Source organism: Micromonospora sp. NPDC050784 (assembly GCF_044456765.1).
Lineage (GTDB): Bacteria > Actinomycetota > Actinomycetes > Mycobacteriales > Micromonosporaceae > Micromonospora > Micromonospora foliorum.
In genome coordinates this window covers 1-52,308 of record NZ_JBITGG010000023.1, presented here as the reverse complement: position 1 = coordinate 52,308, position 52,308 = coordinate 1, and the positions used below count along the sequence as shown (strand labels likewise).

At 71.8% G+C, this 52,308-nt stretch carries 37 protein-coding genes; 29 read left to right on the top strand and 8 right to left on the bottom strand.

Features of this window, described 5'->3' with window-relative positions:
- Positions 1 to 125: 125 nt before the first annotated feature.
- Complete coding sequence (locus ACIBD9_RS26540; RefSeq protein WP_396721758.1) at positions 126 to 5,741, bottom strand: GH92 family glycosyl hydrolase; 5,616 nt, start codon at positions 5,739 to 5,741, stop codon at positions 126 to 128.
- Between the two features lie 276 nt (positions 5,742 to 6,017).
- Positions 6,018 to 7,097 (bottom strand): glycoside hydrolase family 19 protein, encoded by a 1,080-nt coding sequence (locus ACIBD9_RS26535; RefSeq protein ID WP_387174721.1) that lies wholly within the window; start codon positions 7,095 to 7,097, stop codon positions 6,018 to 6,020.
- 430 nt (positions 7,098 to 7,527) lie between these two features.
- Between ACIBD9_RS26535 and ACIBD9_RS26530 the strand changes: the two genes are divergently transcribed.
- The 7 genes from ACIBD9_RS26530 (at position 7,528) to ACIBD9_RS26500 (ending at position 16,544) form a co-directional block, all read left to right on the top strand.
- Complete coding sequence (locus ACIBD9_RS26530) at positions 7,528 to 8,547, top strand: polysaccharide deacetylase family protein (protein ID WP_396721756.1); 1,020 nt, start codon at positions 7,528 to 7,530, stop codon at positions 8,545 to 8,547.
- 90 nt (positions 8,548 to 8,637) lie between these two features.
- Entirely contained in the window at positions 8,638 to 9,597 is a 960-nt protein-coding gene (locus ACIBD9_RS26525; protein ID WP_396721754.1) for an acetamidase/formamidase family protein, read from the top strand.
- Between the two features lie 63 nt (positions 9,598 to 9,660).
- Positions 9,661 to 11,079 (top strand): PQQ-binding-like beta-propeller repeat protein, encoded by a 1,419-nt coding sequence (locus ACIBD9_RS26520; protein ID WP_396721753.1) that lies wholly within the window; start codon positions 9,661 to 9,663, stop codon positions 11,077 to 11,079.
- A 64-nt stretch (positions 11,080 to 11,143) separates the two neighbouring features.
- On the top strand, positions 11,144 to 12,247 hold the full coding sequence (locus ACIBD9_RS26515) for an endonuclease domain-containing protein (RefSeq protein WP_396721752.1): 1,104 nt from the start codon (positions 11,144 to 11,146) through the stop codon (positions 12,245 to 12,247).
- The gene (locus tag ACIBD9_RS26510) at positions 12,244 to 12,957 is read left to right on the top strand and encodes a hypothetical protein (RefSeq protein ID WP_396721750.1); all 714 of its coding nucleotides are present in this window, start codon (positions 12,244 to 12,246) and stop codon (positions 12,955 to 12,957) included. The genes ACIBD9_RS26515 and ACIBD9_RS26510 overlap by 4 nt, the downstream gene beginning before the upstream one ends.
- Complete coding sequence (locus tag ACIBD9_RS26505) at positions 12,954 to 16,202, top strand: ATP-binding protein (protein WP_396721749.1); 3,249 nt, start codon at positions 12,954 to 12,956, stop codon at positions 16,200 to 16,202. The genes ACIBD9_RS26510 and ACIBD9_RS26505 overlap by 4 nt, the downstream gene beginning before the upstream one ends.
- A 9-nt stretch (positions 16,203 to 16,211) precedes the next feature.
- The gene (locus ACIBD9_RS26500; protein ID WP_396721748.1) at positions 16,212 to 16,544 is read left to right on the top strand and encodes a putative quinol monooxygenase; all 333 of its coding nucleotides are present in this window, start codon (positions 16,212 to 16,214) and stop codon (positions 16,542 to 16,544) included.
- 51 nt (positions 16,545 to 16,595) lie between these two features.
- Here the strand turns inward: ACIBD9_RS26500 and pdxY are convergent, their stop codons facing one another.
- The 3 genes from pdxY to ACIBD9_RS26485 form a co-directional block, all read right to left on the bottom strand.
- Entirely contained in the window at positions 16,596 to 17,447 is an 852-nt protein-coding gene (gene pdxY / locus ACIBD9_RS26495; protein WP_396721746.1) for a pyridoxal kinase PdxY, read from the bottom strand.
- 165 nt (positions 17,448 to 17,612) lie between these two features.
- Positions 17,613 to 18,407, bottom strand: a complete 795-nt coding sequence (locus ACIBD9_RS26490) for a S1 family peptidase (RefSeq protein ID WP_396721745.1) — start codon at positions 18,405 to 18,407, stop codon at positions 17,613 to 17,615.
- Positions 18,408 to 18,571: 164 nt separating this feature from the next.
- Complete coding sequence (locus tag ACIBD9_RS26485) at positions 18,572 to 19,588, bottom strand: LacI family DNA-binding transcriptional regulator (protein ID WP_396721743.1); 1,017 nt, start codon at positions 19,586 to 19,588, stop codon at positions 18,572 to 18,574.
- A gap of 257 nt (positions 19,589 to 19,845) precedes the next feature.
- Here ACIBD9_RS26485 and ACIBD9_RS26480 point away from each other — a divergent pair, with 257 nt between their 5' ends.
- From ACIBD9_RS26480 to ACIBD9_RS26425, 12 genes are all read left to right on the top strand, one after another.
- A complete protein-coding gene (locus tag ACIBD9_RS26480; RefSeq protein WP_396721741.1) occupies positions 19,846 to 22,200 on the top strand; it encodes an AbfB domain-containing protein in 2,355 nt (784 codons plus the stop codon).
- Positions 22,201 to 22,728: 528 nt separating this feature from the next.
- A complete protein-coding gene (locus ACIBD9_RS26475) occupies positions 22,729 to 24,021 on the top strand; it encodes a cytochrome P450 (protein WP_396721739.1) in 1,293 nt (430 codons plus the stop codon).
- Positions 24,022 to 24,284: 263 nt separating this feature from the next.
- Positions 24,285 to 24,767, top strand: coding sequence for a helix-turn-helix transcriptional regulator (locus ACIBD9_RS26470; RefSeq protein WP_396721737.1), 483 nt, complete (start codon positions 24,285 to 24,287; stop codon positions 24,765 to 24,767).
- Positions 24,768 to 25,020: 253 nt separating this feature from the next.
- Positions 25,021 to 27,420, top strand: a complete 2,400-nt coding sequence (locus ACIBD9_RS26465) for a nitrate- and nitrite sensing domain-containing protein (protein WP_396721735.1) — start codon at positions 25,021 to 25,023, stop codon at positions 27,418 to 27,420.
- A 16-nt stretch (positions 27,421 to 27,436) separates the two neighbouring features.
- The gene (locus ACIBD9_RS26460) at positions 27,437 to 27,841 is read left to right on the top strand and encodes a roadblock/LC7 domain-containing protein (RefSeq protein WP_030490280.1); all 405 of its coding nucleotides are present in this window, start codon (positions 27,437 to 27,439) and stop codon (positions 27,839 to 27,841) included.
- Positions 27,842 to 27,894: 53 nt separating this feature from the next.
- Entirely contained in the window at positions 27,895 to 29,088 is a 1,194-nt protein-coding gene (locus ACIBD9_RS26455) for an ABC transporter substrate-binding protein (RefSeq protein WP_387174693.1), read from the top strand.
- Positions 29,085 to 29,981, top strand: coding sequence for a branched-chain amino acid ABC transporter permease (locus ACIBD9_RS26450; RefSeq protein WP_396721733.1), 897 nt, complete (start codon positions 29,085 to 29,087; stop codon positions 29,979 to 29,981). Before ACIBD9_RS26455 ends, ACIBD9_RS26450 begins: the two co-directional genes overlap by 4 nt.
- Positions 29,978 to 30,988, top strand: coding sequence for a branched-chain amino acid ABC transporter permease (locus ACIBD9_RS26445; RefSeq protein WP_396721731.1), 1,011 nt, complete (start codon positions 29,978 to 29,980; stop codon positions 30,986 to 30,988). Before ACIBD9_RS26450 ends, ACIBD9_RS26445 begins: the two co-directional genes overlap by 4 nt.
- Positions 30,985 to 31,728, top strand: a complete 744-nt coding sequence (locus ACIBD9_RS26440; RefSeq protein ID WP_396721729.1) for an ABC transporter ATP-binding protein — start codon at positions 30,985 to 30,987, stop codon at positions 31,726 to 31,728. Before ACIBD9_RS26445 ends, ACIBD9_RS26440 begins: the two co-directional genes overlap by 4 nt.
- Positions 31,728 to 32,498 (top strand): ABC transporter ATP-binding protein, encoded by a 771-nt coding sequence (locus tag ACIBD9_RS26435; RefSeq protein ID WP_396721727.1) that lies wholly within the window; start codon positions 31,728 to 31,730, stop codon positions 32,496 to 32,498. The genes ACIBD9_RS26440 and ACIBD9_RS26435 overlap by 1 nt, the downstream gene beginning before the upstream one ends.
- Positions 32,499 to 32,530: 32 nt before the next feature.
- Positions 32,531 to 33,334: a class I SAM-dependent methyltransferase gene (locus ACIBD9_RS26430; RefSeq protein WP_396721725.1), complete on the top strand. Its 804-nt coding sequence runs from the start codon at positions 32,531 to 32,533 to the stop codon at positions 33,332 to 33,334.
- 559 nt (positions 33,335 to 33,893) lie between these two features.
- Positions 33,894 to 34,202 carry a UTRA domain-containing protein gene (locus tag ACIBD9_RS26425; RefSeq protein ID WP_396721724.1) on the top strand — a complete coding sequence of 103 codons (309 nt, stop codon included), beginning with the start codon at positions 33,894 to 33,896 and terminating at the stop codon, positions 34,200 to 34,202.
- A gap of 145 nt (positions 34,203 to 34,347) precedes the next feature.
- On the opposite strand, the gene ACIBD9_RS26420 is transcribed toward ACIBD9_RS26425, so the two are convergent.
- On the bottom strand, positions 34,348 to 35,289 hold the full coding sequence (locus tag ACIBD9_RS26420; RefSeq protein WP_396721722.1) for a hypothetical protein: 942 nt from the start codon (positions 35,287 to 35,289) through the stop codon (positions 34,348 to 34,350).
- 295 nt (positions 35,290 to 35,584) lie between these two features.
- Here ACIBD9_RS26420 and ACIBD9_RS26415 point away from each other — a divergent pair, with 295 nt between their 5' ends.
- On the top strand, positions 35,585 to 36,565 hold the full coding sequence (locus tag ACIBD9_RS26415; protein ID WP_396721720.1) for an ATP-binding cassette domain-containing protein: 981 nt from the start codon (positions 35,585 to 35,587) through the stop codon (positions 36,563 to 36,565).
- On the top strand, positions 36,562 to 37,389 hold the full coding sequence (locus ACIBD9_RS26410; protein ID WP_396721718.1) for an ABC transporter permease: 828 nt from the start codon (positions 36,562 to 36,564) through the stop codon (positions 37,387 to 37,389). The genes ACIBD9_RS26415 and ACIBD9_RS26410 overlap by 4 nt, the downstream gene beginning before the upstream one ends.
- A gap of 1 nt (position 37,390) precedes the next feature.
- Here the strand turns inward: ACIBD9_RS26410 and ACIBD9_RS26405 are convergent, their stop codons facing one another.
- Positions 37,391 to 40,570, bottom strand: a complete 3,180-nt coding sequence (locus ACIBD9_RS26405) for a BTAD domain-containing putative transcriptional regulator (protein ID WP_396721717.1) — start codon at positions 40,568 to 40,570, stop codon at positions 37,391 to 37,393.
- Positions 40,571 to 40,683: 113 nt separating this feature from the next.
- On the opposite strand from ACIBD9_RS26405, the gene ACIBD9_RS26400 reads away from it, so the two are divergent.
- The 6 genes from ACIBD9_RS26400 (at position 40,684) to ACIBD9_RS26375 (ending at position 47,713) form a co-directional block, all read left to right on the top strand.
- Positions 40,684 to 41,517, top strand: coding sequence for an ABC transporter ATP-binding protein (locus ACIBD9_RS26400; protein ID WP_396721715.1), 834 nt, complete (start codon positions 40,684 to 40,686; stop codon positions 41,515 to 41,517).
- Positions 41,518 to 41,549: 32 nt separating this feature from the next.
- Positions 41,550 to 42,533: an ABC transporter substrate-binding protein gene (locus ACIBD9_RS26395; protein ID WP_396721714.1), complete on the top strand. Its 984-nt coding sequence runs from the start codon at positions 41,550 to 41,552 to the stop codon at positions 42,531 to 42,533.
- A gap of 5 nt (positions 42,534 to 42,538) precedes the next feature.
- Positions 42,539 to 44,638: an iron ABC transporter permease gene (locus ACIBD9_RS26390; RefSeq protein WP_396721843.1), complete on the top strand. Its 2,100-nt coding sequence runs from the start codon at positions 42,539 to 42,541 to the stop codon at positions 44,636 to 44,638.
- 26 nt (positions 44,639 to 44,664) lie between these two features.
- Entirely contained in the window at positions 44,665 to 45,570 is a 906-nt protein-coding gene (locus tag ACIBD9_RS26385) for a siderophore-interacting protein (protein ID WP_396721712.1), read from the top strand.
- Positions 45,571 to 45,726: 156 nt separating this feature from the next.
- Positions 45,727 to 47,187 carry an SDR family NAD(P)-dependent oxidoreductase gene (locus tag ACIBD9_RS26380; RefSeq protein ID WP_396721710.1) on the top strand — a complete coding sequence of 487 codons (1,461 nt, stop codon included), beginning with the start codon at positions 45,727 to 45,729 and terminating at the stop codon, positions 47,185 to 47,187.
- 49 nt (positions 47,188 to 47,236) lie between these two features.
- Entirely contained in the window at positions 47,237 to 47,713 is a 477-nt protein-coding gene (locus ACIBD9_RS26375) for a heme-degrading domain-containing protein (protein WP_396721708.1), read from the top strand.
- A gap of 44 nt (positions 47,714 to 47,757) precedes the next feature.
- On the opposite strand, the gene ACIBD9_RS26370 is transcribed toward ACIBD9_RS26375, so the two are convergent.
- Positions 47,758 to 49,134: an FAD-dependent oxidoreductase gene (locus ACIBD9_RS26370; protein WP_396721706.1), complete on the bottom strand. Its 1,377-nt coding sequence runs from the start codon at positions 49,132 to 49,134 to the stop codon at positions 47,758 to 47,760.
- 236 nt (positions 49,135 to 49,370) lie between these two features.
- Between ACIBD9_RS26370 and ACIBD9_RS26365 the strand changes: the two genes are divergently transcribed.
- Together ACIBD9_RS26365 and ACIBD9_RS26360 are read left to right on the top strand one after the other, a co-directional pair.
- Positions 49,371 to 50,756 (top strand): serine hydrolase domain-containing protein, encoded by a 1,386-nt coding sequence (locus ACIBD9_RS26365; RefSeq protein ID WP_396721704.1) that lies wholly within the window; start codon positions 49,371 to 49,373, stop codon positions 50,754 to 50,756.
- Between the two features lie 86 nt (positions 50,757 to 50,842).
- On the top strand, positions 50,843 to 52,171 hold the full coding sequence (locus tag ACIBD9_RS26360; protein WP_396721703.1) for an alpha/beta hydrolase: 1,329 nt from the start codon (positions 50,843 to 50,845) through the stop codon (positions 52,169 to 52,171).
- Positions 52,172 to 52,308: the final 137 nt, after the last annotated feature.

The window sequence follows — 52,308 nt, the reverse complement described above, 5'->3', positions numbered from 1 at the left end:
GGGGCCGGCGGGGGGGGGGGGGCGCGGGGGGGGGGCGCGGGGGGGGGGGTTTCTGTGGGGGGGGGGGGGGGGGGGGGGGTGCCCCCCCCCCCCCCCCCCGCGGCTGCGCTGTCCCCGGCTCGGTGCTAGCCGGTGACGCTGAACGGTCGGGACACCTTCGTCGCCGACGTGGCGCCGGTCAGCGAGACGCTGGACGCGCCCGCCTTCGCCGCGCCCGGAACGCTCACCGTTGCGCCGGAGATGACTCCGTCACCGTTCGCGCGCAGGGTGCTGACCGCGAGCCCGGCCCCGAAGGCGATCGTGACCGCCTCGTTCGGAGCGAACCCGGAGCCGTCGACCACGATCGACGTGCCGCGCGGCCCCGAGGTGGTCAGCAGCGCCACCCGCGGCTGGTACATCCGCGCTTCCGGCTCTTCCTTCACCTGGACGGTGGCCGTGGCCGGCGTACGCGAGGACGCGCCCGTCGCGGTGACGGCGTACCGGCCGGGTTGCGCCGCATCCGAGGTCGGCACCGAGGCGCGGACCTTTCCGGTCGCGGAGGCCGCGACCTTCACGGTGCGGCCCGGGTCGGTGCCGACGCTGACGGTCACCTGCTCGCCGGCGGCGAAGCCGCTGCCGTCGACGGTGATCGCGCCACCGGTGGTGACGGTGCCGGACGCGGACAGCGCGATCGCCGGCTGTGATCCGCCCCGAGCCACCGTCACGGTGAAGGACTCGGTGCTGCTCGACAGGCTGTCCCACGCGGTGACACGCACCGTGTAGGTGCCCTCCTGCGGGTAGGTGTGCTGGCCACTCATCGCGCCGGACGCGCCGATCGTCACGTCGTTCGGAACCGTGCCGTCACCCCACTGGACGCGGGCACGGTAGCCCGTCGTACCGGGAACACCGCCGGTCACCGCACCGAGGTTCGCCGCGAGGGCCTGCCCGGCGGTGGCCGTCTGGTCCTTCGGGGCGACGGTCGCCAGCGCCGGGGCAGGTGTGCCGTCGGTGGCCACGGCGAACACGTGGATGCGGCCCGCCGAGCGAGGGTCACCGGTCTGCGTCGGCAGGGTCACCGACACCAGCGTCTTGCCCGCCGGAATCTGGTACGGCGCGGTGGCGAACAGGAACGGCTGGGCGCCGTCGCGGCTGGTGCCCTGCAGCCGGTACGCCGTCCGGGCGACGATGATGTTGCCGTAGGACGGGGTGCCGTTGGCGTTGCCGCCCAGCGTCCAGTCGCTCAACTGGATCGGAATGCTGGCCGTGCTGCCGTCGCTGAACGTCGCCGTGCCGGTGGTGCTCTGGTTGCCCTGCGTTCCGGCGCCGACGAACGAGATGCTCTTCGCGTCCTTCGGAAGGTCGAGGACGACCGTCGACCCGTTGCCGGTGGCGTTGTCCGGCTGCCCGGCCGGGATCGCCGGCAGGGTGAACCGCAACGCGGTTCCGGGAACCTGCTGGGGCTGACCCTGGGTCGCACCGCCCGCCGCCAGGGCGGCCCGCGAGTACGCCCACGACTTGGCGTCACAGTCCGCCGCGAGGGCCCCTTCGTCACCGACGCAGACGCTGTCGAACGCGGCGGTGAGACCGGAGGTCGGGGCGTACGCCACCTCGACGCCGACCGTCGCGGAACTCTGGCTCTCGCCATCGGTCACCGTGACGTTCGCCTGGTGGTAGCCGGGCGTGGCGTAGGTGTGCGACCCACCGATGCGGTAGACGGCCCGCGAACTCAGGGTCACCGTGCCCGCGGTGACCGGCGTGCCGTCACCCCAGTCGATGGTGGCCTGGTAGCCGCCGGCGTCACCGCCGGTGACGGTGGCCAGCGGCACCGAGACGGGTACGCCGTTGGTCGCGTGCACGCCCTCCGCGGCGGTGACCGCGATGTCGCCGCCCCCGAGGTCGAGGTCACCCCCGGCGAGCAGCTCGACCTCGGCGAGGTTCGTCTGCGCGGCGCCGACGGTCTTCGTGACGGCGAGGCGGAACTGCGCGAACCGTCCCGGCTTGTCGATCGAGTACGGGCGGGTCTGGTTGCGCCACGGGAACACCTGGCCGGTGCGCGAGTCCACTGTAGTCCAGGTGAGACCGTCGTTGGAGCCCTGCAGGCGCCAGTCCGCCGGATCGCCCGCACCGGCCCCGGACGTGACGGTGTAGTACCTCGGCTTCTGCTTGCCACCCCGGAAGGCCCAGGTGACCTGCGGGGTCGCCGAGGTGAAGGTCAGCTGCGTGGTCGACGAGTCGTCGAACAGCTTCGACGCGTCCTGACCGCCGGTCGCGGTCGCGGTGCCGAGACCGGGGCCGGTGACGTCCTGCAACGGCTTCGGCGCCTCGTCACCCTTGGTCAGCGACGGCGGCGCGTCGTTCTTGCCGCTGCCCCACGACGACGGCTTGGAGCCCATCTGGAAGTCGATGGTGCCGCCCTTGGCGAGCGTCGCCACGTCCAGCGACAGGCCGCGCTGCTTCTTACCGTTGACCTTGACGTCCTGCACGTAGACGTTGGCCGCGCTGTTGTTCGGCGCGTTGACGACGATGTCGCCGCTGCTGCGGTGCACGGTCATCCTGGTGAACTGCGGCGAGCCGATCGCCCACTCGGACGACCCGGCCTGCAACGGGTAGATGCCCAGCGAGCTGAGGATGTACCAGGACGACATCTCGCCGTTGTCCTCGTCGCCCAGGTAGCCCTGGCCGATCTCACTGCCGACGTAGAGGCGGCGCAGGATCTCCCGTACCTTCTCCTGGGTCTTGGCCGGCGCGCCGGCCACGTTGTACATGTACGGGATGTGGTGCGACGGCTGGTTGCTCATGCCGAGCTGACCCATCCGCACCGCGCGCGCTTCGAGCATCTCGTGGATGACGCCGCCGTACCCACCGGGGCGGTCGGCGTTCTCCGGGGTGGCGAAGAACGCGTCGAGCCTGTCCCGCAGCGCCTTCTGCCCGCCGTACAGGTTGACCAGGCCCTGGCCGTCCTGCTGGGCGGTGAACGCGAAGTTCCACCCGTTGGTCTCGGTGTAGACGCCACCCCAGTCCAGCGGGTCACCGGCGAGGAAGTTGCCGGCGGCGTCGCGACCCTGGAAGAGCTTCGTCTTCGGGTCGAAGAGGTGGACGTAGTTGCGGGCCCGCTCCAGGAAGTAGCGCGACTCCTCCTTGAGCCGGGCGCGCTCCGACTTCGGCGTGGCCGGGTCCTTGGCGAGCGCCGCACCCATGTTGCCGATGCCGAAGTCGTTGATGTAGCCCTCCAGCGCCCAGGACACCGACTCCCCCGTGGACGTCGGCGTGTAGCCGAGGAACAGGGAGCTCTCGATGCCCTTGCGTCCGACCGCGCTGCGCCCGGACGCGACGGTCGCGTCCTTGACGGCCGCGTCGTACGCCGCGAGCGGGTCGGGCAGCTCGACCCCGGTGAGGTACGCCTGGGCCAGAGCCACGTTCGCGCTGGTGCCGGTCATCAGGTCGGCGTAGCCGGGAGACGACCAGCGGGCGATCCAGCCGCCGTCGCGGTAGTGCTGGACGAACCCGTCGGAGATCTTGGCGGCGACGTCCGGGTACAGCAGCGCGTAGGCGGGCCACACGGTGCGGTAGGTGTCCCAGAAACCGTTGTTGACGTAGATCTGCCCGTCGACGACCTTCGCGCCGGTCGTGGTGGGGGTCGACGCGCCGGTCGGCGCCGAGACCGGGCTCGCGTACTGCCAGCGCGGCGCGGCGGCGGTGCCGGTGTTCTCCGACTGCGAGTTCGGGTAGAGGTTCAGCCGGTACAGGTTCGAGTACATGGTGACCAGCTGCGACTCGCTGGCGCCCCGCACCTCGACCCGTCCGAGCCGGTCCTTCCACGCGGCCGTCGCGGCGGCGTGGATCTGGTCGAAGCTCTTGCCGGTGACCTCCAGGTCGAGGTTCCGGCGCGCCTGGTCGACGGAGAGGAACGACGTCGCGAGACGCATCGTCACCTCCCGCGACGCGGAGGTGTCGAAGGTGGCCGAGGTCGCGGCGGACGTCGTCGGCGCCCGGTCGAAGGCGCCGGAGACGAACATCCGGCTACGACCTGCCGACAGGCCGCTTCCGTTGTCCACCCAGCCGGTGAACGTGCCGTCCGTGCCGATGGTGAACGTGCCGTTGTGGAAGACGAGGCTTCCGGTCGCCTGCCCGGTGGGGAAGGTGAACCGCATGATCCCGGCGTGGTCGGTCGGCGACATCTCCGCGACCAGGCCGTTTTGGAGCGTGACCCGGTAGAGGTCCGGCTGTGCCGTCTCGTCGTCGTGGCTGAAGGCGAGCGCACGACTGGCGGGCTGACCGGTGAGCGGCCCACCACCGGCGACCGGCATGACCGACATCTGGTTACGGTCGCCCATCCAGGGGCTCGGCTCGTGGGAGATCGCGAGGCCCTGGAGCATCGGCAGGTTGGCCTCGTTGTTGATCCGGTGGTACTGGTACTCCCACGAGTCGGAGGTCGCGTCGGTCACCGGGGTGAAGAAGTTGAACCCGTTCGGCACGGCGGTGATCGGCAGGTTGTTGCCGCGCGAGAAACCGCCAGTCGAGTTGGTGCCCCGGCGGGTGTCGACGTAGTTGGTCAGCTTCGAGCCGTCGATCGACGCCGGCGTGGCCGTCAGCTCGATGTCGTCGAGCCAACCCTGGAACCGGGTCTCCCCGGTGGCCTGCGGGTTGTCGTACGCCAGCAGGATCCGGTCGATCGTCTTGCCGCGCGCCACGGTGCCGAGGTCGGCCTGCACCAGGTTCCACTGGTCGGCGAAGAGCACCTTCGAGGCGCCCTGACCGGCACCCGTGAGCGGGTAGCCGTGCTGGTCGGCCGGCGAGCGACCACTCAGGTAGCTGCCGTCGGTGAAGTGCAGGTCGACGGCGGCGTAGGTGGACGGGTACCGGCCGTCCCCGTTGGTGAACTCGGGGAAGATCTTGTACGACAGTCGGGTCTGCGGCCCGACCGGGATGGTGACGTCGAACAGCTTGTTGGTCGCGTACGACCGGCCGTTGCCCTCGGCGCCGCCGGCGTAGCGCAGCGCGGCCAGTCCGGTGAACCCGACGTCCGGCTTCGTGGTGTAGCCGCCGTTCGGGCCGGCGGTCGCCTCGCTGACCATGGGGGTGGCCGGCGGGCGGACGTCCGAGCCGTCGCTGATGTTCCAGTCGGCGAGCTGCACGAGTGAGTCACCGGAGTTCGCGGTGACGTTGAGCCGGTAGAAGCCGTAGGCGTTGGCGTTGGCGAAGCTGTACGTCTTGGTGGCGAAGCGCCCGCTGAACTTCTCGCCGGCGCGCTTGTCCAGGTCGGTCCAGGTGCTGCCGTCGTTCGACCCCTGGACGACGAAGTCCTTCGGGTCCCGGGTCGGTGCGTCGTTGGCCGCGGTCAGCGAGTAGCGCACCACCGTCGCCGGCTTGGCGAGCTGGTAGGTCACCCAGCCGGTCGACGCGAACACGAGCCACTTGGTGGACGGGTCGTCGTCCTTGAGGTTGGCGGCGATTTCTCGCGGCTGGTTCTCGTCGCTCGCGGTCACGGCGCTGACCTGGCCGAGCAGGCTGCCGGGCAGCGTGGCGACCTTGCCGCTCAGGTTGGCCTGGACCGGCTTTCCGTTCGCGCCGACCTCCACGGTGCTGGTGGCGGGCTGCGGGTCGGCGGGCTCGAACGAGGAGGTGAAGTTGCCGGGCGTCGCGGCGGTGGGGGCGGCGCTCGCCAGCGGCGCGGCGACGAGCAGGCCCAGCGGTAGCAGGACGGCTGTCGTCGCCGCGATCAGGCGGGGTGAGAGGGGACGCGCAAGGGGGGTGTGCGACATGAGGGACGGAGCCTTTCGCCTCGAACCGGGTCGAGTACGTCGAAGGTCTGGGCAAGGTGGAGCGGGTGGTGGGTCAGGCCCTGACATCGTTGTCATAAGAGGTCGTGAACAACGAGAGCCGGGGCGGTGGACTGTCGCTGATAGTTCCGGGCGCACCACGGCCCTGTCAACGGGTTGATCGCGCCGAAAACGGCCGCCGCCCCACCCGGGACCCGGCGACCGAGGTGCCGGGCCTCGACGTACGTCCGGGGACGGACGCCGAGGCCCGGGCACGGATCAGCAGGAGAGGTTGGCTCCGGCGGACACGCCGAGGATGCCGACGAACTGCTGGTACCTGGTGACGCGGCTCTGCACCTGGGCGGGGTTCCCGCCGTTGCACTCGATCGAGCCGTTGATGCTGCGGATCGTCTCGCCGAACCCGGCCCCGTTGACCATCGCATTGTGGGCGGTCATGGTGCCCGGCCCGTTCTGGGTCATCCAGTACCAGATACCGGTCTTCCAGGCCACCGCGGCGTCGGTCTGCACCAGCCACGGGTTGGTCAGCAGGGGCAGGTTGAGGGCGTTACCCGCGGCGTTGTAGTTGAAGTTCCAACTGAGCTGGATCGGCCCCCGCCCGTAGTAGGCGGCCTGCCCGGCCGGACATCCGTAGGGCTGGCCGGGGTCGCAGTAGTGCGGGTAGTTCGCGGTGTTCTGCTCGACGATGTGCACGAGCCCGCCGGTCTCGTGGTACACGTTCGCCAGGAAGGCGGCGGCCTCCTGGCGCTGGACGGTGGCGCTGCCGGTGCGCGCGAACGCCGGGTAGGCGCTGAGCGCGGCGACGAGGCCGGAGTACGTGTAGAACGAGTTGCGACCCGGGAACATCTGGTTGAACTGGGCCTCGGTGACCACGAAGCCGCCCGGGTTGGTGGGCGGCGGGCTGGTCGGTGGCTGACCGCCACAGGTGTAGGGCTCCCAGTACCAGGTGCTGACGACGGGGTCGTACCCGGGATTGTCGTGCTCGGCGATGTAGTAGAGACCGTTGGTGTACCGCACGATCGCCCCGGTGGCGTACCACGTCCCGGCGGTCCAGTTCGGGTAGCTGCAGGTCCCGCCGGTGGGCGGCGTGGTGCCTCCGCCGCACGCGCCGAGGTCCTCCCAGACGCCGGTCGTGCCCGGTGGCGCCTCGTTCTGGGTCCACCACTTCGCCCGGTAGTTGCGGCCGTTGTGGGAGACCTGGGCGTCTCCCCAGTAGACGGCCGAGGCCTGCCACGATGCTGAGCAGGCAGCCGCCGAGGCGGCCGTGGCCGGGATGACCGCAACCAGTCCACCGGCGACGACCAGTACCGCCAGCGCGACCAGCGCGCGCAGTCTCGTCATGTGATCACTCCTTTCTGGGACCTGACTGGCCGAAATCCGAGCGGATATCGACCGAAGTGACTGTAACATCTTCTGTTCACAATCTTTACTATTACCCGTGGCCGGCGCGACGATCGGTCTGGCGACGGGTGGTCGATAATTCCGGCGGCTTTCCGGATCATGTCGAGTTCGTACGCGTCGACGAGCATGATCGAGACCCGTGGGCGGGCCCCTGCGCCTGGCCAAAGCCCGGACAGCTCCCTTCATTGTTCCGAGGATGTTCCGGAAGTTGTTGACGCGTTGGAATTCTCGCTGTAATACTCCGATCCATTGACGTCGATGCGATCGGCTTCGTTGCGGTTTCGGCTCCACCTACCCACTCATCCACACCTGTCCGGACTGTGCTGCCCACCCACCAGGGCGCGTCCGGGCCTGCGCGAAGGGGCACCAGATGAGCAGGCTCTTCCCCCGCACGGCCCTGTGGTCCAGGCGGTTGCGCGCGGCGCTCGCCGTCCTCGCCACCGCCGTCGCCATGTGCGGCGTCGTCCTGGCGGCCACCTCGACCCCGTCGAGCGCCGCCGCTTGCAACGGCTACGTCGGCCTCACCTTCGACGACGGTCCGACCAACAGCACCAGCGCGCTGCTGAACGTGCTGCGCGCCAACGGCGTACGGGCCACGATGTTCAACGTCGGGCAGAACGTCCAGAACAACCGGTCGGCGGCGCAGGCCCAGGTGGCTGCCGGAATGTGGGTCGCCAACCACAGCTGGAACCACGCCCACATGACCTCGATGAGCCAGGCGCAGATGCAGTCGGACCTGTCCCAGACCAGCTCGGCGATCCAGTCGGCGACCGGCAGCCGACCGGTACTCTTCCGGCCGCCCTACGGCGAGACCAACGCCACCCTGCAGTCCGTCGCGTCGTCACTGGGCATGCGCCAGGTGATCTGGGACGTCGACTCCCAGGACTGGAACGGCGCCAGCGTCAGCCAGATCGTGGCCAACGCGAGCCGCCTCCAAGCCGGTCAGGTCATCCTGATGCACGACGGGATCCAGAACACCCGCGACGCCATCCCCCAGATCATGGCAAACCTGACCAGCCGCAACCTGTGCCCCGGCATGATCTCGGCCTCCACCGGCCGCGCGGTCGCGCCCGACGGCACGACCCCGCCGCCGGACAGCCCGCCGCCCTCCGGCGGCACCTGCACCGCGACCGCCACGACCCCCAACGTCTGGGGCGACCGGTACAACACGTCGGTGACGGTCAGCGGCGCCAGCACGTGGACGGTGGTCGTGGCCATCACCGCACCGCAACGGGTCACCACCATCTGGAACGGCACCGCCACCTGGGACAGCAGCGGCACCGTCATGACCATGCGCTCCAACGGCAGCGGCAACACCTTCGGCTTCACCACGATGACCAACGGCAACAGCAGCGCCCGCCCACAGATCCGCTCCTGCACCTCGGGTTGACCTCGCCCAGGTCGAGTCGTGCGCGGTGGGTGCGCCCGGCACCCACCGCGCACCTGCCTGCCGGCCACGCGTGGCCACTAGCCTGCACTGATGCGACACACCCTCACACCCGGAGACGACAGCCTGCACGGCCACTTCTCCCCCGACTTCCCGCCGGTGCTCACCATCGACCCCGGTGACACCGTCACCTACCGCACCCTGGACTGCTGGTGGTCCGCCGGCCCGTACCCCGGCGGGCCGAACCGGGACCGGCCCCGGGTGGCGCAGCACCGGCCCGACCACGGACACGCGCTGATAGGTCCGGTCGCGGTCCGCGGTGCACGCGCCGGCCAGACCCTCGCGGTACGCGTCGACGCGGTCGTCCCCGGCCGCTGGGGAACCACAGTGGCCGGCGGCTGGCCGAGCGGGTTCAACCAGCGCTACGGCGTGCAGGACCAACCGGTGGTGCACGCCTGGACGCTGGACCCGGTGACGATGACCGGCCGCAACCAGCATGGCCACACTGTCGCGCTGCGGCCCTTCATGGGAGTGCTCGGCATGCCACCCGCGGAGCCGGGACAGCACTCGACGATCCCACCGCGCCCCTGGGGCGGCAACCTGGACTGCCGGGACCTCACTGCCGGCAGCACCCTCCTGCTGCCGATCCCGGTGGACGGCGCGCTGTTCTCCGTCGGAGACGGACACGCCGCACAGGGTGACGGCGAGGTCGGCGGCACCGCGATCGAGTGTCCGATGGACGAGGTCACGTTGACCTTCGACGTACGCGACGACTTTCCGGTCACCGGCCCGGTGGCCCGTACCCCCGACGCCTGGCTGACCCTGGGCGTCGGTGCCTCCCTCGACGACGCCACGTTCACCGCCCTGGACTCGATGCTGACCCTGATGCAGCGGCTGCACGGCCTCAGCCGCGCGGACGCGGTGGCGCTGGCCAGCATCGCGGTCGACGTGCGGGTGACGCAGATCGTCAACCAGAGCGTCGGTGCGCACGCGGTGCTCCGCGACGACGCGCTGCGCTGGCCGGACCCCGGTTCTGTCGGGGGGCCTCGATAACGTGTGGTCACTGTCGCCGCGCCGGCCGGATCGCGCCGCTCGCTGACCCCTCGGAGGCCCCCCATGTCCCAGGAGACGACCTACCTCGAACTGTCCGAAGTGGACGGTGCGCACAAGTTCTACGAGGTCATCGTCGACAACGCCACACTGACGGTGCGCTACGGCCGGATCGGTGACCAGGGGCAGGTCAAGGCGAGCGCCTATCCAGACAACGCCCGGGCCCGGGCCGCCGCGGCGAAGAAGATCGGAGAGAAGGTCCGCAAGGGCTACGCGCCGGCGGTCCCCGGCGTCCGCCAGAAGCGCACCGTGTCGCGGCGGCAGATCGTGAGCACCCGCTCCACCGCCCACACCGCCCCGGTCCTCTGGCGCTACGACTCCGGCGCCCCCGCCTTCGGCATCTTCGTCGACGGCCAGCACTGCATGGTCGGCAACGAGCACGGCGTCATAACGACGCTCGACCACGACGCCCAGGTGCGCAGCCAGGTCCGCCTTCCCGACGGCGTGAAGTGCATCGTCGCCGACGACGCCTGGATCTACGCCGGCTGCGACGACGGCAACGTCTACGACCTGTCCGGAAAGGTGCCCCGGGTGGCGTACGCGATCGCCCCGGAGATCGACATCTACTGGCTGGACATCCACGACGGCGTCCTCGGCGTCTCCGACGCCGACGGTGGGATCACCGCCGTCGACCATGAGGACGAGTTCCTGTGGCGTCGCCCGGGGCGGGGGCGTTCGGCCTGGATGGTGCGGTGCGACGACGACGCCATCTATCACGGCCACTCGCAGGGCGTGACCGGCTACGAGTGGCGTACCGGCGGGGAACTGTGGCACACCCGCACCGGCTCGGTGCTCTTCGGGTGGCAGGAGCAGGGCAGTGTGTTCGCCGGGACGGGCACCCGCGAGGTGGTCCGACTGTCCAAGTCGGGTCGACTCGAACGCACCTACCGCTGCGACGCCCCGGTCTTCTCCTGCGCGACCGCCGAGGGCGGCCGGTACGTCTTCGCCGGCGACAGCCAGTCCTCGATCTACTGCTTCGACGCGGCGGGCACCCGGCTGTGGAAGCTCGGCACCGGCTGTGGCTCGGCGTACTCCATGCAGTACCACGACGACCGGCTCTACGTCGTCACCACCGGCGGCCACCTGGCCTGCATCGACGCGAGCGAGCCGGCGATCCGCGCGGCGCAGGCCGGGGACGTGCCCCAGGTCCGCGACATCAAGGCCCCCCGTCAGGCGCCTCAGCCGGTGCAACCGACGATCGTCGAAGTGACAAGCGATTCGGGCGCGGGCGTGGTCGTGCAGTGCCTGGACGACCGGGGGCGGTTGCGGGTGCAGGTGCTCTCGGACGGCTACCGGCGGGACTGGTCGGTGCAGTTCCCAAAGGGGATTCGCGAGCCCGGCGCCCGCTACCTGGTGACCGAGGTGCGCGAGTCCAGCCGCGGTGGTTACTACCGCGCGTACGGCGACATCCGCCGGCTGCGCTGAGCGGCGAGTGCACCTGCGTCACCGAGGGGCCCCGGTCGCACACGCCGTGTCGTAGGGTGCCGGCATGGCGCACCCCGTCCGGGCCATCGGCGACGCCAACAGGGCCTGGTGGGCCGCCCCGCCGCCGCGACGGGTGAGTCACCTGCCGAGCATCGACCCGGAGCTGCTGCGGGTGGCACTCGACCCGTTGCCACCGTCAGCGCCTGCGATCGTGCACTACCGGCCCACGGTGACGGGTCCCCTCGGCGACCTCGTGGACACTTTGCTCGGCCACCTCGACACCGCGGCCCTCGCGATGTTCCCCCGCTGGCTGACGGGGGCCGACCGTTTCGACGGTGAGGGCACGCTCGGCGTGGCGGCGGTGCGCGCCCTCGCGGCCCGTGCCGCCGCCCGCTCCCGACACTTCGGCCCGTTCCTGGCCGACCTCGCCGAACGTGGGCTGCGCGGTCCGCGCCACCCCGCCGGCCGGTCCCGCTTCGCCCCGGGGGTACGCGCCGCCGGGCTCGCCCGGGTGATCGCCGAGGCGTACGACCGGGAGAGCTGCCTACTCGTCGTGGCCCTGCCCGACCTGGATGCGAACGCCGAGCGGACGCTGGTGGCCGCCGCCGAGTGGCTGGTGCGGCACGGCGACTTCACGGTGTGGTTGGCCGGCGGGCCCCTGCGCCACGTCGACCGGGTGCGGTCGGTGTCCATGCCGGTGCCGGCGCGATTCGCCGAGTTGGTCAGCACGATCGAACGGATTCCGGCCACCGCCGTCGAGCCGGAGTCGACGGTGCTGGCCTGGCCGCCGCTCGCGGGCGTGCCTCGCGGTGACAGCGCCGCCGAGCAGGCGTTGGAACGCGCGCTCGCGCCGCACGACTGGGCGCGTGGCCGGCGGTGGAACCAGACCTACGAGTGGCACGTCCTGGGCGCGGCGTACCGACTGGATCTGTTTTGGCCCGTGGAGGGTCTTGCGGTCGAGGTGGACGGCCCGGAGCATCGTGGGCGAATCGCTTTCGCCAACGATCGGCGGAGAGACGTGCAGCTGCAACTCCTCGGGCTGGACGTGCTCCGCTTCACCAATGAGCAGGTGCTCACCGACGTGCCGGCGGTAGTCGACGGGATCCGTCGGCTGCTGGCCCGGCGACGCGCGGACGGCACGCAATCCCATGGAGATGAGACATCATGACGAGCCCGGCGGACGTCCCGCACCTGACGCCGAACCAGATCAACGCCCTCGTGGTGCTGATGGTCGAGGCGCGCCGACTCACCAACGTCGAGCTGAAGGAGCTGGCCGGTTTCACGCTGACCGGCCAGGACAACAAGAAGCTCGTCGACCTGGGCCTGGTGGACACCGACCGGACGCACCGGCCGTTCGCCCACGAGCTGACCGAGGAGGGCTGGCGGGTGGCACGTCAGCTGCACACCGTCGCGCCGCCGAAGCAGGGCGGCTCGACGACCCGGTCGCTGTTCGTCGTCCTGTCCAACCTGCACCGTTCGCTGGACCGGCTCCGGGTCAGCCACGGCGATTTCTTCAAGCAGACCGGGGCAACCGCCCCGGCGGCCAGCGAGCCGCAGCAGCAAGCACCGGCAGCGACGGCGGCGGCACCCACAGCGGCGGCGCCGGTGTCCGCGGCGGAGGTGGAGGCGCTGGTTCGTTCCGCGTACCGGGATCTAGCCAACGCGCCAGGCGCCTGGGTCGGCCTCGCCGACGTCCGGGACCGGCTCGCCGACACCGACCGGGCCGCCCTCGACGCGGCGTTGCGAACGATGGTCGGCCGAGAGGACGTCCGCATCATCCCGGTGGCGAATACCAAGTCACTGACCGCACGGGACCGGGCCGCGGCCGTCCGCATCGGGAACGAGGACAACCACGCCCTGGCGATCGGCCCGGCATGATCTCGGACGACCAGCGGGCCGCGCTGGAAGCGGTGAGCCTCAACCCTGCGGTCACCCCGGACGACGTCTGGCGGCCCAGCCCGCACAACGTGCCGGAGCTGCACGAGAAGGTGGCTGCGGAGATCCTGCGCGGGGTGGCACGGGCCCGCACCGACGACACCAGCATGCCGCTCGGCGTCGCCATGCAGGGCCGCGCGGGCGCCGGCAAGACGCACCTGCTCGGGGCGGTCCGCGAACGGATCCAGCGCGACGGCGGCTACTTCTTCCTGGTCGACATGGTCAGTGGCAAGACGTTCTGGGAGAGCGTGGCACTGGCCCTGGTGGAGGGACTGGGCCGCCCCCACGTCGGCTGGGGCACCCAGTTGAAGACCTTCCTGCGGCGGCTCACCCCCCAGCTCGGCCTGCCGGTGGAGGTCCGCGACGCGGTCGCCGGCGCCCGACCGGTGACCCGTGCGCAGCTCGACACCTTCATCTGGGCGCTACGCGAGCGCGATCGGGAGGTCGGACGGGACGCACAGGACACCGCTAGGGCGCTCGTCCTGCACGGCGCCATCGACTTCGAGGCACAGGACGTCGGCTACGCCCACCTGATCTCCGAACCGGGTGACCCGGCCGCGCGGGCGGCGTGGGGGTTGAGCGCGGCGGTCCGCACCCCGCAGCAGGTCGTGCAGGACATCTCCCGGCTGATGGCTCTGACCCTGGACCCCACGGTCATCGCCGTGGACCAGCTCGACACGCTGTTCGCCCAGACCAGCACCTCACTGCTCAACCAGCATCAGGGGCTGGAGGACGGCCAGGCCAAGGTGCTCGGCCCGATCGCCGACGGCCTGCTCAAACTCCGCGACATCACCCGCCGTACGCTGGTCGTGGTCTCGTGCCTGCCGGACACCTGGGTGCTGATGACCCGCACCGCGCCCACCCCGGTCGCCGACCGCTTCCGTACGTCGACCCTGCCGGACCGGATCCCCACCCCGGAGATCGGGCAGGCGATCGTGGCGAAGCGCCTCGCCGCCGCGTTCGCGGGTCCGCGCTTCGTGCCACCGCACCCCACCTGGCCGATCGCCCCCGCGGCCTTCACCGACGCACCCACTCTGACCCCGCGCGCCCTGCTCCGCCGGGTGGACCGCCACATCGCCTGGTGCCGTGACCGCGACGAGGTGGTCGAGCTGGACCGGCTCATCGACGGCGCCGACTCGACGCCGACGGTGCGCACCGTCCGTGGCGCCTCCGCCGACCCGACGACTGACGAACGCCGCCTGCACGAGTTGGACGCACGGTTCGCCGAGTTGGTCGAGGCCGCGGACGTGTCCGCCGCCGTCGACCCGGCCGGGGAGGACGAGCACCTGCCGCCGCTGCTCGCCGCCGGCCTGGCCGCCTGGATCGCCGAGCAGGCGCCGACCGGCGCCACCTACAAGTACGATCCGCCGCCCGGACGCAAGCCCGCGCTGCACGGGCGGCTCATCGAGGTGCTCGACGAGGCCACCGAGAACGAGGCGCACTGGTGCTTCCGGGCGATCGCGCACCCGAACGCCATCGCCGTCACCGCCCGGGTCAAGGCCGCCTGCACCCTCGCCGGGTTGGACCGGGACCTGCCGCAACGGCGGCTGATCCTGCTGCGCAACGGTCCGTGGCCGACCGGGAAGCGTACGACCGAGGTGTTGGCCGGCTTCGACGCGGCCGGCGGCCTGCGGCGCGCCGTGCCGGAGGCGGACCTGCGGGTCTTCGCGGCGCTACGGGTGATGGCGGCCGAGCCGTCCACGGCCCTGCAGGAGTGGCTGGTGGCCCGCCGTCCGGCCAGCGGCACCGAGCTGTTCCGCGCGGTCCTGCCCGGCCCCGACGGGACGCCCGGCGGTGCCCCGCCGCCGGCGCCCGACGACGACGAGCCACCGTCGGGCGGCCCCGATTCCGACCCGACGAGCGTGCCGGTCGCCGACGTCCCCGCTGGCGCGTCGACCGGTTCGACCACCGGGCCCGTCCCCGCTGACCCGGCCGACCTCGTGGTCGACGCCGGCGGCCGGGCCGTCGGACTGGGACGGACCGTCGACGGCGGTCACCCGTTCACGGTGCCCCTGGAGTCGTTGCGCCGCCACGCCGTCGTGTTCGCCGGGTCCGGCTCGGGCAAGACCGTGCTCATCCGCCGACTGGTCGAGGAGTGCGCCCGCGAGGGCGTCTCCGCGATCGTGCTCGACCCCAACAACGACCTGGCCCGGCTCGGCGACGCATGGCCCGACCCACCGAGCGGCTGGGGCCCCGGCGACGCCGAACGAGCCGCCGACTACCTCGCGCACACCGAGGTGGTGGTGTGGACGCCCCGGGTCACCGCCGGTCGGCCGCTGAGTTTCCAGCCGCTACCCGACTTCACCTCCCTGCGGGACTGGCCCGACGAGTTCGACCAGGCCGTCCGCTCCGCCGTGGAGGCGCTCGCGCCACGGGCCGGCGTCGACCGGTCGAGCAGGCTCGCCCAGCAGGGCAAGGCCGTCCTCACCGAGGCCCTGCAGGCGTACGCGCGCAGCGGGATGGTGGGCCTGCCCGGCTTCACCGAGTTCCTCACCGACCTGCCCGAGGGGGTCAGTCGGCTGGCCCGCGCCGGGAAGCTCGCCGAGGAGTTGGCCGAGGCGCTCAAGGCCGCGATGGTCACCGATCCGCTCTTCGGCGGGGTGGGCGCGCCGGCCGACCCGGGGCTGTTGCTCACGCCGTCGGCGGGGCGGCGGGCCCGGGTGTCGGTGATCAGCTTCGTCGGCCTCACCTCCGACCAGGAGCGGCAGAGCTTCGTCAACCAGTTGCAGATGGCGCTCTTCGCGTGGATCAAGCGGCACCCCGCCGGTGACCGACCGCTGGGTGGGCTGTTCGTGATGGACGAGGCGCAGACGCTCGCGCCCTCGACCGGCACCACGGCCTGCACCGCCAGCTCGATCGCGCTGGCCTCGCAGGCCCGCAAGTACGGGCTCGGGCTGGTCTTCGCCACCCAGGCGCCCAAGGGTCTGCACAACCAGATCTCCGGCAACGCGACGACGCAGTTCTTCGGGCTGCTCAACGCGCCGGCGCAGATCGACGCGGCCCGGCAACTCGCCGAGGCCAAGGGCGGGCGGCTGCCGGACATCGGCCTGCTCAACAGCGGCGAGTTCTACGCCGCCGGGGAGGGGTTCTCGTTCGTCAAGGTCCGCACCCCGCTGTGCCTGACGCACCACCCGAAGGCGCCGTTGACCCCCGAGGAGGTCGTCGCCCGGGCCCGTCCGGCTGGGTAGCCTGGGGCCATGATCTTCATTACCGCCAAGTTCCGGGTCCTGGCCGAGCACGCCGACCGGTGGCCGCAGATCGCCGCCGAGTTCACCGAGGCGACCCGGGCAGAGCCGGGCTGCCTGTGGTTCGACTGGTCCCGCAGTCTGGACGACCCGACCGAGTACGTGCTGGTCGAGGCGTTCCGCGACGACCAGGCCGGCGCGGCCCACGTCCAGTCCGCGCATTTCCGCACGGCCCAGGAGACCCTGCCGCCGCACCTGGCCGAGACGCCGCGCATCGTGAATGCCACCGTGCCGCGGGAGGACTGGTCGCTGCTCGGCGAGATGGCCGTACCCGAGGGCCGCTGACCGCCACCGGTCCGCGACCCTCGTCAGTGCGGCCGGTCCGCGACCCCGCCGTCAGCGCAGCCGGCGGGCGGTGAAACGGGCCGGCGGGTCGGCGATCACGTCCTGCGCCGCGATCAGCTGGATCTCCCGGGTGCCCGCCGCGAGAGTGGCCTCGAGCACGGCGTAGACGGAGGCGATGGTGCGTTCCAGCGCGGTCGCGGGTGAGCCGGTCGTCCACAGGTGCGCGAGGTACAGCGCCGCGGTGACGTCGCCCCCACCGTTCGGGTTGATCGGCAGCAGCGGCGTGGTCACCGCCCAGGCGCCCTCGTCGGAGACCGCCACCACCTCCAGCGAGTCCGGAGGCAGGTCACCGTGGAGCACGCTGGTCACCAGGACGTGCCGTGGCCCGGTCGCGCGCACCACGTCGACCGCGTCGAGCACCTCGGCCAGCGAGTTCGTCGTACGGCCGGCGAGGAAGTCCAGCTCGAAGTGGTTCGGCGTGATGATGTCCGCACGGGGCACGACGGTGTCCCGTAGGTACTCCGGAATTCCCGGCCGGACGAACATGCCCCGACCGGCGTCGCCCATCACCGGGTCGCAGCAGTACACGGCGGCCGGGTTGGTCGCCTTCACCCTCGCCACCGCGTCCAGGATCACCGCGCCCATGGCCGGGTCGCCCTGGTAGCCGGAGAGCACCGCGTCGGCGCTGCCGAGGACCCCGCGGTCCTCGATGCCCGCGATCACCTCCGCCACGTCCGCCGCCGGGAGCAGGGGCCCCCGCCACGCGCCGTACCCGGTGTGGTTGGAGAAGTGCACCGTCAGGACCGGCCAGACCTCGTGCCCGAGTCGTTGCAGAGGAAAAACCGCCGCCGAGTTGCCGACGTGACCGTAGGCGACCGACGACTGGATGGACAGGATCTTCACCGGCCCATCATCGCCGCTGCGGCCGGCGCCGCACGGGCGGCCCGCCATTTCTGTCGGGTGGCCCACTCGCCTCCTGTCGGGTGGCCCACTCGCCGAATACCCGACAGGACGGCACGAACGGGCGGCCCGGACCGTGTCGTCCGGGCCGCCCGAGCGGTCGTACGGTCAGCCGCCGAGGCTCGCCGCGGCCGAGGCGATGGACGAGGCGAAGTAGCTCACCTGGGTGTAGACACCCGGGTAGTTGGGCCGGGCACAGCCGTTGCCCCAGCTGACGATGCCGACCTGGATCCAGGCGTTGCCGGCGTCGCGGCGGAACATCGGGCCACCCGAGTCACCCTGGCAGGTGTCGGTGCCGCCGCTGGCGTAGCCGGCGCAGATCTCCTCGGCGGGGATGAGGTCCCCGCCGTAGTTGGCGTTGCAGGTGGAGTCGCTGACGAACGGCACGGTCGCCTTGAGCAGGTACCGCTGCTGGCCGCCGCCCTCGCGCGCTGCGCCCCAACCGGCAACGGTGAAGGTGCCGCTGTCGTACGCGGTCGTGCTGGCGATCGGCAGCGTGCTCAGCCCGGTGACGGGGCTGGCCAACCGGATCAGCGCCCAGTCCCGGCCGGCGCCGTTGTAGCCGGGAGCACGGTAGACGTAGTTGGACCGGACGGTGATCCGGCTGGACGACTGGAGGTCGACCGTCCCGAGCGTCGCGGTGATGCTGGTGTTGGTGCCGGTCCCGCCCACGCAGTGTGCCGCCGTGAGCACCAGCCGAGGGCTGTACAGCGCCCCGCCGCAGCCCATGGAGAGACGCACCATGAACGGGAACTCGCCCTGAGCGGCGCGGGTGCCGCCGACGACGTTCGGCGTCACGGGGCTGTCGGCCGCGGCGGCCGGCGCGGTGAGGGTGAGGCTGGCCGCGGTCACCGCGGCCAACGCGGTGGCCAGCAGGCCAGTGAGGGTACGCCAGCGAACCATGCATTCCTCCGCATCGGGATGGCACGCCTCGTGAGCGCACCGCAGATCGAGATAGCGGTCATCATATTGAGGTTTATGGATCTAGCGGGTCATCCTCTCTGGGTCGTACCACCGACGTTATGGATCTCGTGCGGTGCGGTGCGGGGCGTGCGGCCGACCGGCTGTCAGGCGGCCGGCGTACCGGTGCTCTCCCGGCGCAGGAGCCGGAACGGTGTCTGCACGGTCAGCGGCCCCGCGACCTCCGTGCCCTCGATGCGAGCGACGAGGCGGCGTACCGCGAGACGGCCGATCTCCCTCTTGTCCGGCGCGATCGTGGTGAGGGTCGGGGCACTGAACCGCCCCTCCTCGATGTCGTCGATCCCGACCACCGCGACGTCCTCGGGCACCCGGTGACCGGCCTCGGCCAGCGCCCGCAGCGCGCCGATGGCGACCAGGTCGTTGTAAGCGAACACCGCGTCCGGCGGGTCACCGAGGGCGAGCAGGTCACGCATGGCCCGCATGCCGTCGAGTCGACCGAACGCGTCGGTGCGGGCGACCAACCGCGGTCGGTACGGCAGGCCGGCGGCCGCCAGCGCCTCCCGGTAACCCCGGACCCGCAGGTGGGCCGACTGCCGGTCACCGCCCGGGGTGGCGCCGATGAACGCTATCCGGCGACGGCCGATCGCCACGAGATGCCGGATCGCCGCGTGGCTGGCGGCCACGTTGTCGATGGCGATGTGGTCGTGCGGTACGTCGTAGACGCCCTCGCCGATCAGCACGAGTGGGCTGCCGGCCGGTCGGGCCAGCACGTCCTCCCGGCCGATGCGCACCGGACTGAGGATCAGGCCGTCGATGATGCGCTGCCGGGAGCCGTCGAGGAGCGCCAGCTCCGCCCCCCGATCGGCGGCGGTGTTCTCCATCACGAGCGTGTAGCCGAGCGCGGCGGCCTCGGCGATGGCGATCTCGGCGAGTTCGGCGAAGTAGGGGTTGGTCAGTTCCGGGACGGCCAGGGCGATCAGGCCGGCACGGCCCCGGCGGAGGTGCCGGGCGCCGAGGTTGGGGCTGTAGCCGAGTTCGTCGATCGCCTGCTGCACCCGTTGTCGGGTCCGCTCCCCCACCGGCCGGTACCCGTTCACCACGTTGGAGACCGTGGCCAGCGAGACACCGGCGCGCTGGGCGATGTCCTTCAGGTTGACGCCCATCCACCAACCCCTCCCGAATTCGACCGGCGGGCCGACAGGGCATTGACGAACAAGCATTGACGGGACGCCCCGCACGGCTCTATAACGTTATACAGGTGATGATGGATGTCAATATGCCGGTCACCGTCGGCGTGTGGAGATCCCACCGACATCCGTCGCTGACGCCCGTCCCCCGTCAATGACCACCCGATGCCCACCACCCACGCGCTTCGGGCCTGGCTGCACCGCCCGCGGCGACTCCTCCCCCCGGAGACGGCATGACACGTCACGTCCCCATCCGCCCCGCCCTGCCACTGCTGCTCGCCATCGCCCTGGTCGCCGGCTTTCTCGCCGCGCCAGCCTCACCGGCGAACGCCGCACCTCCCAAGACGCCGCCGCTGACCACCCCCTGGACCAGCCAGGCCCTGGCCGGCACACCACTGCCGGAGTACCCGCGACCGCAGATGACGCGGCCGGACTGGCTCAACCTCAACGGCGAGTGGCAGCTACGCCAGTCGACGACCGACGACGCCCCGCAGTTCGGCACCAACCTGCCCGAGCGGGTCAACGTGCCCTTCCCGGTGGAGAGCGCCCTGTCCGGCATCCAGCGGGCCGCCAACGACAACCGCAACTACCTGTTCTACCGACGCACCGTCACCATCCCGGCGAACTGGTCCGGTCGGCGGACCCTGCTGCACTTCGGCGCCGTCGACTGGCAGAGCACCGTCTGGGTCAACGGTGTCCGGGTCGGCGCGCACACCGGCGGCTACGACGCCTTCACCTTCGACGTGACCCCGCAGCTCACCGCCGGGACGAACGAGATCGTCGTCAAGGTCTGGGATCCCACCGACACCCGGCAGAACGGCAGCCTGCCCGCCATCGGCAAGCAGACCAAGACACCCAGCGGGATCTTCTACACCCCGAGTTCCGGCATCTGGCAGACGGTGTGGATGGAGCCGGTGCCCGCCGCCTCGATCAGCAGCGTGGACGTCTACCCGAACCTGAGCAACAACACCCTGCGGGTCCGGGTCTTCACCCGGGGCGACGTGAGCGGCCACAGCGTGCTCGCCGAGGCGCTGAACGGCACCACCGTGGTCGGCTCGGCCACCGGCGGCTTCACCGACTTCAGCGTGCCCGTGCCCAACGCCCGTCGCTGGTCACCCGACGACCCGTTCCTCTACAACCTCCGGGTGACCCTGCGCAACGCCGCAGGCGCCCCAGTGGACCGGACCACCCACTACTTCGGCATGCGGGAGATCACCACCGGCCTGGTCAACGGGGTGCTGCGCCCCAAGCTCAACGGCCAGTTCGTGTTCCAGGTCGGCACCCTCGACCAGGGCTTCTGGCCGGACGGGCTCTACACCGCGCCGACCGACGCCGCCCTCGCCTTCGACCTGCAGAAACACAAGGACCTGGGCTTCAACATGGTGCGCAAGCACATCAAGGTGGAGCCGCAGCGCTGGTTCTACCACGCCGACCGGCTCGGCCTGCTCGTCTGGCAGGACATCCCCTCGCTGACCGCGCAGGACGTCGACCCCACCGACGCCCAGCAGGCGCAGTTCGAGGCCGAGGCGCGCGAGATCGTCGACGAACACCGCAGCTCACCCGCGGTGATCGCGTACACGCCCTACAACGAGGGCTGGGGCGAGCGGTCCCTCGCCGACACCCGGCGGGTCGCGCAGAACATCAAGAACCAGGACCCGACCCGTCTGGTCAACCCGCACAGCGGCCACAACTGCTGCCAGTCCCTCGGCAACCCCGGCAACGGCGACATCGACGACTGGCACGTCTACCTCGGACCGGACTCCCCGGTGCCATCGAGCACCCGGATCGCGGTGCTCGGTGAGTTCGGCGGCCTGGGCCTGCACACGCCAGGCCACGAGTACAGCCCGAGCGGCAGCTTCTTCGCGTACGAGTGGCAGTCCAGTTCGAGCGCCCTCACCGACAGGTACGTGGGGCTGGTGCAGGGCACCCAGAACCTGATGATCGGCAAGGGGCTCAGCGCCTCGATCTACACCGAGATCACCGACCTGGAGGGTGAGCTGAACGGTTTCCTCACCTACGACCGGCAGGTGGTCAAGATGGACCAGGCGCGGGTGCGGGCAGCCAACACCGCCCTGATCAACGCCTCGAAGACCATCGGCAGTTCGGCGCCGGTCGCCCTGCCGGTCAACACCCGCCGGTCGTTGCAGGTGACCACGCCCGGCTTCACCAACCGCTACCTACGCCACCAGGACAGCCTGGCCTACACGGAGGTGGTCGACGCCGCGAGCTCCAGCCTGCTCAAGGCCGACGCCACTTACACCATCCGGCCCGGCCTGGCCGGCACCGGTTGCTACTCGTTCGAGTCGGTCAACTTCCCCGGACAGTACCTGCGCCACCAGAACTCCCGGGTCCGCAACTCACCGGACGACGGCTCCGCGCTACTGCGCGCCGACGCCACCTGGTGCGCCCGCACCGGGCTGACCGGCACCGGCGTGTCGCTGGAGTCGTACAACTTCCGCGGCAAGTACCTGCGGCACTACAACGCGGAGGTCTGGCTCAGCAACGGCACCGGCGGCGACGCGTACAACACGCCGACGTCGTGGACCGCCGACAGCACCTGGGGCATCGCGGCACCGTGGGCGCCGTGACCGCCGCGCGCTGACCGGGTCGTCACGACGCGACGACGCGCGGGGGGTTCCGGCGCGGGCCGGGACCCCCCGCGACGCGTGAAGGTCGTCGCGGGTCGGCTCCCTCCCTCAGCGTGGCTCCTCCCGCCGGCGTGGCTCCTTCCGACACCGCGACTCCTTCCGACATAGGGCGCTTCCCTCGCGCGACTCCTTCCGCCAGGGTCGGTGACCGGACTTCGGCGTCACTCGTCGTCGCGGGGGTCGTTTCCCCGGTCATGAGGGAAAGCGGCGAGTTGTCTGCACCGTGCGACCGGGTCGACTTCACGGCAAGGACCGAGCCGCAACTTGCACCTGGCCAGGTTCGCTCAGCTGTTGCAACACGCAATTATGCCGACCAATAAATAGACAAGAACCAATCTTGACTTGTGCGGCCGGCCAGCGCACCGTGAAGAGTCAGAGGCAGATGCGCGCCATTATCGGCCCGACTGAAAGTGGATCGCCAAATGGGGGCGCTGCCGGTTTAGCGCCGCGTGCATCAGGAGGCTTTCCATGCGGTTGAATCCGTTCGCCGGGGTCTATCTCACCGATCCGGCAAGCATGTGGCGACGCATTCTCGACGATCCCGACGGGGTGCACTACGCCGAGGATCTGGGCCTGTGGTTGATCAGCAGGCACGCCCACGTCCGACGGGCACTCGCCGACGCTGCGACATTCGCCAACGCCCTCACTCTCGCCCCGGTCTACGAGGTGTGCCCACCCGCACTGAACGTGATCATGCAGATCGACGCGCCACCCACGACGGCCGCCGCCGACCCACCGGCGCACCCGCGTACCCGCCGGGCCCTCCGGGCGACCTTCGCGAACACCACCGAGCGGGTCGAGGCCGAGTACGGGGCGATCGTCCGGCGCCGGGTCGACCAGCTGGTGTCCCGTCTCGCCGCCCGCCAGGGCGACCAGGTCGACCTGATCCCGGAGTTCGCGACCGAGCTTCCCCTGCTGGTGGTCCTGGACATCCTCGGGGTGCCGGACGCCGACATCGGGCGGATCCGGAGGTGGGCGGACGGCCAGATCGCCCTCATCTGGGGGGAGCCGGACCCGGCCGAGCAGGTACGCCTGGCGCAGGGGCTGCTGGAGTTCTGGCACTACTGCGAGGATCTGGTCCGCCAACGGGTGGACAGCGGACACCACGGCGACGACTTCATCAGCCGCGCCCTGGCCTACCGGGACGACGACGACACCGTGCTGACGGTGCCCGAGGTGGCGAGCCTGGCCTTCAATCTCCTGGTCGCGGGTCACGAGACCACCGCCGGGCTGCTCGCGCACGCCCTCGACCAGGCCCTGTCCGCTCCCCAGCGCTGGTCGGCGATCACCGCGGACCCGGGGCTCGTCCCCGCCTTCGTGGGCGAGACGCTCCGGTTCGCGCCCGCCATCGACGGCTGGCTCCGGGTGACCACCCGAGACGTCACAGTGGGAGCGGTCACGATCCCCGCCGGGGCGCGTTGCCTGCTCCTGATCGGAGCGGCGAACCGGGACCCCGCGGCGTTCCACGACCCGGACCGGTTCGACCCCCACCGGGCCGATGTGGGCAATCACCTGTCATTCGGCCACGGTCCACATTTCTGCATCGGTGCGGGATTGGCGCGACTTGAGGCCGGGATCGCCCTTAGCCGGCTCGCCGAAGTCATTCCCGGCCTACGGCTGTCACCCGAGCAACGTCGCTCGTACAAACCCAATGTCGCGTTTCGTGCCCACCGCACACTACTCGCGATAATCGATGCCCCGACGGCGGCGGACGCGCCGGCGGCGCGGGGTGAGGCGACGGCCGAAGTGCACGCCGCCTGAGTACGCGCGAGTGCCAGCGGTGCCGACCTGCGGACGGGTCGAGGGTGGGGTGGGGCGGCGTTGCCCGCTCCACCCGGCGCAACCTCGGTGCCGGCAACGGGTCCGGCACGCACCTTTCACGCTTTGCCCGACGATCCATGCCGGTGAACGTCTTCACACCCATCGTGTCCTGGGTTAAGAATTGCCCTCTGTGAATGTTCAGCTCATCGGCCAATCACGATCTGGCGTCCGTCGCTGAATGTCCGTTCCACGAAGGTGAGCGCATGGAGCACACGTCCCCGTCGAGCTCGGCTCACTCTGCGGCCAGTCAGCGGTTCCGATGGGAGTTGCGCAACTGTCGGGTCCAACGGGGCCTGACCCAACGAGCCCTGGCCGATCTGGTGCGGTTCAGTCGGGAGACGGTCGCGGCGGTCGAGTCGGGTCGCCGGTTCGGCAGTCACGAGTTCGCGCTGCGCTGCGACGATGTGCTCGGTACCGGCGGCAGGTTGGCCGCGCTCTGGCCGCAGGTCGCCGCCGAACAGTTGGCGGCCGACGGCCGCCGTGGCCCACGCGCCCCGGAAGCGGCACAGCCGGGTCGGCAGGTGCCGCGTCAGCGTGGCCGGCGTGACGCGCGCGACCCGGGAGCCGTGGTGGACGCGATCGACGAGCTGCGCGAACTGATCGGCCAGGTGCTCAACGGCCAACCCGAACCGGACGCCCCGGAGCGGCGGCAGTCACCGGCCGGGCCCCACGACAACCAGCGCTGACCCGACGGATCCGGCCCGACCTCGCGGCGTCACCGGTCGCTGACGTTGGGTACAGATGCTGGTACGGGCAGTTTGTACCACGGCCAGGTCTGGTCTACGAGCGCGGCTTCCGGCCGAATGGGACTTGCATTCGGCAACGTGCGGATAGACCGTCATCGACGAGTCGTGGGAGTCAATCTTGGCGTCGAGCACCCGGTCCCACGCGGCCAGACCCTACCCGACCCGCCGACGCGGTTGGAAGATAGCCGGCCGGATGCGCCTCATCGTCGCGGCCCCGCTCGTCGCCGTGATCGGCTTCGCGGGTCTCGCACTGACCGAGAGCGCACGCCAGACGGCCCGTGCCAGCGACCTGCAGATCCTGGCCCAGGTCGGCGCCGAGGCCGGCGACCTCGCCTACCGGCTGCAACGCGAACGCATCGCCGCCGCCGACCTGCTCACCTACGCCCGGCCAGAGCAGCAGGACGCCTTCGGCGCGGAGATGACCGCCACCGACGACGCCGTCGCCCGCTACCGCGGGCAGCGGGACCGACTGTCCGCCGACAACGGCACCAGCTCGGCTCTCCTGCGGCGCATCGACGCGGCTCTGGACGGCCTCGCCCCGCTGCGCACCCAGGTGCGCACCGCCACGCACGCGTCGGTGTCGGCGATGACCTTCAGCTACCGCATCGCGATCGCCGACCTCATCAACTTCCGGGAGAGCGTCTCGCACGGCGTGGTGAACGCCCAACTCGCCGACGGGATCCGGGCATCAGCGGCGCTGTCGAAGACCGCCGAGGCCATCGGTCAGCAGCAGGTGGCCGTGCTGCGCGCGGTCGCGGGCGGCGAGCTGACCCCGGCCATGCAGCAGGACATCACCGCGGCCCGCACCAGCTACACCGAGTCGAGCCTGTCGTTCCTGGCCCTGGCCCCGCCCGAGTGGAGCATCTGGTGGGAGCAGGCCGGCACCGGCAAGGAGGCACTTGCCCTGCAACGGATGCAGGACGAGGTGTCCCGGGCCCAGCCGGGGTCGCAGCTGCAACTGGAGACCGACGCGTGGGTGTCCACCACCCAGACGCGTGCCGCCCGCCTGGCCGACCTGCGCGCCCGCGTCGACGACGCGGTCCGCGACGACGTACGGGCCGCGCACGCCGACCAGCGGCGTCGGGCCGTGGCCGAGGCGGCCAGCGTCCTCCTGGCCCTGATCCTGACCGCGTTGGTGACCTGGGCCGTCGCTCGGCAGATCACCCGACGGCTGCGCCGCCTCCGGGACGCGGCCAACGCCGTGGCCTTCGAACAGCTCCCCGCCGTGGTGGCCCAGCTCCAACAGCCCGGCAGCGCCACCGTCGACCCACAGAAGCTGGCCCAGCAGCAGTCCAGCGCCGCCCTCGAACCGTCCAGCGACGACGAGATCGGCGAACTGGGTCAGGCGTTCAGCGCCGTGCACCAGGCCGCCGTGCGGACCGCCGCCGAACAGGCCGTCATGCGCGCCAACACCGCCGACATCTTCATCCACCTGAGCCGCCGCGAACAGCGACTGGTCGACGCCGTCCTGGCCCAGGTCGACCTGGTCGAGCGGGACGAGACCGACCCCGACCGGCTCGACCAGCTGTACACACTGGACAACCTGGCCACCCGGATGGGCCGGATCAACGCCAGCCTGCTGGTGCTCGGCGGCGTCGGCGTGGGTCGCGTACGCCAGCGTGACGTCCCTCTGCAACAGGTGCTCCAGGCGGCGCTGTCCCAGATCGAGCACTACGCGCGGGTCCGGCTCGGCATGATCGACGGGGACGTCGCCGTGGCCGCCAAGACCGTCGACGAGGTCGTGCACCTCCTCGCCGAACTCATGGACAACGCCACCACGTACTCGCCGCCCGGCAGTGAGACCTGGGTGAGCGGCCGGAGCCTGGGTGACCGCGTCATCGTCCAGATCAGCGACGAGGGTGTGGGGCTGTCCGCGCAGCGAATGCAGCAGCTCAACGAGCTGCTGGCCCGCCCGCCGGCCATCGACGTGGCCGCCGTACGGGCGATGGGGCTGGTCGTGGTGGGCCAGCTCGCGGCCCGGCTGGGCGCCACCGTCCAACTGCGACGCGGTCCCCGACGCGGCATCCTCGCCGAGGCGACACTGCCCGCGGCGATCATCCGGTCGCTGCCGCCCGAGGAGTACCTGCTCGCACCCGGCCGACTGTCACGGCGGGCAGCGCGGACGCCCAGCCCTCCGCCGCCGTACCAGCCGCGCCCCGAACCCACCGCCGGACGCCCCGCGACCGAACGCACCCTGCCGGCGGCGCCGGTCTTCCGACCGGCTCCCGCAGCCCCGGACCGGGGTGACGCGCCCACCGAGGAGCTCCTCATCTTCGAACAGGTCAACCACTGGTTCCAGAACGACGTCGTCGACGGCCAGAACGGCCAGAACGGCCAGCAGTGGTCCAGCCCCGCCGACGACGCCTGGCGTACGGCCGCCCAGGCACAAGCCCCCGAGGTCGCCGCGACCACCAACTCCGGCCTGCCCAAACGACAGCCGCAACGGCACCTGGTGCCCGGTGGGGTGACCGTGCCCCAGCAACAGCAACGGTCCGAGTACCGCGACCCGGCGCAGGTGGCGACGGCGATGGCCGCGTACGCGCGGGGCGTGGCGAACCGGCGGCGCACCCCAATCGACCTCACCAACAAATGACGCGACAGGAGAGCACGTGACCGACCAACAGGATCTCGGCTGGCTGCTGGACAACTTCGCCGCCCGCGCGACCGAGGTCAGCCACGCGATCGCCATTTCCAGCGATGGTCTGATGGTGGCCGCCACTCGCGACCTGCCACCGGACCGGGCCGACCAGTTGGCCGCCACGGGTAGCGGGCTCGTCAGCCTGCTGCGGGGGGCGGCGGCCTTCTTCGACGCCGGCGCGGTGATCTCCAACGTCACGCAGCTCGAGGGCGGGTTCATGTTCTCGATGGCCTTCAACGACGGTGCCTCGCTGCTGGTGCTCGCCGCCCCCGAGTGCGACGTGGGCAAGGTCTCCTACGAGATGACCGAGCTGGCCAACCGCATCGGGGACGCCCTGACCCCCGCTGCCCGAGCGGCGCTCGCCCGCAGCCGCTGACCACCCCGGCGCCCCCACGCCGGAGACCCCTTCCCCTTCCTCTGGAGTTAGACATGCCTCTCACCACGCCTTGGCGCAGCCGTGCCCTCACCGCCGCGCTGCTCGCGGCCGTGCTGACCACCGGTACGGCCTGCGGCGACGACGCGCCGGGCACGAGCGCCGGCGGCTCGATAAAGATCGGTCTGCTCGCGTCGCTGTCCGGGACGTACCAGGCGGTCGGTACGGAGATCCGCGACGGCTTCCAGCTCTACCTGGACACGCACGACGGCAAGTTGGGCGGCCGGCAGGTCGACCTGATCGTCGCGGACGAGGGCAACGGCGCCCAGACCGCGGTCCCGGCGGCGACCAAGCTGCTCAAGCAGGACCGGGTGTCCGCGCTGACCGGCATCGTCGGTGGCGGCTCGGTCGCCGGCGTCACCCCCGTGCTCAACGAGACCAAGGTGCCACTGGTCGGCTCGAACGGCCGGCCGGAGCTCAAGGACGTCTCCCGGGTCTGGCACACCTCGTACCTCTCCGACGAGCCCGGGGCGGCGATCGCCCAGCACGTCCGCGACAACGTGAAGGGCTCCGTCTACGCGATCGGCCCGGACTACCAGGGCGGTTGGGACGAGCTGCGCGGTTTCACCGACGCGTTCGGGAAGATCGGCGGGAAGCTGGCGAACGCCGACGGCAAGACGACCTTCACGCCGTTCCCGGCCACCACCAACTTCCTCCCGTACTTCGCCCGCATCAAGGCCTCGGGCGCGGCGGCCGTCTACACCTTCTACGCTGGCAGCGCCGCCGTCGACTTCGTCAAGCAGTACGCGCAGTCCGAGATCAAGGACATCCCGCTGTACGCGGCCGGGTTCCTCACCGAGGGCGGCGTGCTCAACGCGCAGGGCGAGGCCGCCCGGGACATCTACTCGGTGCTCAACTACTCGCCCGACCTCGACAACGCGGAGAACCGCGCCTTCGTGGCCGCGTGGAAGGCGAAGCACGACGGTTCGCCGACGACCTACGCGCTCGCCTCGTACGACGCGGCGGCGGTGCTGGACCGGGCGATCGGCGCTGCCGGGAGCAACCCGACCCCGGAGGCCATCAACACGGCCATCGGTCAACTCGGTCAGATCGCCAGCCCGCGCGGCACCTGGCAGTTCTCCACCACGACGCACTCGCCCGTGCAGAAGTGGTACCTGCGGCAGGTCCGCCAGGACGGCCGGGCGCTGTCCAACACCGTCGTCGGCGACCTCGCGACCGTCGGCCGGTGATAGCGGTGGCGGCCGGCACGAACCGGATCGACCCGTACCTGATTCCGGCGTTGGACGGAGTCGCCTACGGGCTGCTGGTGTTCGTCGCCGCGTCGGGTCTGGTCTTCTGTTTCGGCGTCGCCAACATCCTCAACCTGGCGCACGGCCTGCTCTACGCGATCGGCGGGTACACCGCCGCGGCGCTGCTCGACGGCGGCTGGGCGAGTCTGGGGTTGGCCCTCGCCGTCGGTGTGCTGGCCGCCGCGGCGGCGGGGGTGCTCCTTGCCGGCCTGCTCGCACCGGTCGCCGCCGGCAACCACCTGAGTCAGGCGCTGCTGACGTTCGGGGTGGCGCTGGCCGGCGGCAGCCTGCTCGTCGCCGGCTTCGGGCCCGACAATCCGCAGGTTCGGGTGCCCGCCGCCCTGGAAGGGTCGGTGCTGGTCGCCGGTCACCGCTACGCCGCGTACCGGCTGGTGTTCATCGTCGTCGCCGCGGTGCTCGCCGTCGCGCTCTACCTGGTGGTGCGACGCACCAGGGCCGGGATGCTGGTCCGGGCGGCCGTCGACGACCCGGAGATGGTCGCCTGTCTGGGCGTGAGTCCGGCACGGATCCGGGCCGGTGTGCTCGCCGCCGCCGGCGCGCTGGCCGGTGCGGCCGGGGTTCTCGGCGCGCCCATCATCGGCCCCGGCACGGGCACCGCCGACACCGTGCTGCTGCTCTCCCTGGTGGTCGTCGTCCTCGGTGGTCTCGGGTCGATGGCGGGCACCCTGCTGGCCGCGCTCGCGATCGGCGAGATCCAGACGCTGGGAGTGGCGCTGCTGCCGTCCGCCGCGCCGTTTCTGCTGTTCGCCGCCATGGCGGCCGTGCTGGCCGTACGGGCGCGCGGCCTGGCCGGCAGATGGAGGCCGGCATGAGGGGCGAAGTGATCCGGCGGGCACGGGGTGGCATCGCGGCGGTCGTCCTGGTCGGCCTGGTCGTGGCGCCCTGGGTGGTCGACGACTACACCACGTCGATCCTCGCCCGGACGCTGGCGCTGGCCCTGGTCGGGGTGAGCGTGGCCCTGCTCACCGGCGTCGCCGGCATGCCCACCCTCGGCCAGACCGCACCGTACGCGGCGGGCGCCTACGCCTGCGCCGTGGTCGGCAGCCGAGTCTCCGACGTCGGCGTCGTGCAGCTCGTCGTCGCGGCGGCCGCCGGGGCGCTGCTGGCCGCGCTCACCGTGCCCCTCGTCGTGCACGCCCGAGGGGTGATCGTCCTGATGATCACCCTGGCCATCGGCGAACTCGTCGTCATCGTCCTCGGACGGTGGCGGTCGGTGACCGGTGGCACGGACGGGCTGGCCGGCATCCCCGCGGTCCGCCCGTTCTGGGGGCTCCCGGCCCTGGCCAGCGACCAGGCCCGTTACCTGTACGCCCTGGTCGTCGTGGCGACGCTGATCGGCGTGGTGCTGGTGCTGCTGCGTACCCGGGCCGGGCTGGTGCTGCGTGCCGGCCGCGACGACGAGACACGGCTGCGGGCCAGCGGTCACCGGGTGGCGCTGCACCTGTCCGGCGCGCACATCGCCGCCGGGGCGATCGCCGGTGCCGCCGGCTCGCTCCTGGTCGTCGCCCAGCAGTACATCTCCCCCGCCGATTTCGGCTTCGACACGTCCGCCCTGCTGCTGCTCGGTGTCGTCATCGGTGGCACCGCCTCGGTGGGCGGCGCCCTGGTGGGTGCGGCGTTGGTGATCGCCGTCCGGGACTGGCTGTTCGGGGTGCTGCCCGGCCACGCGCCGCTGGTGCTGGGCGCGCTGTTCGTGGCGACGGTCTACCTGCTGCCCACCGGCGTCAACCGAGCACGGGGTCGGCTGCGCCCGCCGGACGCCCCGGCGCACGAGCCAGCCGCCCACGATCGGGCCACCGTTGCCGAGGTGCACCGATGACCGGCCTGTTGGAAGCCCGGGAGGTCAGCGTCCGGTACGGCTCGCTCGCCGCGCTCGACGGCGTCGACCTGTGCATCCACGACGGCCAGCGGCACGCGCTGATCGGCCCGAACGGGGCCGGCAAGACGACCCTGCTCAACGTGATCGGCGGGTCCACCAGGCCGCAGCGCGGCACCGTGCGGTTCGACGGACGGGACGTCGGTCGGCTCGGGCCGGCGGCCCGGGCGCGGCGGGGCATCAACCGCATCCACCAGCGACCCGCGGTCTTTCCGACGCTCACCGCGACGGAGAACGTCGTGGTGGCCGCGCTGCCGCGGGTCATCCCGCGCCGCCGGTGGTGGCCGGGCGGACGCCGCCGCGCCGCGCAGCGCCTGGCCGGTCCGCTGCTGGACCAGATGGGGCTCACCGCCGTCGCGGCGGTGCCCGCCGGGCACCTGGCGCACGGGCAACGACGCCAGTTGGAGATCGCGATGGCCCTGGCCGGTCGCCCCCGCCTGCTGCTCCTCGACGAACCGGCGGCCGGGTTGTCCGCCATCGAGGTCGGCCGGCTGGTCGAGTTGCTCCAGGCGCTACCCAGGGCGGTCGCCGTGCTGCTGGTCGAACACCGACTGGACCTGGTGTACGCCCTCTCCGACACGGTCACGGTGCTGCGCGACGGTCAGACCCTGGCCGCCGGCACACCGGACGAGATCCGTACCTCGCCGCTGGTGCGGCAGGCCTACGCCGACGGGGTGGCCTGATGCTCACTGTGGATCGTCTCTGTGCCGGCTACGGCGGGGGAACCGTCCTGCACGAGGTCAGCCTGCGGGTGCGCCCGGGCAGCATCCAGGCCGTGGTGGGCCGCAACGGGGCGGGCAAGAGCACGCTCGTGCACACCATCGCCGGGCTGGTGCGGGCGTCCAGCGGTCGCATCGAGATCGGCGGCGTGCACGTCGCCGGCCGACAACCGCATCGCATCGCCCAGTCCGGCGTCGGTCTCGTCCCGCAGGGCCGACGGGTCTTCTCCCGGTTGACCGTGGCCGAGCACCTGCACCTGGCGGCCGCGCCGTGGCGGGCCCGCACCTCCGGCGGCGAGGGCTGGACGGTCGCCCGGACCCTGGAACTGCTGCCGAGACTGGCGGTGCGGCTGCGGCATCGTGGGTGTGAACTCTCCGGCGGCGAGCAGCAGATGCTGGCGATAGCCCGTGCGCTGCTCGGTCAACCCCGGGTGCTGCTGCTCGACGAACCGTGTGAGGGCCTCTCGCCCGATCTGGCGGCGCGGGTCCGCGAGCTCGTCAACGGTCTCGCCGCCGACGGCCTGACCGTGCTGCTCGTGGAGCAGCAACTGCAGCACGCGATCGAGATCGCGGACCGGGTGGCGGTGCTGGAGTACGGCCGGGTGGTCTACGACCGGCCGACCGCGGAGGCCCGCCGCGATCCGGCCCCACTGGCGGCGATGTTGAGCGTCGCCGCCGTTGCGCCGCCCCCGCCCAACCGACCGACCCCTCGGCTCTGGGCCGACACCCCGTAGTCACCCGACCCTTCTCGGAGAGGTAGACACCGATGACAACCGCTACGAGCGATGACACGTACACGTTCGACAACGGCGCACCGGACGCCGTCCCCCAGATGCACGCGCTGGAGTCCTTCCTGGACCCGATCACGACGCGTCGGCTGGCCCGCCCGGTGCTGGAGCCGGGCGCGACCTGCTGGGAGGTCGGGGCGGGTGGCGGCTCGATGGCCCGGCGGATGGCCCGCGCGGTCGGCGACGACGGTCAGGTGCTGGCCACCGACATCGATCCCACCCACCTGGTGGCCGAGGGTAACCTGCACGTACGCCAGCACGACGTGCGCACCGAACCGCCGCCCGGGGACGCGTTCGACCTGATCCACGCCCGGCTGGTGCTGCTGCACCTCCCCGATCGACGACGGGTCCTGCGCACCCTCACCGGCGCGCTGGCACCCGGTGGGTGGCTGGTGGTCGAGGAGTTCGACTGCACCGCGCCGCAGCGGGTGCTGACCGCGCCCACCGACGACGCCGCGAAGCTCTTCGCGCAGGTCATGGACGCCATGATGGGTGTCCTGGAGGACCACGGCGCCGACCTGGGCTGGGCGCAGGACGTGCACACCGAGATGGCCCTCGCCGGCCTGACCGACCTGGACACCATCACCCACTCGCAGAGCTGGACCGGCGGTTCGACCGGAACGTCGCTCTACGAGACCAACTCCCGCCAGTTGGAACCGGACCTGCTGGCCGCCGGGCTGTCGCCCCAGCAACTGAACGCCTTCCGGCGGCTGCTCCGTGACCCCGGGTTCGCCGTCATGTCGTACCACTTCGTCTCCACGCGGGGCCGCCTACCGAGCTGAGCAGGTGGACCACCGCGCGGAGCGCGGTCGCGCCGTCCGTACCTCTCCCGTCGCAGCACCTCCCCCCCGCTGCGCTCCGGACAGCTCTACGACGGCGTCGACCGCACCGGCCGGGCTCCCCGCAAGGGAGCCCGGCCGGCCTTGCGTGGCGCCTGGTTCACCGAGAACGGTGGAGACGGTACGTACCGCACCTGCGCTGGCTGGATGAACAGCGAGCGTCGCGCGACGGCGTCTCCGCTGCGGCCGAGCTGGTAGCAGTCGATCCAGGCCCATCCGTCGTGCTGACGGAGGTAGGACGTGGCACCTACGCGCGTCCGATCGTGCCGGTGCGTCGGGTGGCATCAGAGCGGTACCGCAAAGAGCTGGAGCAGGTCCGGAGCGGAGAGCTCGGCACCTCGTTCACGGTGGATCAGCAGGTGAAGTGGTCGGCCTACAGCGTGGATGCGGACTTCCGAGAGGTGCCAGCGAGTGAGGCGGTAGCTGAACTGTTCAACGTGGAGCCGGGGACGATGCTCCTTGAGCGTCACCTCCTTTTCGCACCCACGGCGTTCCGCAGCAGATGTCCGTCTCACGCCTGTTGCTGGACATGGTCGCTGGCACCCCGGTAGCCGACCCTGAGAACGAGCCTTGGCCCGGTGGCAACACGTCGCAGCTCTACAGCCTTGGGCACACCATCACCAGCATTCGCGAACGTCCCGCCTGGAGATTGCCGACGCCGGACGAGACCGAGGCGCTGCGCATCCCTGGTGGAGTGCCCGTCATCGTCATCACCAGACAGACCTACGTGAACGACTGGGTAGCCGAGGTCGCGCACATCGTGATGCGGTCCGACCGAGTTGAGCTGGATTACCTGATCCACCTCAGTTAAGCGACCGCGCCGAGGAGCGCGTCAGGCAGGGTTCGCCTCGCTCCTGTCAGACTGCCTGGGTGTTCGTCAGACTTGCCAAAATGTTCAGGAGGATCTGACCGGGCCTGGAGGGGACGGCGCGGGCATCACCCTTCCAGGCCCCGGCTCAGCGCGGAGTGGTTTCCTGGTCGGCCAGAACGATCAGATCGTCGGGGCGGGCCGACAGCGGCGCCGTCGCCCCGTCGAGCCACACGAGATAGCCCACCGGCGGACCTGACCGACCCCACCGGGCACCGATGATCGTGGCCAACCGCGCATGGTGCGGCTGCGTGAGCAGGCGTACCCGGGTACCCGGCGCGTGTCCGTCGTCGGCGACGATGAGCAGCGCGTCGAGGATCTGCCGGACCCCGGCGACGGGCAACCCCGGAACCCACGGCTCGCCCGCGTACCCCAGACGCGGCGTCATCATCGAGCTCAACAGCGCGGCCTGCCGGGTCGCCTCCTGGCGGACCTGCCCGTCCAGGCTGCGTTCGGCCACGGTCAGCGCCTTCTGGATGTTCGACCAGAGAGCCAGTGGCTCCTGCTCGAGCAGGCGGCGGGCCTCGCGGTCGATGTCGGCGCAGGCCGTGTCGAGCGCGGTGTCCTCGCCGAGTTCCGCGATCCAGGCGAGGTCCCCCACCTCGGGCAGCAGCCCTGGCGACTCGGCCACGATCACGATGTACAGCATCGCGAGCAACTCCTCGCGGCCCTCGCCGTGATAGAGCGATCCCACCCCGCTGCCCGTGCGCCCACGGCTGGGCGGGAACCGCTCGACGAGGTGCCGCGCGCGGCCGTGGGGCAGGACCGCGGCCCGCCTGCTGTCCGACACCCGCTCCTCGAACGACCGCCGCTCACGACGTTCGACGAGCAGTTGGCGATGCGGGTCGAACCCGACCGGATAGATCGTCCGCCCGTACCTGGAAAGGGTTTCGCCGGGCCGGAGGCCGACCGACTCGAGTTGCCGGGCTGCCTCCGAGTAGGCCAAGCCAGCCCGGGCGGCGTGTTCACGGATGGCGCGCTTGCGGGCGCGTCCCGGGGCTGGGGTCCGGCGGGGGGTGGAATCAGACATGACGCCTCCGGTGCAGCCCCACGCACTCCACCGAGCAGGCGGCGTGACCGGCACGCCGGGAGTCGACAGATCGGCGCGGAGTCGGAGACTCTTGGCCCCAAGCATGTGGTCAGGCGTGGGCCACCACATCGGGCGCTGGCAGGCGCTCTGCCGTGGCCAGCATATCGTGACGCCGGCTGTCGGTGTGGATGTGCACGCCCCGGCCGCCCTCCCTGGCCGCGCCGGTGTCGGCCCGTGTCAGCCGGTGTCGGTGGCGTGTCGGCGCGGTGTCAGCGGGTCCGCGCAGAGTGGGCGCATGACAGCTGATCTGGTGATCGAGGCCGAGGGCCTCGTGAAGACATTCGGGAAGACGAGAGCGCTGCAGGGCGTGGACCTCGCCGTTCCCCGCGGCACGGTGCTCGGGGTGCTCGGGCCCAACGGCGCCGGCAAGACCACCGCCGTGCGCATCCTCTCCACCCTGCTCACCCCGGACGGCGGGACCGCCCGAATCGGCGGTTTCGACGTGGTACGGGACGCCGAGCGCGTTCGGCAGAGCATCGGCCTCACCGGCCAGTACGCCTCGGTCGACGAGGACCTGACCGGGCGGCAGAACCTGGAGCTGTTCGGCACCCTGCTGGAGCTGGGCCGCAGCGGCGCCCGCCGACGGGCCGCCGAGTTGCTCGACTGGTTCGACCTGACCGATGCCGCGAACCGGCCGGCCAAGACCTACTCCGGCGGCATGCGGCGACGGCTGGACCTGGCCGCCAGCCTCGTCGGCTCCCCCGACGTGATCTTCCTGGACGAGCCGACGACCGGGCTCGACCCGGCCAAGCGCGAGGACATGTGGGACGTGGTCCGCTCGCTTGTCAACAACGGCTCGACGGTGCTGCTCACCACCCAGTACCTGGAGGAAGCCGACGCGCTCGCCGACGCGATCACGGTGATCGACCACGGCCGGGTCATCGCGCACGACACCCCCGAAGGGCTCAAGCGGGTGGTCGGCGGGCAGACCCTGGAGGTCCGGCCGTCCGACCCGGCGCAGCTGCCCCGCACCGCGGAGATCCTGACCCAGGTGGGCTCCGGCGCGCCTGCCGACGAGATCCGCAAGGGCGTGCTCGCGGTGCCGGTCACCGACGACGCGGCGCTGACCGAGAGCGTCGCGCGGTTCGCCACGGCCGGCATCGCGGTCACCGAACTCTCCCTGCACCTGCCGAGCCTCGACGAGGTGTTCTTCACCCTCACCGGGCGTACGGCGTCCGAAGACGACACCACCCGCCCCCTGGAGGTCGCGGCATGAGCACTCTGACCGAGACAGCGCCCACGAGAAGCCGCGCGCTCTCGAACTCCGCGCCCAACCCCCGGCCGTTCCGGCTGGTCCGGCACTCGTTGGCGCTCGCCAAGCGCAGCCTCATCAAGACCTGGCGTACGCCCGAGGCGCTCATCGACGTCACCCTGCAACCGGTGCTGTTCCTCATCATCTTCGTGTACGTCTTCGGCGGCGCCGTCGCCGGATCGACCCACGACTACCTGCAGTTCCTGCTGCCCGGCATCCTGGCGCAGACGATCGCGACAGGAGCCATCGCGATCGGCGTCAACCTCAACACCGACATCGCCAAGGGCATCTTCGACCGGTTCCGGTCGTTGCCGATCCCCCGCTCCGCACCACTTGTCGGCGCGGTCCTCGGCGACGTCGTCCGGTACGTCATCGTCACGGTGTCGACCCTCGCGATCGGCTACGTGATGGGTTTCCGGATCGAGACCGACCTGTTCCGGGCGATCGCCGGGTGCCTGCTCGCGGTGCTGTTCGCGCTCTGCCTGAGCTGGCTGCCGGTGCTCGTGTCGATGAAGGTGCGGACCGCGGGCGCCGTGCAGGGTGTGATGTTCGCGCTGATCATGCCGCTGAGCTTCGCGTCCAACGTGTTCGTCGGCGCCGACACGCTGCCGGGCTGGATGCAGGCGTTCGTGGACGTCAACCCGATGACCCACCTGGTGGCGTCGGTACGCGGGCTGTTCCTCGGCACCCCGCTCGGCAACCACGTCTGGTGGACGCTCGCCTGGTGCGCCGGCTTCGTGGCGGTGTTCATGCCGCTGGCGCTGCGCGCGTACCGCAAGAAGATCTGACCTACGCGAGCAGGTCGTCCATCAGCTCGCGGATCCGGCTGACGGCCGCGGCGGCCGGCCGCTCGCGCCACGCGGCCAGCAACGGCTCACGCTGTTCCTCGTCCCCGAGGATGGCGCTGAGCCGTTCGCCGTTCTCGGACGGGAAGAACATCTCGATCTGGCTGCCGATCCGCTTCGCGAGGGCGGACAGTTCGCGGGCGGTGTCGACGTCATCCCGGTACGCCGCGAGTTCCGCGCCGCCCGACGCCCACGCTCCGATCACCGGCAGGTCCCGTGAGGTTAGAGCGTCGTCGCGGACGAGCGACAGCATCGCGGCCGCCTGGGCGGCGGCGTCGTTCCCCGACGCCCGCCGAGCCTCGGCGACCCGCAGGTAGAGGATCGCCGCCGTGGTCCGCAGCATTACGCGCGGCTGTGGCAGTGGCCCGGCCCAGCCGGCGAGGATGCGCGTCACCTCGTCGGCGTGAGCGATCACATCGTCGTACCGCTCGCGCTGCCAGGCCAGGCGGGCCAGGCCGAGAAGCGCCTGCGCGGCGTCCAACTGCTCCGCCTGGCCCAGTGCGGCCGTCTCCCCCAGTCGCCGCTCCGCCTCCACGTCGCCGGTGAGGGCGAGTTGCGCGTCCAGCCGGACCCGGATCGACCGTGCGTCCTGCGCGGCGCCGACCAGTTCCATGTGCTGGACGCTGCGCGTCAGCCACTCGGCCGAGCGCGCATCCCCGCCGGGAACCAAAAACTGCCCGACGGCACCCGCCGCCATGGCCATGCCCCAGTGGTCGCCGGCGGCCTCGAAGCGGTGGTACGCCTGCTCGGCGTCGCTGATCGACGCCTCTGGCAGGCCGCCGTTCTCCCGTACCGCGGCGCGCGCGAACAACCCGAGCCCCTGCACGTACGGGTCCGGGTGCGCGATCATCTCGGTCGCGCTCTTCAGGTTCTGCTCCAGATCGGACACGTCGAAACTGGGCAGCGCCGACGCGAGCGCGGTCAGCCGGGACGACACCCCGCCGGGACGTTCGGCCAGGAGCGTCCGCAAGGCCCGCCGGGCCAGCACGGCGGGCCGCAGATCGGCGCTGACGCCGGCGTTCACGCTGATCACCACGCACGTCCAGGCCAGCCGGTCGGCGTTGGGCAGTGGCCGCCCGCTGGCCGCGCCACGCATGATCGCCGACCGCAGCCGTCGCTGCGGGTCGTCGGCGTGCAGGAGCCCGCGCGCCCAGGCGAGGACCTCAAGGTGCAGGCCACGCACCGACCAGAGGTGGAACAGCGCGGTGGCGACGTCGACGGCGGCGGGCTCGTCGTCGGCTCCCATCGCCCACCGCAGGCCCGCGACCAGGTTGTCCTGCTCGGCGGCGCAGCGGTGCAGCGCCTCGACCTGGCCAGGGCCGATGAAGCGGCCGGTGAGTGCGATGGCCTGCTCGCGGGCCCACCGGACCAGGCCGGCCATGGCCTGGTCACGGGCGCCGGCCGCGTCCAGCCGGGCCTCGCCGTACTCACGGACCGTTTCGAGCATTCGGTAGCGGGGCGGGCCGTCCCCCTCGACCAGGGTCAACAGGGACTGTTCGACGAGGGTCGCCAGGCCGCGACGTACGTCCGGGGCCTGCGCGACGGCGGCGGCGAGGTCCGCGGTGAACGGTGCGGGAATGACCGCGACCCGCTGCAACAGTTCGCGGTCGTCCTCGGCGAGCAGTTCCCTGCTCCAGTCGACCAACGCCCACAGGCTCGCGTGCCGCTCGGGCAGGCCGCGCAGGGCGTCGTCGAGCAGCGCGAACCGGTCGGTCAGCCCGGCGAGCACGTCGTCGATCGGCATGTGCCGCAGTCGCGCGGCGGCCAGTTCGAGCGCCAACGGCAGGTTGTCGAGCCGGTGGCACAGGGCGAGCGCCCGTTCGGTGTCCCAGGTCGGCACCGCGCCACCGGCCCGCGCCCGGGACTCGACAAGCGCTAGCGCGTCGGCGTCCGGCAACGCGGTCAGCCGGTGCACCAACTCGCCGACCAGACCCAGTGGGGCTCGGCTCGTCGCGAGCACCGCGACCTCCGGCGAGGCCGCCGCCACCAGGTCCGCGACGACGACGGCCACCGCGTCGAGCACGTGCTCGCAGTTGTCCAGCACCAACAGCCCGTCCAGGTCCGGCGCCACGGCGCGCAGCCGCTCCTCGGGGCTGAGGACCCGCCGTTCCAGACCCAGGTTGCCGCCGGTCGCCGTGGTGTCCGCGCCGCCGAGCACGGCGAGCACCGTGGGCAGCACCTCGTCGGGCGAGCGCAGGCCGGCGAGTTCGATCACGCGTACCGCCTGCCCGGCCGCCGCCGTGCGCCTCGCCACCTCGGCGGCGAGACGGGTCTTGCCCGCCCCGCCGGTCGCCACGATCGTCACGACGGGCACCTCGGCGAGCGCGCCGGTGACGGCCTCGACGTCCCGCTCCCGCCCCAGCAGGGCGGCCATGGGGCGGCGCCACGCGGCGGGCAGCGTGATCCGCGCCTGTTGCCGGGACGGCGCCGCGGCGGGCGGGGCGGTGAGTTCACCGCGCAGCAACGCCAGGTGGACGTCTGTGATCACCGGAGACGGGTCAGTGCCGTACCTGTCGGCCAGGTCGGCGCGCAGCCGCTCGACCACCTCCAACGCCTCCGCCTCGCGCCCCTGGGCGGCCAGCACCCGGACGAGCAGGGCGGCGGACGGCTCGTCCGGTGGCGTACGCGCGACGAGTCGGCCCAGGTCGACCTCGTCGAACGGGCCCACGCCGGCGAGTGCCGCCTGCGCGCGCAGCGCGGCGACCTCCGCGAACAGGCGGGTGTCCTCGGCGCTGACCAACTCCGGCACCTCGGGGAACAGGGCTCGCGCCTGATCGGCGAGGCCGCGGGCGGCACGGAGGTCACCGCACCGCAGCACGGTGCCAGCCTGCTCGACGAGCGCGCGCGCCTCGACCGCGTCGACGGTGACCTCCTCGGCGGGCAGCCGGTATCCGCCCGGCACCGCGACCACGGGCAGCCCGAGACGGCGTACCCGGGACACGAGCGCCTGGACGGCGCCGGTCGCGTCGTCGGGTGGCGTGCCGTCCCAGACGGCGTCCACGAGCAGGCTCACGGAGACCGCCCGCCCACGCGCGTCGACGAGCGCGCGGAGCACCGCCGCGAGCCGTTCACCCCGAACGGGCTGGCCGTCGACGGCGAGTGGGCCAAGGGTCGCGATGTGCACGGACCCAGCATCCCCCACGCGCGCACGGACCCGACGACCACCGGTCCGCCAGGCTGATCACGTTCCCGTGACCGGCTTGACAGCCCATGATTTGCTTAGGTTAGCCTAACCTCATGAAGAGCGAGTTGGCGTCGGTCAACGGGGAGCGCAGCCTGTCCGGCGTCGACCTCCGCCTGGGCTATCACGGTGTGCCGGTGGTGCACGGTGCCGTGATCAACCTCCGCGCGGGTGCCGTGACGGCACTCGTGGGGCCTAACGGCAGCGGCAAGTCCACCCTGCTGCGGGCGCTGGCCCGGCTGCACCCGATCGAGGCCGGAATGGTGCACCTCGCCGACGGCGTCACCGCCGCCGGCCTCGCGGCCCGGGAGTTCGCCCGGCGGGTCACCCTGCTCGCCCAGAGCCGGCCGGTGCCCAGCGGGGTCACCGTCCGCGACGTCGTCGGGTACGGCCGCCACCCCTACCGGGGGCGCTGGCGCACCGAGGATCCCGACGGTCCCGCCGCCATCGCACGCGCCATGAACGTCACAGGCGTCGCCGCGATGGCCGACCGTCCCGTCGACGAACTCTCCGGAGGCGAGTTGCAGCGGGTGTGGTTGGCCACCTGCCTCGCCCAGGACACTCCGGTGCTGCTCCTCGACGAGCCCACCACCTTCCTCGACCTGCGCTACCAGGTGGAGATCCTCGACCTGGTCCGTGACCTCGCGGACGATCACGGCGTCGCCGTCGGCGTCGTGCTGCACGACCTCAACCAGGCGGCCGCCGTGGCGGACGAGGTGGTCCTGTTGCACCAGGGCCGGGTCCGCGCCACCGGCACCCCGGCAACGGTGTTCACCGAGAACGCCCTCACCGAGACCTACGGCATCCGCATCGAGGTGACCATCGATCCGCTCAGCGGACTGGTCACCACTCGCCCCGTCGGGCGGCACCAGATCCGCGCCCTGGTCTGAACAACCCTCATCCACAGCAGAGAAAGACCGTCATGACCCGTACCCGTTTCACCGCCCTCATCGCCGTCGTGGCCGCCCTGACGCTCGGCGCCTGCGGCACCACCGAGAACGCCGCCGCCCCCGAGACCTTCGCCTCGGCGGCCAGTGGTCCGGTCACCCTCACCGACAGTCGGGGCAAGGAGATCACCCTCAAGGCGCCGGCGACCAAGGTCGTCGGGCTGGAGTGGGGCGAGGTCGAGATGCTGGTCAGCCTCGGCGTCATGCCCGTCGGTGTCGCCGACCCCAAGGGCTACGGCACCTGGGTCACCTCCGCGAAGCTCGACCCGGGCGTCAAGGACGTCGGCACTCGCGGCGAGCCCAGCGTCGACTCGATCGTCGCCCTCCAGCCCGACCTCGTCGTGATGGAGGACGACCGGGGCGCCAACATGGTCAGCCAACTGGAGAAGTTCGTGCCCGTCGTGGTCGCCAAGGGCAGTGACGCCACCGACAACCTCGGCCGGATGCGCAGCGACCTCAACATGATCGCGAAGGCGGTCGGCAAGACCACCGAGGCGGAGAAGCTGCTCGCCGACTTCGACGCGGCCATCGCCGACGGCAAGAAGAAGATCGCCGACGCGGGTGCCGCCGGCCGGCCGTTCGCCATCGCCGACGGCTGGAAGGAGGGCAGCACCGTCAGCATCCGAATGTTCGGCAAGGGCGCGTTGGTCTCCCAGATCGGCATCCAGCTCGGCCTCACCAACGCCTGGACCGGCAAGACCGATGAGGCGTGGGGCCTCGGCCAGACCGACGTCGAGGGCATGACGGTCCTCAAGGACCCGAACACGCACCTCTTCTACAACGCCTCCGACGGCGACGACGTGTTCGCCGACGGTCTCGCCGGCAACGCCATCTGGAAGTCGCTGCCCTTCGTGCGGCAGGGCAACCTGCACAAGATGCCCAACGGCGTCTGGACCTTCGGCGGTCCGCTCTCCGGCAAGCAGTACATCGACGAACTCGTCAAGACGTACGCGGTGTGAGCGTGCTGAACGCACCCCCACGCCCGGAGCCGGCCACCCGGCCGGCTCCGGGCGGACGGCTGGCCGTACCCCGCGTCGCCGGTGTCTTCGTCGTCGCGATCCTGCTGCTGCTCGTGGTCGGCGCGCTGCACCTCACCCAGGGCACCTCGAACGTCGGCGCCCTCGACCTGCTGCGGCTCGCGGCCGGCGCCGACGACGAGGCGGCCCGCGTCCTGATCGCCTCTCGGCTGCCCCGGCTCCTCGCCGGGCTGGCCATCGGCGTGGCGCTCGGGTTCGCCGGGGCGGCGTTGCAGTCGATCGCCCGCAACCCGCTCGCCTCCCCCGACACCCTCGCGGTCAACGCGGGCGCCCACCTCGCGATCGTGGCCGTCGCCGCGTTCGGCGTCTCGCTGCCCGCGCTGCCCGCCGGCGGCCTCGCCTTCTGCGGCGGGCTGGCCGCCGCCGGCCTGGTGATGGCGATGTCCTCCGGCGGGCAGGCCGGCACCACCCGCCTGATCCTCGCCGGCTCGGCGACCGCGCTGGCGCTCGGGTCGGTGACCACCCTGTTGCTGCTCCTGTTCGAGCAGGCAACCATCGGGCTGTTCGCCTGGGGGAACGGCTCGCTGGTGCAGAGCGACCTGACCGCGCTGACCCAACTCGCTCCGGTGATCGTCGGCGCCGCCGTCGTGCTGGTGCTGCTCGGCCACCGCCTCGACATCCTCGCCCTCGGCGACGACACCGCCACCGTGCTCGGCCTCGACGTGCGGCGCACCCGGCTCACCGTCATGGTGCTGGCCGTGCTGCTCTCCGCCGCGGCCGTCACCCTCACCGGCCCGGTCGGCTTCGTCGGCCTCTGCGCGCCGGTGATCGTCCGGCTGCTCGCCCCCGTGGTGCCGGGGGTGCACCGGCACCGCATCCTGCTGCCCCTGTCCGGCATCGCCGGGGTCATCATCGTGCTCGGCTCCGACGTGCTGCTGCGGGCCGTGATGGGCGGGCAGGCGGGCGTCGACATCCCCACCGGCGTGGTCACCACCCTGTTCGGTGCGGCGATCCTCATCTGGCTGGCCCGCCGGCACCGCGACGCGGGCCCCACCCGCCGTCCGCCCGGTGGCCACGCGGCCGTCCGCTCCGCCGCCTTCCACCACGGCGTCGTCGCCGTCACCGCCGTCCTGACCGTCGGCGCCGTGGCGGTCGGCATGCTCGCCGGTGACACCTGGGTGCTGCTCGGTGACGTGGTGAACTGGCTCAACGGCAGCACCGGGCCCGCGTACACCTTTGTGCTGGACCAGCGGTGGCCGCGCGTCGCCGCGGCGGTCCTGGCCGGCGCGGCGCTCGCGGTCGCCGGCACCACCGTGCAGGCGGTCTGCCGCAACCCGCTGGCCGAACCCGGCATCCTCGGCATCACCGCCGGTGCCGGGCTCGGGGCCGTCTCCCTGCTCACCTTCGTGCCGCTGGCCGGGGTGTGGGCCGTCTCCGGCGTCGCCGGGCTCGGCGCGATGCTGGCGTTCGCCCTGGTCTACGGCCTGGCCTGGCGCGGCGGGTTGAGCTCGGACCGACTGGTGCTGATCGGCTTCGGCGCCTGGCAGGGCGGCATGGCGGTCATCACCTACCTGGTCGTCGCCTTCGACCCGTGGAACACCGGGAAGGCGTTGACCTGGCTGTCCGGCTCCACCTACGGTCGGATGCCCACCCAGGTGCTGCCGGTGCTGATCGCCCTGCTGGTGCTCACCCCGGCCGTGGTCGCCGCCCGCCGGGAACTCGACCTGATGGCGTTGGACGACGACACCCCCCGGGTGCTGGGCGTCCGCCTGGAACGCACCCGGTTGGTCGCGCTCGGCGCGGCGGCGCTGCTCACCTCCACCGCCGTCTCGGCCGTCGGGGTCATCGGCTTCGTCGGCCTGGTCGCCCCGCACGCCGCGCGGGCGCTCGTTGGCGGGCGGCACTCCCGGGTGCTTCCGGTGGCCGCCCTGCTCGGCTCGGCGCTGGTCAGCATCGCCGACACCCTCGGCCGGACGGTCATCGCTCCGGCCCAGGTCCCCGCCGGCCTGGTCACCGCCATGATCGGCACCCCGTACTTCGTCTGGTTGCTGTGGCGCTCCCGCGCCGTGGCGAGCACCACCCGGTAGAGCCGGCCCGAGTCGAGAGAGGCACCATGACCGAGACCCTGCCCATCGCCCCGTGGCGCGTGTTCGCCGTCACCGTCCACGCGGTACGCCGACTCAGCCCGTCCTTCACCCGGGTGACCTTCACCGGGGCGGACCTGGACCGCTTCGCCGACAACGGTTACGACCAGCGGATCAAACTGGCGCTGCCGCTGCCCGGTCAGCGCGGGGCGACCCTGCCGCACGGAGCGGACTGGTACGCGACGTGGCGGGCCCTGCCCGAGCACCTGCGCAACCCGATCCGCACCTACACGGTGCGGGCGGTCCGCCCGCACCTGGCCGAGGTCGACGTCGACCTCGTGCTGCACGGCGACAGTGGCCCGGCGACGCGCTGGGCCCGGCGGGCCAGCGTCGGCGACGAGATCGCCCTGGTCGGGCCGGACGCCGGCTTCGACGGCAACCACGGCGGGGTCGAGTTTCGACAGTCGACCGGCGGCACCCTTCTGCTGGCCGGGGACGAGACCGCCGTGCCGGCGATCAGCAGCATCTGCGAGCGGCTCCCCCACGACGCCCGGGGCACGGTCGTGCTGGAGGTGCCCGACGCCGCCGACGTGTTGCCGCTGGTCGCGCCGCCCGGCGTCGAGGTCCGCTGGCTGTCCCGGGGCGCCGACGGGTACGGCAGCCACCTGGTGCCCGCCGTCGTCGCCGCGGCCGGGGAACTGCTGGCCCCCGACGCGTCGACGGCCGTCCAGCCCGTGCCGGACGTGGACGTGGACACCGAGATCCTGTGGGAGGTGCCCGAGGAGGTGGCCTCGGTGCCGCTGTACGCGTGGCTGGCCGGGGAGGCCGGCGTCATCCGTCACCTACGCCGGCACCTCGTGGCCGACCGGGGTCTGGACCGCCGGGCGGTGGCCTTCATGGGTTACTGGCGTCTCGGCCACGCCGACGCCGACTGACAGTGCCACGAGGCGCACCACGCCGGACGGCCGCGAGGCGCACCACGCCGGACGGCCGTGAGGTGCGTCGGAGGCCGTGGGGCGCGTACCGTTTCGGGTCGGACTTGGGGCGGGCCGGCTGGAGCCGGCGCGGGATACGGGACGAGACAACGACGCATGACGGTGGACAACATTACCGAAAACGGTCAAGAGGGTATTGACCGAAGCCGGCTGGAGGCCTGCCTCAGCGTCTTCGAGGCGCTGGAGGCGCTGCCCTCCGACCACCCCGACGTGGTGCGGGTGCAGCGGGCCACCGCCCGGCTCTACAAGGTGATCAAGCAGCGGCGGCGGGAGGAGCGGCGGGACGCCATCCTCGCCGCCGACCGCGCGGTGACGGAGGCCACCGCCACCGGGGCACCGGGGCGCATCGACGACGAGACGCAGGGCATTCCGCTCGCCTCCTCCGCCGCGGGCGAGACGGCGGGATTCCTGCACAACCCCCGCGGCTGCTACGTCTGCAAGCAGCGCTACCGCGAGGTGGACGCCTTCTACCACCAGCTCTGCCCGTCCTGCGCCGCGCTCAACCGGGAGCGCCGCGACGCCCGTACCGACCTGACCGGTCGGCGCGCGCTGCTCACCGGTGGCCGAGCCAAGATCGGCATGTACATCGCGCTGCGGCTGCTGCGCGATGGCGCGCACACCACGGTGACGACGCGGTTCCCGCACGACGCGGTCCGCCGGTTCGCCGCGATGCCCGACAGCGGGGACTGGCTGCACCGGCTGCGCATCGTCGGCATCGACCTGCGCGACCCCGCCCAGGTGATCGCCCTCGCCGACGACGTCAGCAGCCAGGGCCCCCTCGACATTCTGATCAACAACGCGGCGCAGACCGTCCGCCGGTCCCCCGGGGCGTACGCGCAGCTCATCGCCGCCGAGGCCGCGGCCCTGCCGGACGGCCCGCTGCCGGAGCTGATCACGTTCGCCAAGCCGGACGGGCCGGGCGGCCCGGTGGGCAGCCTGACCGCTGGACCACAGTCGACCGCGCTCACCCCGCACGCGCTCACCGCGCTGGCGCTCACCAGCGGCTCGGCCTCACCGGAACGGATCGCGGCGTCCACGGCCATCGACGCCGGGGGCCTCGTGCCCGACCTCGACTCGGTCAACAGCTGGGTCCAGCGGGTGCAGGAGGTGGACCCGGTCGAGCTGCTCGAAGTGCAGCTGTGCAACGTCACCGCGCCGTTCGTGCTGGTCAGCCGGCTGCGCCCGGCGATGGCCGCCGCTTCGGCCCGCCGCAAGTACGTGGTGAACGTGTCGGCGATGGAGGGCCAGTTCGGCCGCGGTTACAAGGGGCCGGGGCACCCGCACACCAACATGGCAAAGGCGGCGCTGAACATGCTCACCCGCACCAGCGCGCAGGAGATGCTGACCGACGGCATCCTGATGACCAGCGTCGACACCGGCTGGATCACCGACGAACGCCCCCACCCGACGAAGATGCGGCTGGCCGACGAGGGCTTCCACGCCCCACTGGACCTGGTCGACGGCGCGGCCCGGGTGTACGACCCGATCGTCCGGGGCGAGCAGGGCGAGGACCTGTACGGCTGTTTCCTGAAGGACTACGCGCCCTGCGCCTGGTGATCGCCCCGCCCGACGGGATGATCGCCCCGCACCACGAAGGAGAAGAAACATGTCAGCTGACCGTGAACCGTGGCCGACGCTGGACGAGCTGCTGCGCGAGGAGAACGAGCTGGAGCTCGCGGGCCTGTCCGAGACCGACGCGTACGAGCTGGGGATGCTCGCCGTCGCCGCCGCGACCGAGCGGCGGCTGCCGGTCTCGGTGGGTGTGTGGCGGGCCGGACGGCAGCTGTTCCACTGTGGCCTGCCGGGGTCGACGGCGGACAACGACGCGTGGCTGCGCCGCAAGGGGCGGGTCGTGATGCGGTTCGAGCACTCCTCGCTCTACATGGCCCGGCTGTGCCAGGACAAGCAGGTGACGCTGGCGGAGAGGTTCGGCCTGCCGGCCTCGCGGTACGCGGCGGCCGGGGGTGCGGTGCCCCTGCGCGTGCGCGGCACCGGCGTGGTGGGCTGGGTCGGTGTCTCCGGGCTGCCGCAGGTGGACGACCACCGCTTCGTGGTCGACATCCTCCGCAAGCTCCCCCGCTAGGGGCGGTCCCGGCGGCCTCGCGACGAGGCCGCCGGGTCACCCGCTCAGTGTGCGCGTCGGTTGGCGCGCAGGGCGCCCAGGAGCACGCCGGGCCGGGCCAGCGAACGCGGGTGCTCGCGCATGGAGACGACGTCGTTGAACCGCCGCGCGGTCGTCACGTCCGTGACGGTCGCGGCGATGATCTGCCCACTGGCCCACCTGGAGAGCCGGTAGCCGCGCGGGTAGGGCCCGTCGACGTGGGGCAACGCCAGGTCCGCCGAGGTCGACAGCGACCAGGCGGCATCGACCACGACCTTCTGTAGCGCGAGGAAGTGGCGCGCGGGCGCCCGCAGATCCGGGCCGGACCGGAGGTACGTCGACAGGCACGCCGCGTGCAGGGCCGCCGCCGTCATGCCCTGCCCGTACACCGGGTTGAACGAGGCGACGGCGTCGCCGACGCTGATCAGGCCGGCCGGGAACCGCTTGAGCGCGTGGAAGTCCCGTCGCCGGCTGTCGGCGTGGTGGTAGGTCTGGACGTCACCGATCATCTCCTGGTCGGCGACCTCGCCGAACTCGGGCGGGAACTGCTCCCGCAGGCGGCGGACGAAGTCCTCCGCGGTGCGCCCCGGGCGGTCGTTGCCGTAACCGGCCATCATGGTCATCCACCGGCCGTCCTCGATGGCGAAGAACGCGGCCCCGGCCACGTCCGCCGCCGTCCTGGCGGTGTTCAGTGCCAGCACGACCGTCGAGGCCGGGGTGACCTCCGGGCGACGGAACAGGGCGGTCGCGTAGTTGAGGTGCACGGTCATCCGCCGGGTGACCGGCCGGTCCCAGTCGGCCCGTTCCAGCCAGTCCGACAGTTTGCTGGACCGCCCCATGGCGTCCACCACGAGGTCGCCGCGCTCCACACCGGTCACCCCGCCGACCTCACAGCGGACCCCGGTGACCGCGGTGCCGTCGAACACGAGGCCGGTGGCGCGGGCGGTGATCGTCTTGACGTTGGGCAGTCGAAGCACCTGCTGGCGGATCAGGCCCTCCAACAGCGGCCGACTGCCCGCCAGGCTGTCGGCGTCGTCGGGGACGACGACCTTCGGACGCCCGTCGAGGTAGTTGCGCCGGGACGCGGGCGGCGCCTCGATCGCTCCGCGCGCCAGTGCCTCCTCGCGGAATCCGGGAAACAGTCGCTCCAACTGGAAGAGGCCGCCGGGCAGCAGCGCGTGCAGCTGTGTCCCCTGGGGTACGCCGGGCCGCGCTCCGGTCACCTGCGGGTCGTCCCGGTCGATGATGACGACGGTGTCGGCGTGGTCGGACAGCACCCGGGCGGCCAGCAGACCGGCGACGCTGCCGCCGACCACGACGGCCGTCCCCATCGTCGGGGACGGCTGGTCAGGGGGTCGAGCAGCGTTCAGCTCTGCGAAGACCCGGGACGGGGAGAGGGACATCGTGCTCTCCAAGGGGGTAACGAGGTGTGTGCCCTCCCCGGTGACTGTCCGCGACCGTTCGCGGACAGACCGGTGGACGGTCGTTCGACGTGATGCCCGCCGATCGTCGCACAACCGCCTGAATGGCAACCGGCTGTGTCCGCCAGATGACCACCTGTTGGCCGATGGGTTCGACCGGGTGGACGATTGGACAGGTCAGGTGGCGCGCCCGCTGGCCGACTGTCACGATCTCCGGCATGCCCGTTGCGCGTCGTACTCTGCTCGGGGTCGGCCTGGCCGCCGCGACCTCCGCCCTCACCGGTTGCGGCGACAACGGCGCGACGGGTCCCGGTGCTGCGGCCACCGGCGACGCGGTGACCGGGACGGACGCCGCCGGGAACCGGGTCGGGTTCGGTTCGGGGGGAAATATCAGGTCACCGTCCGCCGCACCGGGCGCACCGGTCCCCCCGAGCGACGGCCCCCCACCGGCCGGTCAGGCCCCCTACGCGCGGGACGTCACCGCCCTGCTCCGGCGACACCTGCCCGCCACGCCGCAGACCTTTCAGCACAAGGGTTTCCCCGGTGCGGTCGCTCTCGTCCTGGTGGACGGGAAGATGACGGTGCACACCGCCGTCGGCGAGGCGCTGCGTTACGGCGCGGGCCCGAAGCTGCTCACGGCGAGCCAGCGCGTCGCGATGCGCCCGGACTCCATCTTCGACCTCGCCTCGGTCACCAAGGTGTACACGGCCATCCTGCTGTTGCAGCAGGTCGACAAGGGGCAGGTCGACCTCGGCGCTCCGGTGCGCGACTACCTGCCCGCGTTCACCGGCACGGGCAAGCAGCAGATCACCGTCGAGATGCTGCTCACCCACACCAGCGGCCTCCCCGTCGGCGCCAAGGTCACCGGCCTGCCCGACAACGCGGCCCGGTGGAACGCCGTGCTCACCACGCCGCTGGTTCCCGGCGCCGTGCCCGGGAACACGTTCCGCTATTCCAGCGTCGGGCTCATGGTCGCCGGCAAGATCGTCGAGAAGGTCACCGGCCAGCGGCTCGACCAGGCACTCCGGACGAACCTCACCAGCCCGCTGGGCCTGCGCGACACCGGCTTCAACCCCAACAGCTGGGTGTCCACCACCTCCAGGGCCAACCGTCTGGTCGCCACCGACGCCCGCTCGTCCCGGGGCCTGCTGCGGGGCACCGTCCACGACGACGTCGCCAACCACCTCGGTGGCATCGCCGGGCACGCCGGCATCTTCGCCTCCGCGACCGATCTCGCGGCAATCGGTCAGCTACTGCTGAACGAAGGCACCTACCAGGGCAAGCGGATCCTCGCCGCGGCGACCGTGCGCCGGATGCTCAGCAACCACAACGCCGGCAAACCCGCCATCGACCCCGAGCGACCCAACCGGACCTCGGCGCACGGCCTCGGGGTCGTCCTCAACCAGAGCTGGTTCATGGGGAGGCTCGCCTCGGCCCGGACCTTCGGGCACACCGGGTTCGCCGGCCCCTCGCTCCTGGTCGCGCCCGACCGCAAACTCGTCCTGGCGCTGCTCACCAACCGCGCGCACCCCAACTGGAGTTGGTCGAACCCCGACCCGGTCCGCGCCGCCGTCGGCGACCTGCTCGCCGCGGCGGTCAGCTGACCGGAAGGTGTGGACCATCGCGCCGCACCCTGACACGATACTTGCGCTAGTAGTGCAAATACTTCGTCCCTCAAGGTGGAGGATCGATGCACACATCTCGCCGGAGGCTGCTCTCCGTGCTGGCCGGGGTCGCCCTCGCGGCCAGCCTGTCCGCCGTCGCCGTTCCCCGCGCCGCCGAAGCCGCCGCCACCCCGACCCACCGCCCAGTGATCTTCGTGCACGGCAGCGCGGGATCGGCGGCGCAGTTCGAGTCCCAGGCCAAACGGCTGGCCAGCAACGGCTACCCGACCGACATCATCGAAGCCCATGAGTACGACTCCCCGAACATCGCGACCATCCTGCCCCAGGTGTACGCGGGGCTCGACGCGCGGATCTCCCGCCTGCTGGCGGCCACCGGCGCCGACCGGGTCGACCTCGTCGCGCACTCGCTGGGCACCTTCGTCACGCAGGGCTATCTCACCAGCTCGCCGGAACGGGCCGCCCGGGTCGCCCACTACGTCAACCTGGACGGGCGCACCGCGACCTCCCCGCCGGGCGGGGTGCCCACCCTCGCGATCTGGGGCGAGGGCGACCCGGCCCGCGCCGTCGTCGGCGCGACAAACGTGCACCTGCCCGACCAGTCGCACACCCAGACCGTGTCGTCGACGGAGTCGTTCGGCGAGATCTTCCGATTCCTCCAGGGCCGCGCGCCCCACACCACACGGATCGTGCCCCAACTCCTCGGCGCCGCCCGGGTCTCCGGTCGCGCCGTGCTCTTTCCGAGCAACGTCGGCGTCACCGGTGCGACTCTCGAGGTCTACCCGGTCAGCCCGCTGACCGGCGGCCGACTGTCACACCGGCCCGCCCACCGGGTGTCGCTCGGTGGCGACGGCTCGTTCGGCCCCCTCCCGGTGCTCGCCACGGCCCGCTACGAGTTCGCCCTCGTGCGCCCCGGCGCCGCGACTCACCACTTCTACTTCCAGCCGTTCCTGCGCTCGGACTCGTTCGTACGCCTCGCGACGAGCGAGCCGGGTGAGGGCCTCAGCGCCCTGGTCGACACCAGCGACCGGCACACGGCGCTCACCATCCAACGGCAGAAGGAGTGGTGGGGCGACCAGGGCGACGCCGGCGACCACCTCTGGATCAACGGCAGGGATGTCCTGAACGCGGCGAACGCACCGCGCGCCAAGAGGGTGATCGGCATCTTCGCCTTCGACGACGGCAGCGACGGCGTCACGAAACTGACGGCCCCGTTGCCGGAGTTCTTCAGCCAGACCTTCATCACCGGCATGGACGTCTTCATCCCGGCGACGCCGGCACACCTCGGTCTGGTACGGATCACCGTGGGCCAACGCGGCGGCGGGTACGAGGTGATCAACGTGCCCAACTGGAGATCGAGCACCGACCGGGTGACGGTCAGCGTGGACGACTTCTGACCGCGTCGCGCGGCGGGGGGCGCCCCCCCCCGGGGCGGGGCCCCCCCCCCCCCCGGGGGCGGGGGGGGGCCCCCCCCCCCCCCCCCCCCCCCCCCCCCCCCGCCCACCCCCCCCCCCCCGCAACCCCCCCCCCCCCC

Excerpts from the sequence above, each read along its gene's own strand:
- ACIBD9_RS26540 (WP_396721758.1), bottom strand. The coding sequence starts at position 5,741 with ATGTCGCACACCCCCCTTGCGCGTCCCCTCTCACCCCGCCTGATCGCG.
- ACIBD9_RS26535 (WP_387174721.1), bottom strand. The coding sequence starts at position 7,097 with ATGACGAGACTGCGCGCGCTGGTCGCGCTGGCGGTACTGGTCGTCGCC.
- ACIBD9_RS26530 (WP_396721756.1), top strand. The coding sequence starts at position 7,528 with ATGAGCAGGCTCTTCCCCCGCACGGCCCTGTGGTCCAGGCGGTTGCGC.
- ACIBD9_RS26525 (WP_396721754.1), top strand. The coding sequence starts at position 8,638 with ATGCGACACACCCTCACACCCGGAGACGACAGCCTGCACGGCCACTTC.
- ACIBD9_RS26520 (WP_396721753.1), top strand. The coding sequence starts at position 9,661 with ATGTCCCAGGAGACGACCTACCTCGAACTGTCCGAAGTGGACGGTGCG.
- ACIBD9_RS26515 (WP_396721752.1), top strand. The coding sequence starts at position 11,144 with ATGGCGCACCCCGTCCGGGCCATCGGCGACGCCAACAGGGCCTGGTGG.
- ACIBD9_RS26510 (WP_396721750.1), top strand. The coding sequence starts at position 12,244 with ATGACGAGCCCGGCGGACGTCCCGCACCTGACGCCGAACCAGATCAAC.
- ACIBD9_RS26505 (WP_396721749.1), top strand. The coding sequence starts at position 12,954 with ATGATCTCGGACGACCAGCGGGCCGCGCTGGAAGCGGTGAGCCTCAAC.
- ACIBD9_RS26500 (WP_396721748.1), top strand. The coding sequence starts at position 16,212 with ATGATCTTCATTACCGCCAAGTTCCGGGTCCTGGCCGAGCACGCCGAC.
- ACIBD9_RS26490 (WP_396721745.1), bottom strand. The coding sequence starts at position 18,407 with ATGGTTCGCTGGCGTACCCTCACTGGCCTGCTGGCCACCGCGTTGGCC.
- ACIBD9_RS26485 (WP_396721743.1), bottom strand. The coding sequence starts at position 19,588 with ATGGGCGTCAACCTGAAGGACATCGCCCAGCGCGCCGGTGTCTCGCTG.
- ACIBD9_RS26480 (WP_396721741.1), top strand. The coding sequence starts at position 19,846 with ATGACACGTCACGTCCCCATCCGCCCCGCCCTGCCACTGCTGCTCGCC.
- ACIBD9_RS26475 (WP_396721739.1), top strand. The coding sequence starts at position 22,729 with ATGCGGTTGAATCCGTTCGCCGGGGTCTATCTCACCGATCCGGCAAGC.
- ACIBD9_RS26470 (WP_396721737.1), top strand. The coding sequence starts at position 24,285 with ATGGAGCACACGTCCCCGTCGAGCTCGGCTCACTCTGCGGCCAGTCAG.
- ACIBD9_RS26465 (WP_396721735.1), top strand. The coding sequence starts at position 25,021 with ATGCGCCTCATCGTCGCGGCCCCGCTCGTCGCCGTGATCGGCTTCGCG.
- ACIBD9_RS26455 (WP_387174693.1), top strand. The coding sequence starts at position 27,895 with ATGCCTCTCACCACGCCTTGGCGCAGCCGTGCCCTCACCGCCGCGCTG.
- ACIBD9_RS26445 (WP_396721731.1), top strand. The coding sequence starts at position 29,978 with ATGAGGGGCGAAGTGATCCGGCGGGCACGGGGTGGCATCGCGGCGGTC.
- ACIBD9_RS26440 (WP_396721729.1), top strand. The coding sequence starts at position 30,985 with ATGACCGGCCTGTTGGAAGCCCGGGAGGTCAGCGTCCGGTACGGCTCG.
- ACIBD9_RS26435 (WP_396721727.1), top strand. The coding sequence starts at position 31,728 with ATGCTCACTGTGGATCGTCTCTGTGCCGGCTACGGCGGGGGAACCGTC.
- ACIBD9_RS26430 (WP_396721725.1), top strand. The coding sequence starts at position 32,531 with ATGACAACCGCTACGAGCGATGACACGTACACGTTCGACAACGGCGCA.
- ACIBD9_RS26425 (WP_396721724.1), top strand. The coding sequence starts at position 33,894 with ATGTCCGTCTCACGCCTGTTGCTGGACATGGTCGCTGGCACCCCGGTA.
- ACIBD9_RS26420 (WP_396721722.1), bottom strand. The coding sequence starts at position 35,289 with ATGTCTGATTCCACCCCCCGCCGGACCCCAGCCCCGGGACGCGCCCGC.
- ACIBD9_RS26415 (WP_396721720.1), top strand. The coding sequence starts at position 35,585 with ATGACAGCTGATCTGGTGATCGAGGCCGAGGGCCTCGTGAAGACATTC.
- ACIBD9_RS26410 (WP_396721718.1), top strand. The coding sequence starts at position 36,562 with ATGAGCACTCTGACCGAGACAGCGCCCACGAGAAGCCGCGCGCTCTCG.
- ACIBD9_RS26400 (WP_396721715.1), top strand. The coding sequence starts at position 40,684 with ATGAAGAGCGAGTTGGCGTCGGTCAACGGGGAGCGCAGCCTGTCCGGC.
- ACIBD9_RS26395 (WP_396721714.1), top strand. The coding sequence starts at position 41,550 with ATGACCCGTACCCGTTTCACCGCCCTCATCGCCGTCGTGGCCGCCCTG.
- ACIBD9_RS26385 (WP_396721712.1), top strand. The coding sequence starts at position 44,665 with ATGACCGAGACCCTGCCCATCGCCCCGTGGCGCGTGTTCGCCGTCACC.
- ACIBD9_RS26380 (WP_396721710.1), top strand. The coding sequence starts at position 45,727 with ATGACGGTGGACAACATTACCGAAAACGGTCAAGAGGGTATTGACCGA.
- ACIBD9_RS26375 (WP_396721708.1), top strand. The coding sequence starts at position 47,237 with ATGTCAGCTGACCGTGAACCGTGGCCGACGCTGGACGAGCTGCTGCGC.
- ACIBD9_RS26370 (WP_396721706.1), bottom strand. The coding sequence starts at position 49,134 with ATGTCCCTCTCCCCGTCCCGGGTCTTCGCAGAGCTGAACGCTGCTCGA.
- ACIBD9_RS26365 (WP_396721704.1), top strand. The coding sequence starts at position 49,371 with ATGCCCGTTGCGCGTCGTACTCTGCTCGGGGTCGGCCTGGCCGCCGCG.
- ACIBD9_RS26360 (WP_396721703.1), top strand. The coding sequence starts at position 50,843 with ATGCACACATCTCGCCGGAGGCTGCTCTCCGTGCTGGCCGGGGTCGCC.